The 55,383-nt window shown below is 63.3% G+C and carries 55 protein-coding genes and 1 tRNA gene (2 of these 56 cut by a window edge); 32 read left to right on the forward strand and 24 right to left on the reverse strand.

Annotated features, from left to right (window positions below):
* The 3 genes from JQ558_RS07740 to JQ558_RS07750 form a co-directional block, all read right to left on the reverse strand.
* Positions 1–1,465, reverse strand: the 5' portion of a protein-coding gene (locus JQ558_RS07740) for a D-alanyl-D-alanine carboxypeptidase family protein (protein WP_212293278.1). The gene continues 47 nt to the left of window position 1, outside the view; the window shows 1,465 of its 1,512 coding nt (coding positions 1–1,465); the start codon lies at positions 1,463–1,465; its stop codon lies off the left edge, out of view.
* A 209-nt stretch (positions 1,466–1,674) separates the two neighbouring features.
* Entirely contained in the window at positions 1,675–3,453 is a 1,779-nt protein-coding gene (locus tag JQ558_RS07745) for a glucan ABC transporter ATP-binding protein/ permease (RefSeq protein WP_212293279.1), read from the reverse strand.
* 105 nt (positions 3,454–3,558) lie between these two features.
* Positions 3,559–4,623 (reverse strand): ABC transporter substrate-binding protein, encoded by a 1,065-nt coding sequence (locus tag JQ558_RS07750; protein WP_212209846.1) that lies wholly within the window; start codon positions 4,621–4,623, stop codon positions 3,559–3,561.
* Between the two features lie 257 nt (positions 4,624–4,880).
* Here JQ558_RS07750 and JQ558_RS07755 point away from each other — a divergent pair, with 257 nt between their 5' ends.
* The 5 genes from JQ558_RS07755 (at position 4,881) to JQ558_RS07775 (ending at position 8,339) form a co-directional block, all read left to right on the forward strand.
* A complete protein-coding gene (locus JQ558_RS07755; protein WP_212209845.1) occupies positions 4,881–5,309 on the forward strand; it encodes a hypothetical protein in 429 nt (142 codons plus the stop codon).
* A gap of 124 nt (positions 5,310–5,433) precedes the next feature.
* The gene (gene hisE / locus JQ558_RS07760) at positions 5,434–5,877 is read left to right on the forward strand and encodes a phosphoribosyl-ATP diphosphatase (RefSeq protein ID WP_212209844.1); all 444 of its coding nucleotides are present in this window, start codon (positions 5,434–5,436) and stop codon (positions 5,875–5,877) included.
* Positions 5,878–5,922: 45 nt separating this feature from the next.
* A complete protein-coding gene (locus JQ558_RS07765; RefSeq protein WP_212209843.1) occupies positions 5,923–6,522 on the forward strand; it encodes a YqaA family protein in 600 nt (199 codons plus the stop codon).
* Between the two features lie 68 nt (positions 6,523–6,590).
* Positions 6,591–7,190: a hypothetical protein gene (locus JQ558_RS07770; protein ID WP_409410495.1), complete on the forward strand. Its 600-nt coding sequence runs from the start codon at positions 6,591–6,593 to the stop codon at positions 7,188–7,190.
* A gap of 180 nt (positions 7,191–7,370) precedes the next feature.
* Positions 7,371–8,339: a nitronate monooxygenase family protein gene (locus tag JQ558_RS07775; protein ID WP_212293280.1), complete on the forward strand. Its 969-nt coding sequence runs from the start codon at positions 7,371–7,373 to the stop codon at positions 8,337–8,339.
* 185 nt (positions 8,340–8,524) lie between these two features.
* On the opposite strand, the gene JQ558_RS07780 is transcribed toward JQ558_RS07775, so the two are convergent.
* The gene (locus JQ558_RS07780) at positions 8,525–10,009 is read right to left on the reverse strand and encodes an aldehyde dehydrogenase family protein (RefSeq protein ID WP_212293281.1); all 1,485 of its coding nucleotides are present in this window, start codon (positions 10,007–10,009) and stop codon (positions 8,525–8,527) included.
* 114 nt (positions 10,010–10,123) lie between these two features.
* Between JQ558_RS07780 and JQ558_RS07785 the strand changes: the two genes are divergently transcribed.
* The 7 genes from JQ558_RS07785 (at position 10,124) to minE (ending at position 15,524) form a co-directional block, all read left to right on the forward strand.
* Positions 10,124–11,212: a substrate-binding domain-containing protein gene (locus tag JQ558_RS07785; protein ID WP_212293282.1), complete on the forward strand. Its 1,089-nt coding sequence runs from the start codon at positions 10,124–10,126 to the stop codon at positions 11,210–11,212.
* A gap of 156 nt (positions 11,213–11,368) precedes the next feature.
* Positions 11,369–12,106: an SDR family NAD(P)-dependent oxidoreductase gene (locus JQ558_RS07790; protein ID WP_212209840.1), complete on the forward strand. Its 738-nt coding sequence runs from the start codon at positions 11,369–11,371 to the stop codon at positions 12,104–12,106.
* A 48-nt stretch (positions 12,107–12,154) separates the two neighbouring features.
* On the forward strand, positions 12,155–12,619 hold the full coding sequence (locus JQ558_RS07795) for a peroxiredoxin (protein WP_212293343.1): 465 nt from the start codon (positions 12,155–12,157) through the stop codon (positions 12,617–12,619).
* Positions 12,620–12,690: 71 nt separating this feature from the next.
* Positions 12,691–13,464, forward strand: a complete 774-nt coding sequence (locus tag JQ558_RS07800) for a thioesterase family protein (protein ID WP_212293283.1) — start codon at positions 12,691–12,693, stop codon at positions 13,462–13,464.
* A 221-nt stretch (positions 13,465–13,685) separates the two neighbouring features.
* The gene (minC, locus tag JQ558_RS07805) at positions 13,686–14,393 is read left to right on the forward strand and encodes a septum site-determining protein MinC (RefSeq protein WP_212209838.1); all 708 of its coding nucleotides are present in this window, start codon (positions 13,686–13,688) and stop codon (positions 14,391–14,393) included.
* Between the two features lie 19 nt (positions 14,394–14,412).
* Positions 14,413–15,228 carry a septum site-determining protein MinD gene (gene minD / locus JQ558_RS07810; protein WP_212209837.1) on the forward strand — a complete coding sequence of 272 codons (816 nt, stop codon included), beginning with the start codon at positions 14,413–14,415 and terminating at the stop codon, positions 15,226–15,228.
* Positions 15,225–15,524 carry a cell division topological specificity factor MinE gene (gene minE, locus JQ558_RS07815; protein ID WP_212209836.1) on the forward strand — a complete coding sequence of 100 codons (300 nt, stop codon included), beginning with the start codon at positions 15,225–15,227 and terminating at the stop codon, positions 15,522–15,524. Before minD ends, minE begins: the two co-directional genes overlap by 4 nt.
* 395 nt (positions 15,525–15,919) lie before the next feature.
* Here the strand turns inward: minE and JQ558_RS07820 are convergent, their stop codons facing one another.
* Complete coding sequence (locus JQ558_RS07820; protein WP_212209835.1) at positions 15,920–16,255, reverse strand: DUF1236 domain-containing protein; 336 nt, start codon at positions 16,253–16,255, stop codon at positions 15,920–15,922.
* Between the two features lie 1,485 nt (positions 16,256–17,740).
* Between JQ558_RS07820 and JQ558_RS07825 the strand changes: the two genes are divergently transcribed.
* On the forward strand, positions 17,741–19,234 hold the full coding sequence (locus JQ558_RS07825; protein WP_212209834.1) for an ATPase domain-containing protein: 1,494 nt from the start codon (positions 17,741–17,743) through the stop codon (positions 19,232–19,234).
* A complete protein-coding gene (locus tag JQ558_RS07830; RefSeq protein WP_212209833.1) occupies positions 19,231–21,285 on the forward strand; it encodes a hybrid sensor histidine kinase/response regulator in 2,055 nt (684 codons plus the stop codon). The genes JQ558_RS07825 and JQ558_RS07830 overlap by 4 nt, the downstream gene beginning before the upstream one ends.
* A 9-nt stretch (positions 21,286–21,294) precedes the next feature.
* Here the strand turns inward: JQ558_RS07830 and JQ558_RS07835 are convergent, their stop codons facing one another.
* Complete coding sequence (locus tag JQ558_RS07835) at positions 21,295–22,857, reverse strand: AMP-binding protein (RefSeq protein WP_212293284.1); 1,563 nt, start codon at positions 22,855–22,857, stop codon at positions 21,295–21,297.
* 89 nt (positions 22,858–22,946) lie between these two features.
* Entirely contained in the window at positions 22,947–23,591 is a 645-nt protein-coding gene (locus JQ558_RS07840) for a TetR/AcrR family transcriptional regulator (RefSeq protein ID WP_212209831.1), read from the reverse strand.
* A gap of 126 nt (positions 23,592–23,717) precedes the next feature.
* On the opposite strand from JQ558_RS07840, the gene JQ558_RS07845 reads away from it, so the two are divergent.
* A complete protein-coding gene (locus JQ558_RS07845; protein ID WP_212293285.1) occupies positions 23,718–24,710 on the forward strand; it encodes a nitronate monooxygenase family protein in 993 nt (330 codons plus the stop codon).
* A 139-nt stretch (positions 24,711–24,849) separates the two neighbouring features.
* On the opposite strand, the gene JQ558_RS07850 is transcribed toward JQ558_RS07845, so the two are convergent.
* Positions 24,850–25,503, reverse strand: a complete 654-nt coding sequence (locus tag JQ558_RS07850; protein WP_212293286.1) for a hypothetical protein — start codon at positions 25,501–25,503, stop codon at positions 24,850–24,852.
* Between the two features lie 120 nt (positions 25,504–25,623).
* Here JQ558_RS07850 and JQ558_RS07855 point away from each other — a divergent pair, with 120 nt between their 5' ends.
* From JQ558_RS07855 to JQ558_RS07865, 3 genes are all read left to right on the forward strand, one after another.
* Positions 25,624–25,869: a hypothetical protein gene (locus JQ558_RS07855; RefSeq protein WP_192735271.1), complete on the forward strand. Its 246-nt coding sequence runs from the start codon at positions 25,624–25,626 to the stop codon at positions 25,867–25,869.
* A gap of 208 nt (positions 25,870–26,077) precedes the next feature.
* A complete protein-coding gene (locus JQ558_RS07860; RefSeq protein WP_212209899.1) occupies positions 26,078–26,749 on the forward strand; it encodes a hypothetical protein in 672 nt (223 codons plus the stop codon).
* 113 nt (positions 26,750–26,862) lie between these two features.
* Positions 26,863–27,528, forward strand: a complete 666-nt coding sequence (locus JQ558_RS07865) for a hypothetical protein (protein WP_212293287.1) — start codon at positions 26,863–26,865, stop codon at positions 27,526–27,528.
* A gap of 34 nt (positions 27,529–27,562) precedes the next feature.
* Here JQ558_RS07865 and JQ558_RS07870 read toward each other — a convergent pair whose 3' ends face one another.
* Positions 27,563–27,817 carry a cysteine rich repeat-containing protein gene (locus JQ558_RS07870; protein ID WP_212293288.1) on the reverse strand — a complete coding sequence of 85 codons (255 nt, stop codon included), beginning with the start codon at positions 27,815–27,817 and terminating at the stop codon, positions 27,563–27,565.
* Between the two features lie 244 nt (positions 27,818–28,061).
* Between JQ558_RS07870 and JQ558_RS07875 the strand changes: the two genes are divergently transcribed.
* Positions 28,062–28,343 carry a hypothetical protein gene (locus tag JQ558_RS07875; RefSeq protein ID WP_212293289.1) on the forward strand — a complete coding sequence of 94 codons (282 nt, stop codon included), beginning with the start codon at positions 28,062–28,064 and terminating at the stop codon, positions 28,341–28,343.
* Positions 28,344–28,345: 2 nt separating this feature from the next.
* Here the strand turns inward: JQ558_RS07875 and JQ558_RS07880 are convergent, their stop codons facing one another.
* Positions 28,346–30,274 carry a sensor histidine kinase gene (locus JQ558_RS07880; protein ID WP_212293290.1) on the reverse strand — a complete coding sequence of 643 codons (1,929 nt, stop codon included), beginning with the start codon at positions 30,272–30,274 and terminating at the stop codon, positions 28,346–28,348.
* Positions 30,271–30,948: a response regulator transcription factor gene (locus JQ558_RS07885; protein ID WP_212293291.1), complete on the reverse strand. Its 678-nt coding sequence runs from the start codon at positions 30,946–30,948 to the stop codon at positions 30,271–30,273. The genes JQ558_RS07880 and JQ558_RS07885 overlap by 4 nt, the downstream gene beginning before the upstream one ends.
* Positions 30,949–31,183: 235 nt before the next feature.
* Here JQ558_RS07885 and JQ558_RS07890 point away from each other — a divergent pair, with 235 nt between their 5' ends.
* From JQ558_RS07890 to JQ558_RS07900, 3 genes are all read left to right on the forward strand, one after another.
* Positions 31,184–32,335, forward strand: a complete 1,152-nt coding sequence (locus JQ558_RS07890; protein ID WP_212293292.1) for a hypothetical protein — start codon at positions 31,184–31,186, stop codon at positions 32,333–32,335.
* 1,174 nt (positions 32,336–33,509) lie between these two features.
* A complete protein-coding gene (aspA, locus tag JQ558_RS07895) occupies positions 33,510–34,967 on the forward strand; it encodes an aspartate ammonia-lyase (protein WP_212293293.1) in 1,458 nt (485 codons plus the stop codon).
* A 277-nt stretch (positions 34,968–35,244) separates the two neighbouring features.
* Positions 35,245–36,879, forward strand: coding sequence for a sensor domain-containing diguanylate cyclase (locus JQ558_RS07900; RefSeq protein WP_212293294.1), 1,635 nt, complete (start codon positions 35,245–35,247; stop codon positions 36,877–36,879).
* 12 nt (positions 36,880–36,891) lie between these two features.
* On the opposite strand, the gene JQ558_RS07905 is transcribed toward JQ558_RS07900, so the two are convergent.
* Both JQ558_RS07905 and JQ558_RS07910 read right to left on the reverse strand, forming a co-directional pair.
* A complete protein-coding gene (locus tag JQ558_RS07905; RefSeq protein ID WP_212293295.1) occupies positions 36,892–37,356 on the reverse strand; it encodes a GNAT family N-acetyltransferase in 465 nt (154 codons plus the stop codon).
* A gap of 159 nt (positions 37,357–37,515) precedes the next feature.
* Positions 37,516–37,600: transfer RNA gene (locus JQ558_RS07910), tRNA-Leu, on the reverse strand.
* 150 nt (positions 37,601–37,750) lie between these two features.
* Here JQ558_RS07910 and JQ558_RS07915 point away from each other — a divergent pair.
* Positions 37,751–38,290, forward strand: a complete 540-nt coding sequence (locus JQ558_RS07915) for a disulfide bond formation protein B (protein WP_212209819.1) — start codon at positions 37,751–37,753, stop codon at positions 38,288–38,290.
* On the opposite strand, the gene JQ558_RS07920 is transcribed toward JQ558_RS07915, so the two are convergent.
* Both JQ558_RS07920 and JQ558_RS07925 read right to left on the reverse strand, forming a co-directional pair.
* Positions 38,287–39,372, reverse strand: a complete 1,086-nt coding sequence (locus tag JQ558_RS07920; protein WP_409410496.1) for an AbrB family transcriptional regulator — start codon at positions 39,370–39,372, stop codon at positions 38,287–38,289. The two genes, JQ558_RS07915 and JQ558_RS07920, sit on opposite strands and share 4 nt — an antisense overlap.
* A gap of 203 nt (positions 39,373–39,575) precedes the next feature.
* Positions 39,576–39,860: a PsiF family protein gene (locus tag JQ558_RS07925; RefSeq protein WP_212293297.1), complete on the reverse strand. Its 285-nt coding sequence runs from the start codon at positions 39,858–39,860 to the stop codon at positions 39,576–39,578.
* A gap of 284 nt (positions 39,861–40,144) precedes the next feature.
* Here JQ558_RS07925 and JQ558_RS07930 point away from each other — a divergent pair, with 284 nt between their 5' ends.
* The gene (locus JQ558_RS07930; protein WP_212209816.1) at positions 40,145–40,642 is read left to right on the forward strand and encodes a hypothetical protein; all 498 of its coding nucleotides are present in this window, start codon (positions 40,145–40,147) and stop codon (positions 40,640–40,642) included.
* A gap of 44 nt (positions 40,643–40,686) precedes the next feature.
* On the opposite strand, the gene JQ558_RS07935 is transcribed toward JQ558_RS07930, so the two are convergent.
* Complete coding sequence (locus JQ558_RS07935) at positions 40,687–41,274, reverse strand: TetR/AcrR family transcriptional regulator (RefSeq protein WP_212276919.1); 588 nt, start codon at positions 41,272–41,274, stop codon at positions 40,687–40,689.
* Positions 41,275–41,391: 117 nt separating this feature from the next.
* On the opposite strand from JQ558_RS07935, the gene JQ558_RS07940 reads away from it, so the two are divergent.
* The 4 genes from JQ558_RS07940 (at position 41,392) to JQ558_RS07955 (ending at position 43,932) form a co-directional block, all read left to right on the forward strand.
* The gene (locus JQ558_RS07940) at positions 41,392–41,826 is read left to right on the forward strand and encodes a thioesterase family protein (RefSeq protein ID WP_212209814.1); all 435 of its coding nucleotides are present in this window, start codon (positions 41,392–41,394) and stop codon (positions 41,824–41,826) included.
* Positions 41,823–42,311, forward strand: a complete 489-nt coding sequence (locus tag JQ558_RS07945; RefSeq protein ID WP_212293298.1) for a PaaI family thioesterase — start codon at positions 41,823–41,825, stop codon at positions 42,309–42,311. Before JQ558_RS07940 ends, JQ558_RS07945 begins: the two co-directional genes overlap by 4 nt.
* 128 nt (positions 42,312–42,439) lie before the next feature.
* Positions 42,440–43,225: a sulfite exporter TauE/SafE family protein gene (locus JQ558_RS07950; RefSeq protein WP_212293344.1), complete on the forward strand. Its 786-nt coding sequence runs from the start codon at positions 42,440–42,442 to the stop codon at positions 43,223–43,225.
* Positions 43,226–43,254: 29 nt separating this feature from the next.
* A complete protein-coding gene (locus JQ558_RS07955) occupies positions 43,255–43,932 on the forward strand; it encodes a DsbA family protein (RefSeq protein WP_212209813.1) in 678 nt (225 codons plus the stop codon).
* 70 nt (positions 43,933–44,002) lie between these two features.
* Here the strand turns inward: JQ558_RS07955 and JQ558_RS07960 are convergent, their stop codons facing one another.
* Together JQ558_RS07960 and JQ558_RS07965 are read right to left on the reverse strand one after the other, a co-directional pair.
* On the reverse strand, positions 44,003–44,209 hold the full coding sequence (locus tag JQ558_RS07960) for a hypothetical protein (RefSeq protein ID WP_212209812.1): 207 nt from the start codon (positions 44,207–44,209) through the stop codon (positions 44,003–44,005).
* 58 nt (positions 44,210–44,267) lie between these two features.
* A complete protein-coding gene (locus tag JQ558_RS07965; RefSeq protein ID WP_212209811.1) occupies positions 44,268–45,161 on the reverse strand; it encodes a LysR family transcriptional regulator in 894 nt (297 codons plus the stop codon).
* Between the two features lie 117 nt (positions 45,162–45,278).
* Here JQ558_RS07965 and JQ558_RS07970 point away from each other — a divergent pair, with 117 nt between their 5' ends.
* Entirely contained in the window at positions 45,279–46,028 is a 750-nt protein-coding gene (locus JQ558_RS07970; protein WP_212209810.1) for an SDR family NAD(P)-dependent oxidoreductase, read from the forward strand.
* A gap of 57 nt (positions 46,029–46,085) precedes the next feature.
* Here the strand turns inward: JQ558_RS07970 and JQ558_RS07975 are convergent, their stop codons facing one another.
* The 5 genes from JQ558_RS07975 to JQ558_RS07995 all read right to left on the reverse strand — a co-directional run bounded on the left by JQ558_RS07975 (position 46,086) and on the right by JQ558_RS07995 (position 51,825).
* Complete coding sequence (locus JQ558_RS07975) at positions 46,086–46,934, reverse strand: hypothetical protein (protein WP_212293299.1); 849 nt, start codon at positions 46,932–46,934, stop codon at positions 46,086–46,088.
* 7 nt (positions 46,935–46,941) lie between these two features.
* Positions 46,942–48,267 carry a hypothetical protein gene (locus JQ558_RS07980; protein WP_212209808.1) on the reverse strand — a complete coding sequence of 442 codons (1,326 nt, stop codon included), beginning with the start codon at positions 48,265–48,267 and terminating at the stop codon, positions 46,942–46,944.
* A gap of 128 nt (positions 48,268–48,395) precedes the next feature.
* Complete coding sequence (locus JQ558_RS07985; protein WP_212293300.1) at positions 48,396–49,484, reverse strand: phospholipase; 1,089 nt, start codon at positions 49,482–49,484, stop codon at positions 48,396–48,398.
* Between the two features lie 118 nt (positions 49,485–49,602).
* Complete coding sequence (locus JQ558_RS07990) at positions 49,603–50,574, reverse strand: S1C family serine protease (RefSeq protein ID WP_212293301.1); 972 nt, start codon at positions 50,572–50,574, stop codon at positions 49,603–49,605.
* Between the two features lie 165 nt (positions 50,575–50,739).
* Positions 50,740–51,825, reverse strand: a complete 1,086-nt coding sequence (locus tag JQ558_RS07995) for a DUF2252 family protein (RefSeq protein WP_212293302.1) — start codon at positions 51,823–51,825, stop codon at positions 50,740–50,742.
* A 421-nt stretch (positions 51,826–52,246) separates the two neighbouring features.
* On the opposite strand from JQ558_RS07995, the gene JQ558_RS08000 reads away from it, so the two are divergent.
* Together JQ558_RS08000 and JQ558_RS08005 are read left to right on the forward strand one after the other, a co-directional pair.
* Positions 52,247–52,717 carry a hypothetical protein gene (locus JQ558_RS08000; protein WP_212293303.1) on the forward strand — a complete coding sequence of 157 codons (471 nt, stop codon included), beginning with the start codon at positions 52,247–52,249 and terminating at the stop codon, positions 52,715–52,717.
* 15 nt (positions 52,718–52,732) lie between these two features.
* Positions 52,733–53,122 carry a hypothetical protein gene (locus JQ558_RS08005; protein WP_212293304.1) on the forward strand — a complete coding sequence of 130 codons (390 nt, stop codon included), beginning with the start codon at positions 52,733–52,735 and terminating at the stop codon, positions 53,120–53,122.
* An 18-nt stretch (positions 53,123–53,140) separates the two neighbouring features.
* Here JQ558_RS08005 and JQ558_RS08010 read toward each other — a convergent pair whose 3' ends face one another.
* Positions 53,141–54,658 (reverse strand): AMP-binding protein, encoded by a 1,518-nt coding sequence (locus JQ558_RS08010; RefSeq protein WP_212293305.1) that lies wholly within the window; start codon positions 54,656–54,658, stop codon positions 53,141–53,143.
* A gap of 583 nt (positions 54,659–55,241) precedes the next feature.
* Here JQ558_RS08010 and JQ558_RS08015 point away from each other — a divergent pair.
* Positions 55,242–55,383 carry the start of a Crp/Fnr family transcriptional regulator gene (locus JQ558_RS08015; protein WP_212209802.1) on the forward strand. 662 nt of this gene lie beyond the right edge of the window, so the window shows 142 of its 804 coding nt (coding positions 1–142); the start codon lies at positions 55,242–55,244; the stop codon falls past the right edge of the window.

A 55,383-nucleotide genomic window follows, 5' to 3' on the forward strand; every position in this document is an offset into this window, starting at 1 on the left:
GCTTGGCGGGCTTCGCGGCCGGCTTGTCGCCCGAAGCGGCAGGTTTCTCGGCCGGCCTGGCGGCGGGCTTGGCAGCTGCGGCAGGCTTTGCAGCTGCCACAGGCTTTACAGCTGCCGCAGGCTTGGCGGCGGCAGCAGGCTTTGCGGCCGCGGCGTCTGGTTTGATATTCGCGTGCCGGACCGCGGCCGGCTTGGCCGCGGGTTTTGTGGCCTCGGTCCTGGCGGCGGTCTTCGCTTCAGACTTGGCTTCAGACTTGGCCTTATCCGCGTCCGGCTTCTTCGCCGCGACTGCGACCTGCGATTTCTTGCCGCGCCGCGTAACCTGCTTTTGGTCATCCGCGGCCACGGCGGCGATCAGCTCCGGACCGGTCTTCTTCGGGCCGGTATAGACCACCATGGGCTCGCCAGCGGTGTACGCCGCGGCGAGCAGCTCCGAGGGTTTTGCCGTCGGCGCCTGCAGTCCTGCGGAGAAGAAAGCCAGTGCCGGGCTTTGGCCCTCGCTGGCGGCGGCCATTGTCGTGTCCGCATCCTCGTCGGTGGCGGGCCGCTTGCGTTTGCCGTTGCACATCTCCTCGCGCAGGTTCGGCGGCGTGGCGTCGATCGGCACCAGATTATCGACGGCGCCGAGCGAGGGCCGCAGCCATCCCAGCCCGTTGCTGGCAAAGCCGCGCTCCAAGAGCTGGGCGGCGCGCACCGCCCGCGCCTGGCCCGAGGTCGAGCCGAGCACGACCGCGATCAGCCGCTTGCCGTCGCGCGTCGCCGAGGCCACCAGATTATATCCGGACGCGCAGATGAAGCCGGTCTTGAAGCCGTCGGCGCCGGCATAGCGGCCGATCAGCTTGTTGAAATTGTTGGTGGTGCGGCGGCCGAAACGGATCGCCGGGATGTGCATGAAATATTCGTATTCCGGCAGATCGCGAATCACGGCACGCGCCAAAATCGCAAGATCGCGCGCCGAGGTGATCTGGCCATCGGCGGGCAGGCCGTTGGGATTGACGTAGCTCGTCTGCGTCATGCCGAGCCGCTGTGCGGTCGCGTTCATCATGCCCGAGAAGCCGTCGACGGAGCCACCGACGCCTTCGGCGAGCACCACGGCCATGTCGTTGGCCGACTTCACCATCACCATCGCCAGCGCGTTCTCGACGGTGACTTGCGTGCCCGGTTTGAAGCCCATCTTCGACGGCGACTGCGAGGCGGCCACCGGCGAAACCGTCAGCACGCTGTCTAGGCGGAGGCGTCCTTCCTTGACGGCCTTCAGCGTGACGTAAGCCGTCATGATCTTGGTCACCGAGGCCGGATACCAGGGCATCGTCGCATTTTCGGCCTGCAACACCTTGCCGGTGTCGGCTTCGACCACCAGCAGCGCCTCGGCATGCGCGGTGCGCGGCGTGACCAACGCAAGCGCGGCGACGAGCAGGATCAGGTTCAACGACGAATGGCGAAGCCGCGGGCGAAGAAAATGCACTTTTGCGTTCCGGTCCTTTGAGACCCGCCTTGACAAAAGGAGGTCCTGATATCCGACGTTCGGGTTTCAAGCGTGTCCGGTGCCGTCGCTCACGGCGGCTGCAAACCTATACCGGCTTGCCGGTCCAGAACAGAGGTTCGCTAATTAAATCGTGGACGAAATAGACGCAATTTCGCCGATAATTCAATCCGGTGGGGGCGCAGGGCGGGCTATTTTGCCTCAATGCTGGCCCGCGCGTCGGCCTGCACCATGAACTGGGCCCGCGCGAGTTCCGCAAAGCGGCCGCCTTTGGCCACCAGTTCATCGAAAGTTCCGCTTTCGATCACACGTCCGTTGTCGAACACCAGGATGCGCGTCGCGTTGCGGATGGTCGAAAGCCGGTGGGCGATCACGAAGGTCGTGCGGCCCTTCATCACTTCGTCGAGAGCGGCGTTGACTTTTGCCTCGGTGACCGCGTCGAGCGCGCTGGTGGCCTCATCGAGGATCAGGATCGGCGGGTCCTTCAACAGCGCGCGCGCGATCGACAGCCGTTGCCGTTCGCCGCCGGACAGCATGCGGCCGCGCTCGCCGGCATGGGTCTCGAATTTCCTGTCGCTGCGTTCGATGAATTCGAGCGCCTGCGCCCGCGTCGCCGCGATGCGCATTTCTTCTTCAGTGGCGTCCGGTTTGCCGACGAGCAGATTGTCGGCGAGCGAGCGGTTGAACAGCAGTGCCTCCTGGAAGACCACGCCGATATTCCGCCGCAGCGCGGTCAGCTTCAGGGCGCGGACATCCATGCCGTCAATTTTGATGATGCCGGACTGCGGATCGAACGCGCGATGCAGCAGCGCGATCGCCGTCGATTTGCCGGCGCCGGTCGGGCCGACCAGCGCGATGGTCTGGCCGGGCAAAGCGGTGAAGGACAGATCCTCGATCGCGGGCCGCTTGCCGTCATAGGAGAAGGAGACGTCGTTGAATTCGACCAGGCCGGAGAGCCGGCCGGTGTCGACAGCGCCGGGCCGATCGCGCACCGCGGGCACGGCGTCCAGCACGTCGAAGAATTCCTGCAGGCGCGGCGCTTCCATGAACACGCTGTTGATGAAGCTCACCACCTGTTCGAGCTTCTGGATCAGCATGGTCGCGAAAGAAACGAACATCACGATCTCGCCGACCGTGGTCAGCCCCTGCTGGTGCAGATAGATGCCGACGGTGAAGATCGCGAGCACCGTGATGGTGGTGGAGGCGCGGGTGATCACGGTGACCAGCGCCCACCAGCCGAGCACCGGCATCTGCACCGCGAGCAGCTTGTCGGCGACGTAGCGCAGGCCCTGCACCTCGGCATCGATGCGCACGAAGCTCTGCACCAGCGCGACATTGCCGAGCGCGTCGGAAGCGCGCGCGGAGAGGTTTGAGTAATGCTCCTCTACCTCGCTCTGCATGCCGTAGGTCTTGCGCACCACCAGCGTGGTCAGCACCGTGAATATCACGCACAGCAGGAACAGCAGGATCGCCAGCCGCCAGTTGATGTAGAGCGACAGCGGCAGCAGCACCACCAGGGACATGAGCGCGGCAAAATGCTCGCGGAAGAATCCGAGCCAGAGCCGCCACAGCGAATCCGTGCCGTTCAGCATCACCTTCATCAGCCGCCCGGAATGGGTGCCGGTGTGGAAGGTCAGCGGCAGCTGCATGATGTGCTCGAAATAATCGGTCAGCACCGCCTGGCGCTGGCGGTGCGCCAGCTTGTCGGCATGGAGCGCGACGAGGGCGCTGCAGGCGATAGTGAACAGACCGAACCCCACCCAGGCCGCCAGCAGCGGCCAGGCGCCTGACGACGACAGCGGACCCGGCGCCGCCTTGCCGGAGAGCACGTCGATGATCTTGCCGAACAGCACGGGCTCGGCGAATTGCGCGCCGGCCAGCAGCAGATTGGCGCCGGCCAGAATCCAGCCCAGCCGCGCCTCTTTGCCGAGCAGCTCGAGGACGCGGGTGTAAAGGCGAATCATGGACATGCCGCAAGCACTGGAGGGGCGGGGCGATCAGTCGAGCCGCATTCTAATCAGGGATCGCCGCCGAGAACCAGCGTCTGCGCGACTTTTACTCAATTGATCAGCTACTCAATTGATCAGCCGGCCGTTGACCGGGGGCAGGAACTGGTCGTCGAAAATATCAGCTGCTACTGGCCGCTTCTGGAATTTGAAGCCTTCCGCGAGCTGATCGATCGACCGCTCGAACCTCGCAATATCGATGCCGCCGATGCCGTTGCGCCTGACCTCGCCGGTCAGGATATTGTCGCGCAGGATGGCGCTCAGCCGTTCGAGCTCCAGGTCGCGCGAGCCGCCGTCCATGCGGTTGACGACCTCGGTCACTGCGGCCGCGGGGTCCTTGATGGCCAGATGCGTGCCGCCGATCACCGCTCGCACAAATCCTCTCACCGCTTCCGGTTTGGTGGCCGCCAGCGCCGGGTTGACGACAATGGCGAAACCGTAGGCGTCGCAGCCATAGTCGGCGAACTTCAATACCGCCAGATCGTCGGCCGGCACGCCACGGTCTTTCAGGTTGATCGCCGACAGATAGGAAAATCCGGTGACGGCATCGATCTGGCCCGCCGACAGCATCGGCTCGCGCACCGCGGCGCTGATATTGCTTTGCTTGACGCTCGCGATCTTGATGCCGTTCTGCTTCGCCACCGCCGGCCATAGCCGGATCGAAAGATCCCCCTCGGCGACGCCGAGATTCTTGCCTTCGATGTCCGACAGCGCCCGGACGCCGCGGCTCTTGCGGGCGATGATGGCGTAGGGGGCCTTGTTGAACAGCATGAACACCGCCTTGACCGGCGGGACGCCCTGCTTGTCCTTGTCGCGAAAACGCACCAGCGCGTTGATGTCGACCAGCGCGAAATCGCTGGTGCCGGCGGCGACGCGCGCGATCGCATCCGGCGATCCGCTGGCGATGTTGATGGTGACGGCGAGCCCCTCGGCGGTGAACAGGCCGCCGGTGGCCGCCATCACGAAAGGCGCGTCCGTCGCATCGATGGGGCGGTCGAGCGAGAACTGGATCGCGAGCGGCGGTCGTGGTTCGTCCGCGGCAAGGCTCACCCCCGCACCGAAGCACACCACTCCGCAAAGGCCTGCAAGCGAGGCCAGCATCGAGCGAAGGGCGTTGGTTCGGCGTGCACGCATTGAGCTTACGTCACTGGGAGATGGGACAAGTTGCCGCGCGGCCAAGTCTGTTGGATCGCAGGTCTGTTTCAGGACAAGAACACCGGCATTACAAGCCTTAAACGCAGGCATTCTGTCGCATCCAACGTGAACGGGCGATGACTGCCACGATTTGGCCAGAGATCGTTCAGCTTGCGTTTGGTTTGGGGAACCTAATATCCGCCCAGTGGTTAGCAATTCGAGGCCTGTCAGGCCAAGCTCCCACGGAGGACATTGAGATGTTTGCACGAACAGGAGTGTTTTCATCGATCGGCCGCGCCGGCGCGGTGGCGACGGTTGTCGCGCTAGCCCTGACGGCCTACCAGCCGTCGGCAGCTTTCGCCGGCTCGGCCGCGCCCGCCAAGGATGTAACGGCCACGACGGGGACCAGCGGCGCGACTGATTTCAGTTCGCGCGCCAGGAGATATTATGGCGGCGGTGGCGCCGCGGCGGCTGCGGCCTTCGCCGGCATCGTCGGCACCGGCATCGCGATTGCGGCCGCCCAGAACCGCCGCGATTACTACTATGGCAACAGCTACGGTTACTACGGGGGCGGCCCGGCCTATTACGCTCCCCCGGCCTATTACGGCGGCGGCCCCTACTACTACGGCGGTGGCTACGGCCGTGACCGGTACTATGGCGGCTACAAGAATCCCAACTACTGGTAATTGCGAGCGTTGTTAAGGCCGATGTTAAACACGAATCCACCGGCCGCCCCCGGCCGGTGGATTTTTTTTGGTTGTCAAGCCGGCCGTTAACACGCTGCCCACGGCTTTCGATTAGGTTTGAGGGATGAGTGATTCGCTCGAACGGCTTTATCAGGCGGTGCTCGCGGCCAGGGATCTTGATCCGGCAATTTCGCGAACGGCGCGGCTGTTTCAGCGCGGCCCGGCCAAGATGGCCAAGAAGCTGGCCGAGGAAGCCATCGAAGTCGTGATCGACGCCGTCAACGGCGATACCGATGCGGTGGTCCGCGAGAGCGCTGATCTTCTCTACAACCTGACCGTTCTGTGGGCAGCCGCCGGGGTCAAGCCCGAGGATGTCTGGCGCGAGATGGCGCGGCGCGAGCTGATGCTCGGCATCGCCGAGAAGCTGCCGAAATCGACGGTCAAGCCGCCCAAGGCGATTCCTGACAAGGCGGCCTCGGCCAAGGCGTTACCCAAAGCGGTGACACCACCTGCGGTTCGGCGGCGAATTGTCGCGCTGGAAGGCCGCAGCCTGCGAAAGCGGCACTAAATCTCCCAAAATTCCGTCGTCTGCCGGCATGGACAAATCCGCTCCATGATGGTTCATGCGGCCATGCTTAAACGATCCTACGACTGGTTCCTCGCCGCCGCCGACAAGCCGTACGCACTCTGGATTATGGCGGCGGTATCGTTCGCGGAAAGCTCGTTCTTCCCGATCCCTCCCGACGTCATGCTGCTGCCGATGTCGCTGGCGCGGCCGAAGCGGGCGTGGTGGTTCGCGACCGTGTGCACGATCGCCTCGGTTGCCGGCGGTGTGGTCGGATACGCCATCGGCGCGCTGCTGTACGACTCGGTCGGGCAGTGGCTGATCAACGTCTATGGTCTCAGCGGCAAGGTCGAAGCGTTCCGTCAGTCCTATGCCGAATGGGGCGCGCTGATCATCATCGGCAAGGGGTTGACGCCGATCCCCTACAAGCTTGTCACCATCACGTCAGGATTCGCCGGCTACAATATCTGGCTGTTCATCCTGTGCTCGATCATCGCGCGGGGCGGACGCTTCTTCGTGGTCGCGATCCTGCTCAACCGTTACGGCGACCTCATTCGCAGCGAGCTGGAAAAGCGCCTCGGTTTCTGGGTCGCGATCGGCGCCGCGGTGCTGGTGCTCGGATTCGTCATCGCGGTTAAATTGGTCTGACCTGCGCGCGGGGCGCTTTGCCGGACCAAACGCTTCAGAACACGCCCGCTTCAGGCTACGCTCGCTCCATGCCTGATCGAATCGGCCATCTTTTCAATTCAATCGGGACGGCGTTCGCGACCGCTTGCCTCGCGCTGTCGATGCTGGCGCTCGCCTCGGACGCCGGCTGGTCGCAAAGCGCGCCTCAGCCCTCGCTCGGCGTGCAGTCGCCGGCCCAGCAGCCGGTGCCGCAGGGACCGGCCCCGCAGCAGATCGAACCGCCGCAGCAGCCGGAAAATCCCGGTCTGATCAACGAAATCGGCAAGCTGCTCGAGAAATCCAAATCGATCCTGCCGAGCCTGAAGAGCCCAGGCGAGACCGACCCCAACACCCGCGCCCAGGATACTGCAAAGGATGCCGCAAAGGATCCCGGCGACAGCCGGCCGAACATGATGCTTCCGTCGATCATGGTCACAGGACGCGCGGCCTGCCTGGTGTCGGCCAATGGCGCGCCGGACTGCAAGGCCGGGGCCGACAGACTGTGCCAGACCAAGGGTTACAAGGAAGGCAAGAGCCTCGACACCGACGCGGCCGAGAAATGCTCGCCGAAAGTGTTCATCCCGGGCCGCAAGCGCGAACCGGGCGACTGCAAGACCGAAAATTACGTGACTCGCGCGATATGCCAGTAGCGCATGACCCGGAAAAGTGGGCACCGGTTTTCCGGCAGGGTCATGCGCAAGAAATAGCGCCAAAACGCAATACTTGACACTGGAAAGATTGCCTTGTTGGTATGACGTCCGGCATCTCTTGAGATATCTCTTGGCAGATGCCCCGTACCAGTTCCGGAACACGCGAAAGGATTGTTTCGAATGTCCATGCCTGCCTTGTTCAAGGGCCGTCTGTCGATCCCCGTCATCGGTGCGCCGCTGTTCATCATTTCCGTGCCTGATCTGGTGATCGCGCAGTGCAAGGCGGGTGTGGTCGGATCGTTTCCGGCGCTCAACGCACGGCCGCCGGCGCTGCTCGACGAATGGCTGGCGCGGATCAGGGAAGAACTCGCGGCTCACGACAAGGCGCATCCCGACAGGCTCTCGGCACCGTTCGCGGTCAACCAGATCGTGCACAAGTCGAACAACCGGCTCGATCAGGATCTGGCGCTTTGCGAGAAGCACAAGGTGCCGATGATGATCACCTCGCTCGGCGCGCGCGAAGAGCTCAACCAGGCGGCGCATGGCTGGGGCTGTGTCGTGTTCCACGACGTCATCAACCAGAAGTTCGCGCACAAGGCGGTTGAGAAGGGTGCCGACGGCCTGGTCCTGGTGTCGGCCGGCGCCGGCGGCCATGCCGGCGAGATCTCGCCACTGGCCTTCGTGGCCGAGACGAGGCAATGGTTCGACGGTCCGATCGCGTTGTCGGGCGCGATTGCCAACGGCCGGGCCATTCGTGCGGCACGCATACTGGGTGCCGACTTCGCCTATATCGGCTCGGCCTTCATCGCCACCGCAGAGGCCAATGCGGTGGAAGGCTACAAGCAGATGATCACGACCTCAGGCGCCGAAGACATCGTCTATTCCAACCTGTTCACCGGAGTGCACGGCAATTATCTGAAGCCGTCGATCGTCGCGGCGGGCATGGATCCCGAAAACCTGCCGACGTCAGATCCGTCCAAGATGAGTTTTGGCACGGATGCTTCGGGTGAGCGCGCAAAGCCTAAGGCCTGGAAGGAAATCTGGGGCAGCGGCCAGGGCGTCGGTAGCGTCGCAAAAGTCTTGCCTGCAGCCGAACTGATCGCGCGGTTCAAGAAGGAATACGACGAGGCAATCGATCCGCCGCTGTGATTTTCTTCCTTCTCCCCTTGTGGGAGAAGGTGGCCTAGGCGGCCTTCGGCCGCTTAGAACGCCGATGCCCTGCATCGGCTATGGCGCCGGATGAGGGGTCTCTATCCTCATCTCAGATAGAACCCCTCACCCGTCTTCGCTGCGCGAAGCCACCCTCTCCCACAAGGGGAGAGGGGAAGTGAGCATCACACGCTCAAATTCATCCACACCGCCTTCGGCTCGGTGAAATTCTCGATCGCGGCGGAGCCGTGTTCGCGGCCGAAGCCGGAATCGCGCACGCCGCCCCATGGCAAGCGCACGTCGGTATAGCCATAGGTGTTGATCCAGACCGTGCCGGCCTTTGCATGCTTTGCGAAACGCTGCACCCGCCCGATGTCGCGGCTCCACACCCCGGCCGCAAGACTGTAGGCGGTGCCGTTGGCGATCCGCAGCGCATCGGCTTCATCCTTGAACTTAATGACGCTCACCACCGGACCGAAAATTTCCTCCTGCGAAATCCGCATCTCGTGTTCGACATTGGCGAACACCGCGGGGCTGATGAAATAGCCGCGGGTGCCGATGCGTGTCCCGCCGGTGGTCAGCAGTGCGCCTTCCCTTTGGCCGATATCGACATAGTCGAGGATGCTGTTCATCTGTTTTTCGGAGATCACGGGCCCGAGCGCCGTGGCGCGATCGCCGGGATCGCCGATGCGGATCGACTGGGCGCGTTGCGTCAGCCGTTCGACCACTTCGTCGTAGACCTTCTCATGGACCAGTACGCGTGAGCCGGCCGAGCACACCTGTCCGGCATTGAAAAAGATTCCTGACGCCGCCGCCTTGCTGGCGGCCTCGATATCGGCGTCGTCGAAGATCACGTTGGCGGACTTGCCGCCGAGTTCGAGCGAGACCCGTTTGAAGTTGCCGGCGGCGCCGCGCAGGATGCCGCGGCCGACGCCGGGCGAGCCCGTGAACGTGACCTTGTCGACATCAGGATGATTGACCAGCGCGTCGCCGACGACCCGGCCGGGGCCGGTCACGATGTTGAGCACGCCCGGCGGCAGGCCGGCTTCCAGCGCCAGTTCGCCGATGCGCAGCGCCGACAGCGAGGTCAGTTCGGCAGGCTTCATCACGATGGTGCAGCCGCAGGCGAGCGCCGGCGCCAGCTTCCACATCCCGATCATCAGCGGGAAATTCCAGGGAACGATCGCCGCGACCACGCCGACCGGCTCACGCACGGTGTAGGTCAGCGCGTCGTCCCGCGTCGAAACCACCTCGCCGTGGATCTTGTCGGCCCAGCCCGCGTAGTAGGTCAGCGTGTCGATCGCGGCTGGCAAATCCTGCCGGAGCACGCCTGAGATCGGCTTGCCGGCATCAAGGCTTTCGAGTGCTGCGATTTCGTCCGCATGCTTCTTCATCAGCTCCGCAAGCCGGAGCAGGATCCGCCCGCGCTCGGAGGCGCGCATGCTGCGCCAGGGACCCTCGAAGGCGCGGCGGGCCGCGGCTACGGCGCGATCGACGTCGGCCTCGTTGCCTTCGGCCACGGTGGCGATGACCTGTTCGGTGGCTGGATTGAGCGTCTTGAAGGTGCGCCCGGAGATCGAAGGCACGTGCTGGCCGTCGATCAGCAGCAACCGGGGCCTGGCGGGCGCGATCGCGGGCGCCGTCGCGGCGTAATCATATGCAATAGACATCATATTTCCTCCGTTTCTGTATCTCAAACTAGGAGGGTTATCGCAGCAGTAAATATGATATGATCTGCCTATGGATCGCGAATATATGCAATCGACTTCATAGGCTGAGAGCCAATGCACCACATCGAAATCGAAACCGTCTGGCGATTTCACAAGGAGGGCAGCCCGCAGACCGCCGTGGTGATGCTCGGAATTCTCAACGAGATCCGCAAAACCGGAAAGCTCACCAGCGCGGCGACGCACGCCCAGCTGTCCTATCGCCACGTCTGGAATCTGGTCGAGCAATGGTCGGATTTCTTTGGCGTGCCGCTGGTCGAGACCCATCGCGGCAAGGGCACGACGCTGACGGCGTTCGGCGAAAAACTGGTCTGGGCCGGTGAGCGGATGCAGGCCCGTCTCGGCCCGCAGCTTGAAAATCTGGCGCAGGAGCTCGCGACCGAGATCAAGCCGTTCCTGCACCAGCGTCCGTCCGTGATCCGCGTCCACGCCAGCCATGGTTTTGCAGTCTCAAAGCTGCGCGAACTGCTCGACCGCGAACCCGGGATCGGCGTCGATTTGCGCTATGTCAGCAACCAGAATTCGCTGCTGTCGCTGGCGCAGGGCGCCTGCGATCTCTCCGGCGTGCATCTGCCGCGCGGCGAATTGCGCATCCAGGGCATCCGCGCATGCAAGGAATGGCTCGATCCGCGCGAGGACCGCGTCATCAGTTTCGTGACGCGCGAAATGGGATTGATGGTCAAGCCGGGCAACCCGCTCGAGATTGCATCGATCAAGGATATCGTCGATCGCAAGGCGCGCTTTGTGAACCGCGATCATGATTCCGGAACGCGGCTGCTGTTCGATCAGTTGCTGGCGTTGCACAGGATCGACGAAGCGAAAATCAACGGCGCCCAGCAGATGGAATTCACCCACGCGGCGGTCGCCGCCTACGTCGCCAGCGGCATGGCCGATGTCAGTTTTGGCGTCGAGGCGGCCGCACGGCAATTCGGGCTCGATTTCATCCGCTTGCTGACCGAGGATTATTTGTTTGTCTGCAAGCGCGCGTTTCTGGAGACCGAACCGATGCGCCGCGTCATCGACATCATGAAGGGTCGCGAGTTCCAGCGCGAAGTGGCGAGCCTGCCCGGCTATGTCGCGACTGACACGGGGGTGGTCTCAACGGTGAAGGCGTTCCTGGAGAGCGTGGGTGGCGGCGTGGCGTGACTCACTTTCCGTCATGGCCGGGCTTGTCCTGGCCATCCACGTCTTACTTGGCTCAAGTGAAGCAAGACGTGGATGCCCGGGACAAGCCCGGGCATGACGAGCAACAAAATGATATCGTCACACGTGTCCACGCTTGCGTTGATGGGATCATGACCGATGACAACGAAACAGGATCTAAGCGCGCGTGTCGCGTTGGTGACGGGTGGCTCGCGCGGCATCGGCGCTGCGATTGCTTTGATGCTCGCCGAGCAAGGTGCCGCGGTCGCGGTCAATTACCGTGAGCGCGCGGATGACGCGGAAGCGGTCGTCGCCAAAATCAAGGCCGGTGGTGGCCGTGCCATCGCCGTTGCCGCCGACGTGTCGCAGGCTGCTGCCGTCACAAAGATGGTCGAACAGGTCGCGCGCGACCTCGGTCCGATCGACATTCTCGTCAACAACGCCGGCATCGCAATCGTGCGCAGCGTCGACGAACTTTCCGAAGCCGATTTCGACCGCACCATCACAGTCAATCTGAAGTCGGTCTTCCTGTGCACGCAGGCCGTGCTGCCGGCAATGCGGGCGCGCCAATGGGGCCGCATCGTCAATATTTCGTCGGGTGCCGCACGCGGCGCCGGCGCCATCGGCCCGCATTACAACGCCTCCAAGGCCGGCATCGAGGGACTGACGCGAGGGTACGCGGCGCGGCTCGTGAAGGAGGGGATCACGGTCAACAATGTGGCGCCGTCGCTGATTGAAACCGACATGATGCGCGGGCGCACCGATCTTGCGCGCAATATTCCGCTCGGACGAATGGGACAGCCTGAGGAAGTCGCGCAGGCCGTCGCGATGGTGCTCGGCAACGATTACATGACCGGGCAAACCATCATTCTCAATGGCGGCATGGCGTTCATTTGACGGATCAGTTCAACCGCGGTCTTGATGGGCCGGATGCAAACAGGAGAGATGTTGGTGTCGCTCGCCCCCGAAATCGCTGTGTCGCGCTGGTTCAATACCAATGAAGCGCTGACGCTCTCCGCGTTGCGCGGCCGGCCGGTCCTGCTCCATGCATTTCAGATGCTTTGTCCCGGATGCGTCGCCCATGGCACGCCGCAAACCCAGCGCGCCCATGAGCTCTTCAAGAACACGGATCTTCAGGTCATCGGCTTGCATACCGTGTTCGAACATCACGCAGCCATGACGCCGGTGTCGCTGCAGGCCTTCATCCACGAATATCGCCTGACATTTCCGATCGGGGTCGATGAGGCCGGTGAGGAGACGCCGATACCGCTCACCATGGGGAGATATAGAATGCAGGGTACGCCAACCAGCATTCTGATCGGTCGAAACGGCAGCATCGTGCACCACGGGTTCGGGCAGCAAAGCGACATGGCACTCGGCGCGATCATCGCGGCGGAGCTTGCTGCCTGACAGGGCACTCGACTCCGCGAGGCAGAGCAGGCAGAAAGCTGTCTTCTCTCTCCAACCGAGATCCCTGATTGATGGACGCTATCTTTCGCGTGGACGGCAATAGCGTCCTCACCAGCCCTCACGCGGCGGGGCCGTGGGATCCGAGCATGCAGCACGGCTCGCCGCCGGCGGCATTGGTGGTCTGGGCGGCAGAAGCGTTGCCGACGCCGGTACCAATGCGGATCGCGCGGGTGACGGTCGATCTGATGCGCCCGGTGCCGGTCGCGCCGCTGACGATCGAGACCGAGGTTCTGCGCGAAGGCCGCAAGATCCAGCTCTGCGCGGTAAAACTTCGCGCCAACGGCGTCGTGGTGGTCGCCGCCACTATTTTGAAAATCAAGGTGCAGGCCAACGAGTTGCCGCCCGAGGCCGAGATCGAACAGGTCACGCTGCCCGGACCGGAACAGTCGCGGGTCGAGCCGGCGGATTTTTCTTCCAGCCCGTTCGTAACCGGCATGTCGCTGCGCGCCGCGCGCGGCCGGTTCGGCGTCCCCGGTCCAGGCGCGATCTGGTATCGCGTCGATCGCCCGATCGTCGAGGGGGCGGCGGTCTCTCAGGCAATGCGCGCGATGGTGGCTGCGGATTTTTGTAACGGCACTTCGGCGGTGCTGGATTTCCGGCAATGGACGTTTCTCAATGCCGACCTCACCGTGAATTTCGCGCGCCAGCCGGTCGGCGACTGGATGCTGCTCGACGCCGAATCCTGGATCGGCCCCGACGGAGCGGGCCTCGCGATGGCACGGCTGGCCGATGAACGCGGCTATTTCGGCCGCGCCGTCCAGAGCCTGGTGATCGAGCGGCGTTGACGCGAGGGCGATCGGGTGGTCCAGCCGTTCCGGCTCGGCACAAACCGATCAAATTGCCACCACTTTTGCTGACGGCCACTACTCACCTGTAACTTCGGGTAGCTCTCGTGTCGTTCTCCTGGCGCCACGCGGTCGCTGAATGAGTTGTCACAATTAATCACTCATTAACCAAATCAGTCCCATCTTTAATTATTCAGTAACCGGGAATGGGTGGATCCACCATGCAGGCAACAGCGGGGGCAACGCGACAATTGGTTCGCATGCGGGGCCGCTCGTATGTCGCCTTCGTATTCACACCGGAGATTCCGATTCTCGGCTGGCTCGAGGAGATCGATGCGACACTGGCGCGTTCGCCGGGGTTCTTCGTCGGTAAGCCTGTCGTGCTTGACCTGGCGGCGCTGGACCTCAGCCGCGCGGCCATCACCCACCTCGTCAATAATCTGGAAGAACGCAACATCCGCGTGCTGGGGATCGAGGGCGTGGATGCCGAAAAGCTTACCACCAGCATGCCGCCGCTTTTGACCGGCGGTCGTTCCTGCGTCATCACGCGAACCGAGCCTGCGGAAAAGCCCGAGGAAAAGGTCGAGGCCAAGCCGAAGCCGAACTCGCTGCTGCTCGACAGCCCGGTCCGCTCGGGCCAGTCGATCGTCTTCACCGATGGCGATGTCACCGTGCTGGGTTCGGTCGGCTCGGGGGCGGAAATCGTCGCCGGCGGATCGATCCATGTGTACGGCACGCTGCGCGGCCGGGCGATGGCCGGCGTCAACGGCAATTCGTCGGCCCGGATTTACTGCCAGAAGATCGAGGCGGAACTGCTCGCCATCGACGGTTACTACCAGACTGCTGAAGAAATCGACGCCTCGCTGCGCAACCGCCCGGCCCAGGCCTGGCTGCAAGGCGACACCATGAAAATTACACCGCTGAACTAATCGGCTACGGAGATCAATTATGGCAAATGTCCTGGTCGTTACATCAGGCAAGGGCGGCGTTGGAAAGACGACGTCCACGGCCGCGCTCGGTGCAGCACTTGCCCAGGCCGGCGAGAAGGTCGTCGTCATCGACTTCGACGTCGGCCTGCGCAACCTCGATCTGGTGATGGGCGCGGAACGGCGAGTGGTGTTCGACCTCATCAATGTGGTGCAGGGCGTCGCCAAGCTCCAGCAGGCGCTGATCCGCGACAAGCGCCTGGAGAATCTGTGGTTGCTGCCCGCCTCCCAGACCAGGGACAAGGACGCGCTGACCGACGAAGGCGTCGGCCGGGTCATTGAGGAGCTGCGGACCAAGTTCGACTGGATCCTGTGCGACAGTCCGGCAGGCATCGAACGCGGCGCGATGCTGGCGATGCGTTATGCGGACCAGGCCGTGATCGTCACCAACCCGGAAGTCTCCTCGGTGCGCGATTCCGACCGCATCATCGGGATGCTCGATTCGAAGACCGTCAAGGCGGAGCAGGGCGAGCGGGTGATCAAGCACATCCTGATCACAAGGTTCGATCCGGCGCGCGCGGCACGCGGCGAGATGCTGAGCATCGACGACATCCTCGAGATTCTTGCTACCCCGCTGCTCGGCATCATCCCCGAGAGCCAGGACGTGCTGCGCGCCTCGAATGTCGGCTCTCCCGTCACCCTGAACAATGTGGCCAGTGCGCCGGCCCGCGCCTATACCGACGCGGTCCGCCGCCTGATGGGCGAAACCGTCGACATGGTCGTACCGACCGAACGCAGGGGGCTGATGAACCGATTGCTCGGACGGAGGGCGGCATGAGCATGAATTTGCTTCGACTGTTCAGCGGCCGCAAGGCAACCGCCCCGGTGGCGCGGGAGCGGCTGCAGATCCTGCTGGCGCACGAGCGCGGCCTGCGCGGCCAACCTGACCTGCTGGCGACGCTGCGCGAAGAGATTCTCGCGGTGGTCTCAAAGCACATCCAGCTCGATCCCGACAAGGTCACGGTCAAGCTGGACCGGGGACCTGCGGTGTCGACGCTCGAGGTCGATATCGAAGTGCCGAATAATTTCGAGAAGACCAAGGCTCACGCTGAAAGGCGAGCAGGGGCGGCTTGATGCCGCCCTGGCAGCCGCGCCGTGGCGCGGCGGCGGGGTCGTCTGGTCGCCGCTCCGTGGTACCGCCGCGTGGTTCGTCCGCCTACGCCTACCGCAGCGGGCCTCGGTACCATCGCTGGCATCGCGGCCACCGTCACCACTGGTGAGAGGAACCGGTGGGGACAAGTGGCAACCCGGCCGTTAGTTCGCCGTGGAAAGTTGAGGAGGCAGTTATGCCAGTGCTTTTGTCATGGGCTGTTCCCGCTGTGATTGTCGTAGGTGGAGTTGGATATTATTTGGTTCGCGCAGTTCATTAGCGCTACCTGGATAAGAGAAAAGCCCGCGGCCGAACCGGCTGCGGGCTTTTTGCATGTAGTAATGATGCGGCTTGAATAGCCGCATCATTGAGCAAGTCGTCAATCGATCTCGTGGACGATCGTGCGGGTGCCCGGATCGACCAGCATCACGCGATCGTTAGAGTAAACGTACCGGTATTTGCTGACAGACGGTCCCCAATCCGCGGGCACGGCCTCCAGCTCCACGCTGGTCGGGATCTTGGCGCCGACGACGAGGCGTTCCTGCGTCGTGATGGGCCGAACCTTCTTCTCGGTTACGTAAGTCTTAATCTTGGTTCGATATTCCGGCTCGATCTGAACGGTAGCGTGGCCGGTGCCGGTTGTGACGGTCGTCTGAGCAATGGCAGCGGTGGCGAAAAGCGACGCGGCAGCGGCAATCGTCAAGAGCTTTTTCATCGGTGATCTCCAATCCGCTTGAGCGCGGACCTGCCTAACGTTGAGGCGAAAAGAACGTTCCACTTTTTCCCGACCTCGGTCGGTCACCCGAGATTTGCAGTTGGGACAGACGGAACGTGGAATCCTGGCTCCGGGGACATCCTGCACCGCGCTGTGACCCTCTAAGTTTCGGCGGCCGCAGTTGAGGCCCCTATTTCTGCGCACGATTTGTCGGGAACAAGTGGCAATCGCTCCGAGTTGGAGTCCTGTCTAATGGGATTTAGACATCGTGCCTTCACGGCCTCAGCGCACGCTTCCCCCTTAGTCGCTGGGGCCGTTTTTCCCGCTGCAGGGAGTTGGCATCATCTCGACAGCTAGCTATGACCCCTTTCAGATACAGAACTTGGACTATTGAAGATGGCGAGCGATTGAAGTCGCTGGTTGCTGGTGATGTTTCCGCCGCGCGCGCGGCTTCAATCTTTCGTTGTTCGCTCGACTCCATTCGCACGCGAGCCCGAAAGCTGGGCGCGCCGTTCCCTTCTGTAAGGGACGTCCGTAAACGTAACGCGAGCAGATTCACCGAAGCGGAAGCGGCCTTGTCAGCTCACAAGGCACAAGAAACGATTTTATCCAAGACGCCCCGTGGAGGCGGCCAGTAGCTCCAAAAGCACCGGCCCCAGCGCCTTTCGTCTCGTCCACGGCTTTTCACGGGCTAGTGCCGATAATACCTATACGGCCGCTCCCATACGAATGTCGAGCCGAAGCGGTATGGCAGCGGATCATAACCGATCAAGTATGCAGTTCTGATGCGATAGTGCCGATAGCGAACGCCCCGGGTAGAGAGGCGCGAGGTGCTGCACACGCACCGCTGACGCGAGCTGAAGTCGGACGCCGCACTTTCGTGCGGCTTCAGCGCACCGGCGGATGCTTGATCCGAAAGGATGCAGAGCACACTCAAGAGGACAATCGACAGCAGACGAATCATGGCAAAATACTTTCCAAAACACCGAGCCTAACGGCGCAAAGGAAAGCAAGTTCCCGGACCCGGTCAGGCTGTCACGTGAGGATGCCGCAGCCCGGCGGGCCGGCATTATTTGCCAGCCCTGCATTTGCCAGCCCTGCGGCACGTCCCACGGCGGGAACGAATCACCGCAGCCTCGCTTGAATCCCGGTTCTGTTGCGTGGAGTTGCTTTGATGCGGGCGTCCAATTGATGCGGCGGCCGCATTTCCGGGGACCGCGCCGGGCGCGAGCAAATCGTCAACATCCGGGCCGGAACGCTTGACGACACGACCTGGCTGACGCCGGTCGCGCAGATGTTCATGAAGAGCGCGCAGCCGTGGATCGCCCCCGCAGCAAACGCCGAATGCCACGAGATCGGCCCGGGTGATTTCGCCCCGCTGGGCGAGAAATGGCGCGCGATTGGCCGGGGTTCTTCCCGCAATAGTTCCATTGCGAGGGAACCGCATGATGCCCCAACGGTTTACATCCGGTTAGGGGGTGTTTTATGAACTCGTTGGGTTTGGCTGCGAAAGCGAGAACCGGCATTTGGGGGCTGGACGATATTCTCGCCGGCGGGTTTTCCCGCGGTCACCTTTTTCTCGTTGAAGGAGCGCCGGGTACCGGCAAGACGACGATCGCACTTCAGTTCCTGCGGGAGGGTGCAAAAAGCGGCGAGAAGACACTTTACATCACACTGTCCGAAACCGAACGCGAACTGCGCGATGGCGCCGCGTCGCATGGCTGGACGCTCGATCAGGGGATCGCGATCTACGAATTGCTGCCCCCCGAGAGTCTGCTCGATTCGGAGCAGCAACAAAGCCTGCTCTATTCGTCTGATCTTGAACTCGGCGAGACCACCAAGCAGATTTTTGAGGCGGTCGAGCGTCATAAGCCGAGCCGGGTCGTGCTCGACAGTCTTTCGGAAATCAGGCTGCTCGCGCAGAACTCGTTGCGCTACCGGCGGCAGATTCTCGCGATGAAGCACTACTTCGCCAAGTTCGGTGCCACCGTGATCATGCTCGACGATCTCACGGCCGAAGTGATGGACAAGACGGTGCACAGCGTCGCGCATGGTGTGCTGCGTCTGGAGGAACTGGCTCCCGCCTACGGCGCCGAACGGCGGCGCACCCGCGTGGTGAAATATCGCGGCACAAAATTCCGCGGCGGCTACCACGACATGACGATCACCACCGGCGGCGTGAACGTATTTCCACGCCTGGTCGCGTCGGAACATCGCACCAGCTTCACGCGCGGCAGGCTCACGAGCGGCATCACCGAACTGGATCAACTACTCGGCGGCGGCGTCGACCGGGGTTCGAGCACGCTGGTGCTCGGTCCCGCGGGGACCGGAAAGTCCCTGATCTCGATCGTGTTTATCGTTGCTGCCGTCGCGCGCGGGGAAAAGGCAGCCCTATTCGTTTTCGACGAAGAGATGGGGTTGCTGTACGAGCGCATGAAGGGGCTCGGCATCGACCTCGATGCCATGCAGCGGTCCGGCGGCCTGTTCATCGAGCAAGTCGACGCGGCTGAACTCTCGCCCGGCGAATTTGCGCATCGCGTTCGCAAAAGGGTCGACGAGGACCGGATCAAAACGGTCGTGATCGACAGCCTCAATGGCTATCAGGCCGCGATGCCGGAGGAGAACTCGCTGATCCTGCACATGCACGAGCTCTTGCAGTACCTCAACCGGCAGGGCGCCTCGACGTTCATGACGGTGGCGCAGCATGGTCTGGTCGGCGACATGAAGGCGCCGATTGATGTCACCTATCTTGCCGACACCGTGATCCTGCTGCGTTACTTCGAGGCACTCGGGCACGTGCGACGGGCGATCTCGATCATCAAGAAACGCACTGGTTCGCACGAAACGACCATTCGCGAGTATCGAATCGACAATCGCGGCCTCTCTCTCGGAGAGCCCCTTATCGACTTCCACGGAGTGTTGCGCGGAGTTCCGATTAATACGAATGCGGATAAGCCGTTGCGGGAAGAAGAGCCGTGAAGCCCGGCGCGTCGTCCGAGCGGGCTGTGATCCTGGCGCCCAAGGGGCGTGATGCCGCCGTCGCCTCGGTGCTGATTCGCGAAGCGGGTTTCTACGCCAATATCTGCGGCGATCTTGCAGCCCTCGTGCAGGAGATCGAAGGTGGCGCGGGCCTTGCCGTGATTGCCGATGAGGCGATCAAGACCGCGGATCTGCGCGGACTCGTGAGCTGGCTCAACGGCCAGCCGTCATGGTCGGACTTTCCAATCGTGCTGTTGACCCATCAGGGCGGCGGTCCGGAGCGGAATCCCGACGCGGCGCGGTTGGGTCAGGCACTCGGCAACGTCACCTTCATTGAGCGTCCTTTCCATCCGACGACGTTGGTCAGTATCGTCGGCTCGGCGGTCCGCGCCCGGCGCCGTCAATACCAGACCCGTGCGATTCTGGCCGATCTTACCGAGAGCGAAAACCTGCTGCAGACGGCGCTGAATGCCGGGCATCTCGGGGCGCTCGAACTGCATTTGCCGGAATACAAACTCGAAGCCTCGGAAACCTGCGCGCGCTTTTTCGGCCGCAAGCCGGGCGAGTCTTTCACCTTTCAGGATTTGTCGGCTGCGGTTCATCCCGACGACCGGGAGCGCCGTCTTGAAGCCATCGATCACGCGATCAAAACCGGTGGGGACTACCGCATCGAATATCGGATTATCTGGCGCGATGGTTCGCTGCACTGGGTGGACACCCGCGCCCGCGCGGTCCGTCGGCCGGACGGCAGCATCAAGTCGCTAGTCGGCGTCTGCTCGGACATCACTGCTCGAAAGACCGCCGAGATCGAACGCGAGAAGCTGATGGAGCAACTGGCGACGGAACGCACGGCGTTGGCCGAATTGACCGCAAACCTCGAACAGCGCGTCGAACAGCGCACCGCCGATCTGATGAAGGAAGTCGCCGCGCGTGAAAGGGCGCAGGAACAATTGCGCCAAGCGCAGAAGATGGAGACGATCGGACAGCTTACCGGCGGCGTGGCGCATGATTTCAACAATCTGCTGATGGCCGTGATGGGCAACCTCGATCTGTTGCGCAAGCGCATGCCCGACGATCCCCGGCTTCGCCGCCTGGTTGACGGCGCCATGCAAGGCGCGGAGCGGGGTGCCTCGTTGACGCAGCGCCTGTTGGCCTTCGCGCGTCAGCAGGATTTGCGCGCAGTCTCGGTCGATCTCCGTTCGCTGATTCAGGATATGACCAACCTGCTGGAGCGGTCGCTTGGCCCGCGCGTCGCGGTGCGATTGGACATCGAGGACGGCCTGCCTCCGGCGCGTATTGATCCCAACCAGCTTGAGCTTGCGATCCTCAATCTGGCAATCAACGCGCGTGACGCTATGCCCGACGGCGGTCCGATCGACATCAAGGTGGACGAGCAGAGCATCACCAGGGATGCCGTGTTGGCGCCGGGCCATTACCTCAGGCTGTCCGTCATCGATACCGGTACCGGCATGACATCAGAGACATTGGAGCGGGCGATCGAGCCATTCTTCTCGTCCAAGCCGCTCGGCAAGGGCACCGGCCTTGGCCTGTCGATGGTCCACGGCCTGGCGGTGCAGCTCGGTGGCACCTTGCGGCTTGCGAGCGCGGTCGGAAAAGGCACCACAGCGACGCTGCTGCTGCCGGTGGCTACCGCCGCACCGGAGGTCGAGGCTCCGGCGCCGGCGGCGCAAGGCACAAGACGTTCGGCCGTCATTCTGTTCGTCGACGACGATCCGCTGATTGCGATGTCGACCATGGAGATGCTGGAAGACCTCGGTCACCACGTGATTGGCGCCAATTCAGGCCTCCATGCGCTCGACATTCTCAGGAGCGAGCAGCCGATCGACCTGATGATGACCGATCACGTGATGCCCGGGATGACTGGTGTTGAACTTGCGGCTGCGACGCGCCAGGTGCGGCCCTCGCTGCCGATCCTGCTGGCAACGGGTTATGCCGAATTGCCTGAGGGCGCGCAGCTTGATCTGCCGCGGCTTGCAAAACCTTATCACCAGGATCAGCTGCGCGAACGGCTCGACCAACTGCTGGCGTGAGCCGGAAATTTACCCCACCATCCGGTCGCGGCCGGTCCAGAAGCCTGCCTTCAGCACCTTCTTGTCGACCTTGCCGACGCCGGTCATCGGTAACGCCGTGACGAATTTGATGTGCTTCGGCGCATGCGCCGAGCCTTTTTTCGTTTTGACGAGGTTGATCAGCTCATCCGCGTTCGGCTTCGCACCTTCGCGCGCCACCACGACCGCGGTGACGGCTTCGCCCCATTTGTCGTCGGGAACGCCGACCACGGCGACCATCGCGACATCGGCATGCTGCGACAAGACATCCTCGACCTCGCGCGGAAAAATGTTGAAGCCGCCGGAGACGATCATGTCCTTCTTGCGGTCGAGGATGAACATATAGCCGCGCTCGTCCTTGCGCGCGATATCGCCGGTATGCAGCCAGCCGTTCTTCAGGGTTTCGGCGGTCTGTTCCGGCTGCTTCCAGTATTCGGTCATCGCATGCGGCCCTCGCACGCAGATCTCGCCGGCTTCGCCGGTCGCGACTTCCTGGTCGTTGTCGTCGAGCACCTTGACCTCGCAGGCCGAGACCGGAAAACCGCAGGACAGGAACATTTCCGGCGTCTTCGGATCATGATCGGCCTTGCGCAGCACCGAGACCGGGTAGCACTCGGTCTGGCCGTAGAGCTGCGAGAACACCGGCCCGATCCGCTCGAGGCCTTCGACGAGGCGGCTCGGCGACATCGCGGAGGCACCGTAGAGCAAGAGCTCGAGCGAGGAGAGGTCGTGCTTGTCGAGCGCGGGGTGGTCCAGCAGCACGTAGATCATCGTCGGCACGAGCAGGGTAAAATTGATACGCTCGCGCGCGATGGTCCTGAAGACAGCTTCGGGATCGAAACCCTTCAGCATATGCACGGTGCCACCGCGCATCAGCGTCGGCAGCACTTTTGTCCCGGCGACGTGGCTGATCGGCGCCACCGCGAGATAGCTCGCGATATCCGGGATTTCGAAATCGGCCAGCGTAGCGTTGGCCCAGCCGCCATATTCGCGATGGGTGCGCAGCACGCCCTTGGATTTTCCGGTGGTGCCGCCGGTGTAGTTCAGAATCGCGATATCGTCCGGCGCAGCAAAATTGCGCGGGCTCGCGGTGCCGGCGGCATCGACCGCGGCCAGCAGATCAACCCCGCAAGCCGCCGGACCGAGCGTGAATACGGTTTTCACGCCTGTGGCCTTGGCCGCCAGCTCGCCGCCGCGATCGCGAAACGTATCGGCGTCGATCACCAGCATCTCGGCTTCGCAATCCTCGATCTGAAACAATTGGTCGTCGAGCGAGCCCAGCGGATGCAGCCAGGTGATCGCGAGCTGCGACAATTGCGCCGCGACGCCGGCGCACCAGCTGTCTGCGCGATTGGCGGTGAGGAACGCGACGCGCGCGCCGGGCTGAAGCCCGGTCTGCATGAATACTTTCTGGATGCGGCCGATCAGGTCGGTGGCGCCCTGGTAGGTGATCGATCCGCCCGGCCAGGAGAACGCGACCCGCGAGGGATAGCGCGCCAGCGCCCGCAGCGTCTGCGTGCATGCTGGTGGAAACGCATGAAGCGGATTGGCCATCTTAGAATTCCTCCCTGTTGATGACATGTTGGTCACTCCGCCGTTGACCGGCTCTCGGACGTGAACGGATCCGCGCTATGGCAATGCCATCACGCTTTCTTCTTTCGGCTGGCACGCGGGGCGAGGCCGTTGACCAGGGTGGCGACGCAGGCATCGGCGACCTCTTCGGGCGTACCTGACCCATCGGGGTCGTACCAACGTGCAATCCAGTTCAGCGCGCCCGTGAGCGTGAAGGTCATCATCCTGGCGTTGCCGTGTCCTATCGAACCGTCGGCCATACCGACTTCGACCACGCGGCGCACGATCAGGTCGATCTCGCGCTTCAGCGCCCGGAATTTTGCGCGGCCCTCGATAGAAAGTTCGTGGTCGGCTGTGCGCGTCACGCACATCCCGAAGTCCTTCGTCATGATGACCGCATAGTCACGCATCAGCGCCGTGAGGCGTTCGAGACCGCTGCCGCCGCGGGACTCCACGGTCTCGGCGGCCTGACGGATGCTCTCGAGGCCGAGCCGCACGCACTCGAACAGGATTTCGTCCTTGTTGGCGAAGTAATGGTAGATGGTGGGCTTGGTGACGTTGAGCGAGGTGGCGACGTCGTCCAGCGAGGTCGCGTGGAAGCCGCGCTCGTTGAAGAATTGCACGGCGGCGTGCAGCACCGCTTCCCGCTTCGCGCCGCGCTCCCTTTCCCGTTCCTCCGCCTTTCGCCAAGGCGACTGCCGCGCCGTCGAACCCATGAACGATCCGTTCTTCGGAGGAAACGACCTTGAACTTTCCGATGAGTAAGTCCTATACTTGTCAGTATACAGATGTCAAACGCTACGGCGAATCCGCGGCGTGGACCCGCAAACCAGACCGCCGAGATGGAAACGCATTTGAATTCTCCCGATCTTCTCGCGCGCTTTCAGGATCGCCTCAGCCTGCCGCTGATCGCGGCGCCGATGTTTCTGGTCTCCGGCGTCGAGCTTGTGGTCGCCGCCTGTCGCAACGGCGTGATCGGCTCGTTCCCGACGGTGAATTGCCGCAGCCACGAACAACTCGAAGAATGGCTCAGCGAGATCGAAGGCCGCTTGCAGCGTCATTCGGACGAGAGCGGCAAGCCCGCCGCGCCGATCTGCGCGAACCTGATCGTGCATCGCTCCAATGCGCGGCTGGCGCAGGACCTCGCGGTGCTGCTGCGGCACAAGCCCGAGATCGTCATCACGTCGGTCGGATCGCCGGCACAGGTCGCGGCGCCGTTGCATGATGTCGGCGCGCTGGTGTTTGCCGACGTCGCCAGCATCCGCCACGCCGAACGCGCGGTAGAAGCCGGCGCCGACGGGCTGGTGCTGCTCACGGCGGGTGCAGGCGGTCAGACCGGCTGGCTCAATCCGTTCGTGTTCGTGCGCGCGGTGCGGACCTTCTTCGATGGCCCGCTGGTGCTCGCGGGCGGCATCAGCGACGGACATGCCTTGCGTGCGGCGCAGGCGCTCGGCTGCGACCTCGCCTACATGGGCACCAGGTTCATCGCCACGCGCGAAAGCATGGCCGATATCAGGTACAAGGAGATGCTGGTCGCCAGCAGCGCCGACGACATTCTGCTGACCACAGCTTTCACGGGCTTGCAGACCAACATGCTGCGGCCGTCCATCGAAGCTGCCGGCCTCGATCCCGACGATCTGCCGGCGCGCGGCGCCATCGATATCGGCAAGGACATCGACATCGGCGCCCGTGAAAGTCGCCCCAAGCGCTGGAAAGACATCTGGAGCGCCGGCCATTCCACCTCGGGCGTGACGGAAGTGCTTGGCGTCGATGAGCTCGTTGCGCGGACGCTAGTCGAGTATCGCGCGGCGGCGGCGAAAATCCAGATCACCTAAGCCGTTCTAGTTCACGCTACCTCGTCATGGCCGGGCTTGTCCCGGCCATCCACGTCTTTGCTGCGAAAAGTAAGACGTGGATGCCCGGCACAAGGCCGGGCATGACGAGCAAGATGCCAAAGTCCGGATTGCTGCGCACCTAATTCGCTACAAAATACCAATTCTTGTCGTAGTGAACGAGCTGGCTCGGCGGCTTGTCGTCGAACTCGAAGAAGTCCTTGGGATCGCTGCCCGGCGGCACGTGCAGGAAGCCGGTGAAATAGTGTTTGAGGCCCCGCGAGGTCAGGAACAGCACGTAGGTGCCGTCCTTGGCCGTGTCGATGACGATGTCGTTTCCGCCGGCGGAAACCTTGGGCTCGGTTGTGCCCAGCGCGATCATGGATTTGTTGTAGGGGACGTTCGGCTTGAGCTCGCCGGCCTCGACGCGGGCCACGATCCGTTCGCGATCGACGCGGTGCCAGTAGAAATTCCGTTGCAGCGCGACTTTCTGTAACGGTGCGTAGACCAGCAGCGCCAGCGTCGCGGCGCACATCAGGAACGGGATCGCGAACTTCGTCCCGCCCCGTGGGATGCGAAGCAGCAGCGTTGCCGTCCATAGGCAGCAGCCGAAGAACAGCAGCGCCATCAGCGGCAGAATGCCGAGCAGCACAAAACCGGACGGCCAATCGGCCATCGACAATTCGAAGGTCGCCAGCAGCAGCGTGCCGATCGAAATGCCCGCGGCCGCCAGCAGCGCTGATCGGACCGACGGCCCGTCCGGGGCGGTCGTCGCTTCCTGAGTTGTTTCCGCCATGCTGGGTAGTTTCTCGTGCCGTTTCCGGATTAACGGGCCATTAACCAAATCCGCCCCAACAATAGAACCACAGGATAGCCGGCCGCACCGCCGGGCGATCCGCAAATAAGGGGGCGCAAGATGGATTTCGATCAGTTTTATGCCAAAACCCCGGCCACCATCGACGAGATCAGGTGGCGGGTGACCCGCGCGCTGGACCGGCATCCGCTCTGCCGCAACGTCGAATTCGACATCGTCAGCATGCCCCGCACCGGCAAAAGCAACTGGACCATCAGCCTGCGCTCGGTCGCCCCCGATGCACTCTGGGAGGCCTCCGATATCGTGGCCGACATCCAGGAAGCCTACGATCTGGCCGCGGCGGCCTGATTTTTTGCCGATTTAACGCGATTCTCGCACGTTTCAGCGGGCACTAACTCCTTGAGCGGCATGGTAAAGCCTTAATTACCGTCCAGTTTTCAGCCACCCTCGGTAGCGTTTCCGAGCGAAGTGGATACCGGTTCGCGTCAAGAAAACGCGTCAAAAATTATAAAGACTAGAGCCGACAGGCTCCAGGATCGGCGGAATGGAGACGTTTTTGACCAAAGCCATTACGATCGTTGCGTTGACCTGTTTCCTCGTAGTGGCCGCCGCCGCCACCGCAATTCTCGGCCGCGACACCCTGTTCGCCGCGCATTACGAACTGGCCGCCGCACCTGCCGCATTCCAAAGCCCGGTCTCGAACAAGGAAAGCAAGAAGGACAAGCTCGCCATCGCGACGATGGCGCTGGCCGCCTATGAGCCGCCGCAGGCTGCTCCCGTGCTGAGCGAGCCGCTGCGCCAGGCCTATGCCTCGACCGCGCCGGCCGATCTCGGAATTCCCAAAGTCGCCGCGCCCGCGATGGCGCCTGCTGCCGCACCGCCCAAGCCCAAGGCCGCCGCCAAGCCCGCTCCGCAAAAGAATTACGCGCTGCTCAGCGACGTCCAGATCGCCGGGATCAAGGAGCGCCTCAAGCTTTCTGCCTCGCAGGAATCCTATTGGCCGCCAGTGGAGACCGCGTTGAAGGCTGTCGCCCGCAAGATTCACGCAAAGCGTCAGGCCGATCCCAATGCGGCGGGCGGCATTCCGATCGATCCCGACGCTGAAGAAGTCCAGCAGTTGAAATCGGCTGCGATGCCGTTGCTGTTCCAGTTGCGCGAAGACCAGAAGAGCGAAGTGCGCTCGCTCGCCCGCATCATCGGGCTCGAAAAAGTAGCCTCCATGATCTGAGCGATTGCGGCGGCCGCAGCGCACGCCGCCGGTTCCATCGTTTCCACATTTTCCCATATCGGAACATCGGCCTTGGCCGCGCGTTTTCCCGCGTGGATCAAGGAGCCGAGCCAATGCGCACTTCGACGGCATATTTTGCAGGCGTGGGAACCGTGGTCGCGGCCGTTGTCGTGGGCCTCGGCGGCGGCGTGTTGATCTCGAACATCGTCAGCCCGCATGCGCCCAAGATCGAAACGAGCAAGCTTGAGCTGCGGATGTCGGAGAAGCCGATCCCGGCGAAGGCTTCGTCGGAACCGGCACCGAACGTGGCGGCGGTCGCAGCGAATGTACCGCAGAACCAACCGCAGAACGAATCCGTTACGACGACCTCGACGCAGGCCCAGCCCGCTGGAGCCGCAGCGAGCACGCCGCCCGCAGCGTCACCACAGCCGACGACCGCCGCACCCGTGACGCAGGCTGCTGCGCCCGAAAAGACAAATCCTGAACCGATAAAAACTCCCGAAGCCGCTTTTGCCAAAACGCGCGACAGCGATATCAGGGCGCGCGATGCCGCCGACGTGAAGTCACGCGACGTCGATATCAGGCGAGAGGCGAGACGCGCCACTGAGGAGAAGCGCAAGGCCGAGCGTCGTCAGCACTGGGTTGAACGACGCCGGCCGAGGCAGGATCAGGAGCTTCGCGAGGTCGAGGAGAGGGTTCGCGAAGAGACCGAGCCGCGCCACGTCTTTGCGGCCGAGCCGGTCGGGACGCCCCGGATCAGATTGTTCGATCTGGATTGATCTATCCTCAATCCGGATGATGCAATCGCATCAGCTATCCGCCGCGCGATTCCACCACCTTGCGGCAGGGGTCGGAGAGTTTCGTCTTGTGGTCGCGCAGGCAGGCGTTCATCTGCGGCGGCTTGCCGATATGCTCGGCGCAGAATTTCCCGGCATCGGAACGGCAGGCCATCTGCTCTTCGCGGGTCGGCCCGGATTGGGCTGAGGCCAGCGTACTGCCGGCGAGCAGGAAAATTAGCGAGGCTAGGGCGGTTGCGGCGGGCGTGGATTTTCGAACTGGCTTTTTCATGGATCACCTTGTCGGAGGGCGTTGACGGGTTGACGAGAGCCCGCGGAAACTCGTCGATGCCGGCCGCGCGGTCCATGCCATGTTCATGGCAGCGAAAACTCACCTGAAAACGCCCCCGCGACATCGCCACACCATCTTCATGGGATGTTGCCGCACGCCGGTCTGGCCCAAGTACCTCCCCACGTCGGCTGCGGTGACCGGTCGGTCCATCGCAAGGCTGCACGGCAAAATCAGGAGAGGATACATGCTGAGGAATTCTGGATGGCTGAGCGCCGGTCTGACGGTGGCGGCACTTTCGACCGTGGCCGCGCTTTCGTTTGGCGCCGGTCCGGCCCAGGCCGCGGTGGTCTATTGCAAGACGGCCGGCGTGCCGCAGGGCTGCGTGGTGCGGCCGACGCCGGTGGCCGCGGCAGCGGTAGCCACGCCCCGTGTCGGCGTTGTTGGTGTCGGCGCGCGCGGCGTCGGTGTCCGCCCCGGCACAGCGTGGAATCGTGGCGGCCCGGTCAACCGCGTCGGGCGGCGGTAACCTCAACCATTCGCGTCGCTGTCGGGAAATCGGTGCGGCAAGGTCAGCCGCACCCGCGTTCCGCCGGCGCCAGATGTCAAATCGAGGCCGGCGCCGCAGCGCGCGGCGCGGCTTCGCATGTTGCGCAGGCCCCGCCCGGCGCTGCCTTCGGCGGAGGCTTCGCCATCAGGCGCCAGCGCAAAGCCTTTGCCGTCGTCCGCAATCGTAATACAGCCCTGATCGAGATCCGCTGCGCCGCGCCGCGTCTCGATGCTGACCGTGATGCGGCGCGCACTGGCGTGCTTGACCGCATTGGTCAGCGCCTCGTCCAGCAGCCGCATGATCTGGATCACATGCCAGGGCCGCAATTCCGGATGCACCGGCAGGCCAGGCGGCGTGATCTGCCAATCGAGCTCGATGTCGTGCGGGCGCAACTGCGCCATCGCGCGCTCGCGCCACGATCCCAGCGCCAGCATCAAATCGCCGCCGATGTCGTCCATGGAGTCAATGACAAGGCGCAGATCCTTCAGCGCCGCCCGGGCGGCGTCGCCAATACCAGCGCTCGCATCATTGCCGCGTTCGCTGAGCGCCACGATGCTGACGAGTTGGCCGCCGAGGCCGTCATGCAGGTCGCGCATCAGCCGGGTGCGCTCGCGGGCCAACGCCGCGGCACGCGCGCGTTCTTCCTCGCGGGCGAAACTGGCCTTCAATTTGTCTTCGGCCTCGCGCACCTGGGTGACGAGGCGGCCGGCAAAACTGTCGACCTGGTTGAGCGCGCGCGCGAACCGCCAGGTCAGCGCCGCGCCGATCGCGACCAGCATCGCCGAATAGGACAATCGCGAGAAGAAGATGCGCCGATCGGGTACGATCTGCAGCACGGAGAGCATGTCGTGGATCCAGCTGGTCAGCACGATGGTGACCGCGCAGCCCAGCAGGATGCTGGCGGCGTCCTGTCGCCGCAGCACCGCATTCCCAGATATCAGCGCCATCATCATGAGACAAAGCCCGACCGTCGGCGTGCCGATGAACAGATACAGCGACCGGACCGAAGCCTGGCCGCCGACCAGGCCGGCAACGGCGAGGATCACGCTGGGTGCGAAGATGATGAGGCCCCAGCGCGGCCATTTGCGGCCAAAGAAGAGAATGCCAAAGGTCAGAACAAGCCCGCTCTCGAGCGGCGCGGATGCGATCGCGATGGAATTGAGTGTGGCGTAGCGGGACTCGTCGAGCGGGGTCGACAGGAATGCCTGCAGGACGCCGACCGCCATCGCCGCCGCCAGCATGCCGTAAGCCGGTTCATGCCGTCGCATCACCCACATGATCGTCAGAATGACCGCGAGGATCGCCTGCCAGGCCGAAAACACGATCGGCAACGTGACGAACAGCAGCGCCCGCCGGTCGTAGTAGGGACGAACGACATTGTCAGGTCCAACGTAGGGCGTGTCGAGAAACGCCGAGATCGGGCCCCACACCAGCACGCGAATGGTGAGTTCGTTCGAACCGGCGTGGAGCAGCGCTGACGGAATCACGGCGATCTGCGGCGTGGAGCGGTCGGGCCGGTTGGCGACCGGATCGCGCCTGGTGTCCAGCACCACGACGCCGTTGACGGCGACTTCGGCGGCATTGGTGAAGCGCGGCAGATAGATCGACCAGGCGCGCGGCGATTGCTCTGCCGGAAATGTGAACCGGCCGGTATAGGTTGGCTGATCGTCGGCAGGCGACCGCGCGCTGGCGAAATGCGGCAACGTCACGGACCGCTCGGTGTCACCTTGCCTCAGCCTGAACTCGGTCACGGCATAATTTTCAGGCGGCGCGGGCAGCGGCTGCCGCAGGATGAAGCCGCACACGACCGCGATCAGCAGCTGCAGCAACACATATTGCAGCAGGCGGGAGCCCTGCAGCCGCCGTCGCACCTCGCCGGGAGGCGCCGGTATTGCGGCGTCCTCGCTCACAGCCGGATCAGGCCTTGCTGTACCGCCTCGAACACCGCTTCGCCCCGGGTGTGCACTTCGAGCTTGCGATAGATGCTCTTGATGTGTCCGGGCACGGTCTGCCGCGACAGGCCGAGATGGCCCGCGATCTCGGCGTAGCTGAAACCCTTGGCGATGCCCCAGAGGATATCGATCTCGCGTGGGGTCAATTTGGCGGTGTTGAGCGGCGGGCCGGGCGGCGGCTCCGGATTGTTCTGGGTCCGGCGCACGATGAAACGCGCGATCGAGGCCGAGATCGGCGAATGCCCCGCCACGAGGTCGCGGACGGTGGCCGCGATGTCGGTCGGAAACGCGTCCTTGAGCAGGTAGCCGGTGGCGCCGACGGTGATCGCCGAGATCACACTCTCCTCGTCGCCGAGGATCGAGATCACCATGATCTCGGTGTCGGGAAAGCGCTGGCGCGTCTCGCGGATCAGATCGATGCCGTGCCCGTCGGGCAATTGCAGATCGGTCAGCAGCACCTTCGGCGCGGCCTGCGCCAGGCCGGCCTTGGCCTCGGCGAGCGTCGCGGCGGCGCGCACCTGATAGCCGGCCTTGGTCAGCGCGTCCTGCAGCCGCCAGGAGGTCGGCGCGTCGTCTTCGACCAGCAAAACGGAAATGGCCTGCGAAAGCGGTTCATCGCTCAACGGCGTCATGGAATTGGCTCCGGCCGCCTGTCCCCCCGCGGCCCCGCGCGAGTTTAACCGTTCGACGGCGTTTTGGGACAGCCATATTCATGGGGGAGGGTCACATAGCGGGAGGAACCGTACCCTCACGGTGGACCTGCGGGCCAAACCTTTAAGTTGCGGGATAAAAAAGTAATCCGGTCGCAACGAACGCACCCCACACTTCGGGGCAGCTCATCAGGGCCGGATCAGGGATCCTTTCCAAGTGACGCCCAAAAATGAAATCCAGGCCGATCGGATCCGAAAATATCTCGGTCATTTGACGTCGCATGCGCGCAGCAGCCTGCTCGTCGAAATCGAGCGGATGCAGATGTATGACGAGGACATTTCGGGCTTCGAAATCATCCTCACCGAACTACGCGCCGAGTTCCGCAAGAGCGGCGAGACCCACCATCGGATCGGCAATCCGTCGCGCTACTTCTTCAAGCCGATCGAAGCATTGTTCGTCGACCGCTCGCCCGAGCGCGCCAATTCCGGTCAGATATCGCGCGGGTCGCTGTCGGCGATCTGGGAATGGATCAACCAGGATCAGCTGCCATCGATGGCGCGCGATTATTGCGAGCAGATGAAGCAGCTGATCGTGAAGGACATTCCGGACGAAGCCAGGCTGATCGTCGCCGGATTCCAATCCAAGGTCGTCAAGACGATCGAGGGGCTTCTCGGCTCCGAACAGGGCGTTGCCGACGTACGAAGAGCTCTTGGCCAGTATACCGGCTCCCGCGCCAGCTTTGACGATCTCAAGAAGATCCTGCTGGCCTTGCGGCTCCGCGACGCCATCGTCGCCTTCGATGAAGCGCTGCCATCCAAGGTGGATGATTTCGACGGCGAGGCGCTTTCCAGGATACGCGGTCATCTCGACAATTTCGCGGCCAAACATCCCGAAGCGATGCCGTTTGCCCTGACCATGGTGACGAAGCACCTCAAGGAGCCATGGCAACTGGCCCGTCTCGCGACGAGGTCGGCGCGCAGCAAGAATGCCGCCGAGATCGCGGCGACCCGCTATGCGATCAGCATCGCCATGGTGCTCGACCAGCTCGACGACCAACGAATAGCGTTGAGCCACGCCTTGAAGCGCAACCGCATTTCGATCGCCCGGGATATTCTCACCGACATCTACGATATCGAATACGCGCTGCGGAGCTCGATCGATCGCATCGACCAGACCGATTGGGGACGAAAGCTCGACGCCGTGATGGCTGCGGTTGCGTCCGATCTGAAGGCTGAGCTGCAAACTCTGCCGGGAAATCTCCACCACGTCCTTGCATCGCATACGCTGCACCGTCATCACGCCGAACCAGTCGGACTGGCGTTGCTGGTACAGAAGGGCCGCAATTTGATCGGGCTTGGGCAGAGCTAGGATGGGCTGAGCCCCGCCCGCGAAGCCCATCAGATCGTAGGATGGGTTGAGCTCTTCGCGAAACCCATCACGCGCGAGCGTGCCGTATGACCGGCTATCGTGAGGATTGGGCAGGCGTCGTTATGAACGCGGATGCAGGCTTGGGCGAACGGAGATAGCTTTGCCGAACAAGACGACGGGTTTCGCGAAGAACTCAACCCATCCTACTCTCTCGGCTGAGTCGCCTCGCGCACAACGGCGATCTCGATCTGGCAGGCGCGACAAAACAACCCGACGGCCGCGCCCGGCGTAGCCTTGGCGAAGCCGGGGCAACTCAGTTCCGATTTGCGGAAATCGTGTCAAGCAGAAAATTTCTGTAAATCAAAATATTTCTGTTGTCGGCCGACCCAAATCAGTGCGCATCTATCGCCATCCCGTCCTACTCAGAAGGGCGTCGGCCGTCGTCACGGACGTTGGACGGGTTGCGGTGGACGCTGGTTTACGCTTCGACGACGGCGTGGACTAAGCGTACGGCAAAACCGTGTGGTCCTGGCACCCGTTGCAGGTGTCAAGCTGTCGGCTAAGCGTGAGCTGAACCGGCGGTGACGGAGTCAACCCAGAACTCGTCTCCGGAGAGAGCACGGCATAAGCCGTAAAGCCATTGCGCAGGGAAGGCCGGGTGTTCTCCGCTGCCCTGTATGCTCGTGTGCAGCCTTTTTAGTGCTAACCGCACACGGGACCGCGGGTGCAGCGCGCACCCGGTCTTCCCTGCGCCCTCACTATGAGAGGGCGGGAAGTTTCCAGCATAACTCGGGCGCAATGCGTCGCGAGAACGCGAAGTGTGTGTCACACCCACAATTGTCGTCCCCGCGAAGGCGGGGACCCAGTATTCCAGAGACCGCAATGATTGAACCGAGAAGCCGCGGCGTACTGGATCCCCGCCTGCGCGGGGATGACAGCGTTGTTGGGGGCCGCACTGTTCCCGTCATTGCGAGCGCAGCGAAGCAATCCATGCACCCGTTATGCCGCGACGTGGATTGCTTCGCTTCGCTCGCAATGACGAGGTAGGCCACGGGGTACTGGATACCCCGCACGCGCGGGGTATGACGGCCGTGTGTGGAAGCCCGACACTAGGAAACACCCCCATCTCCTGCTCTTATCAGTATCCCAGACACTCCGGCAAAAGGTCCCCCCGATGACGACGCGACGCGAACACGATCTCCTGGGCGACCGCGATGTTCCGGCAGAGGCCTATTACGGCGTCCACACCTTGCGGGCGGTGGAGAATTTCCCGATCAGCGGCACCCCGATCTCGATCTATCCGGATCTCATCGCGGCCCTGGCCTCGATCAAGATCGCCGCGGCGAAGAGCAACCGCGAACTGGGATTGCTCGATGCCAAACTCGCCGACGCCATCGTCGCTGCCGCGGAGGAGGTGCGATCGGGTGAACTGCACGACCAGTTCGTGGTCGACGTCATTCAGGGCGGCGCCGGCACCTCCACCAACATGAACGCCAACGAGGTGATCGCGAACCGCGCCCTGGAGCTGCTCGGCCGGCAGAAGGGCGACTACAAATTCCTGCACCCCAACGAGCACGTCAACATGAGCCAGAGCACCAACGACGTCTATCCGACGGCGCTCAAGCTCGCGGCTTACGGCGGCATCATGCGGCTGGTCGAAGCGATGGCGGTGCTGCGCGAGGCGTTCGAGCACAAGTCCGACGAGTTCAGGGACATCATCAAGATGGGCCGCACCCAGTTGCAGGACGCCGTGCCGATGACGCTGGGGCAGGAGTTCTCCACCTATGCCGTCATGCTGGGGGAAGACGAGCAGCGGCTCAGGGAAGCGGTGCTGCTGGTGTGCGAAATCAACATGGGCGCGACCGCGATCGGCACCGGCATCAACTCGCATCCGGACTATGCCGGCCTGGTGTGCCGGCAGCTGCGCTCGATCACCGGCATTCCGGTGGTGACCGCGTCGAACCTGGTCGAGGCGACGCAGGATTGCGGCAGCTTCGTTCAACTCTCCGGCATGCTCAAGCGCGTCGCCGTCAAGCTGTCGAAGACCTGCAACGATCTGCGGCTGCTGTCATCAGGACCGCGTGTCGGGTTGAACGAGATCAACCTGCCGCAGATGCAGGCCGGCTCGAGCATCATGCCGGGAAAGGTCAATCCTGTGATTCCCGAGGTCGTCAACCAGATCGCCTTCGAGGTGATCGGCAACGACATTACGGTGAGTTTTGCGGCCGAGGGCGGCCAGTTGCAGCTCAATGCGTTCGAGCCGATCATCGCGCACAGCCTGTTCAAGAGCGTCAATCATCTGCGCGCCGGCTGCCTGACACTGGCCGAGAAATGCGTCAACGGCATCACCGCCAACCGTGAGCACCTGCGCCGCGGCGTCGAAAACTCGATCGGCATCGTCACCGCGCTCAATCCCTATATCGGCTACGCCAACGCCACCGAGATCGCGCAGCAGGCGCTGGTCACGGGCGAAAGCGTCTACGATCTGGTGCTGGCCAGGAAACTGCTCACGCCGGAGCAGCTTGACCAGATCCTGCAGCCGGAAGTGCTGACCCGGCCACGCGCGATTACGGTGACGTTGGTACAGGGCAAGGCGGAGGTCGGGACCGCAGGGCCGAGTCAGATCGACTGATCGGGCATGCCCATGTGGATTCGATCAGGATTGCTTGAGGCCTTGCGACCGTTCGCAGGCGTGCTTCGCGCTGGCGGCGCGTTGTGCTGTTCATCATTGCTTGTGTGCGGCGCGAAAAGTGCCCGTACTTCCACGGAAAAATCGCCCGATCAGGCCATTTCAACCTGTTCCGCGAATAATTTGTGAACCACTTGGGGCGAATTCACTTGGCCTTTAACGCCTAACTCGTTCCATCGGCGCACAAAAGGCGATGGCAACGTCTTGCAAGGTGAATTCCGTGGCAATAGCGGAAGCGGGCAAACCGGTGTGGAAGTCGCTCTGGTCGCGCGAACCCGACGAGGCAGGTGACGCTTCCGGCTGGGCATGGACGCAGTCGCATCACCGGATGACGATTTCGGTCATTCTGCTGGCGCTGAGCTTCTCCGCGGTATGCGGCTGGGTGCTGCTGGAGGCGCGGCGGGCGACCGAAGCGCGTGCCACCGAGGTCGCCACCAGCCTCGCCAATTCGCTCAAGGCCGATATCGCCCGCAACGTGGATCTGCTCAATCTCTCGCTCGAGGGGCTGATGAGCAATTTGAAGTTGCCCGGTCTCGATCGTCTCAGTCCGGAAATGCGCCAGCTGGTGCTGTTCGATTATTCCGCAACCGCGCGTCACCCGACATCGATGTTCGTCGTCGATAACACCGGACGGATTACCCACGATTCCAAGAATCTGATCCCGCCGGGACACAACATGTCCGACCGGGATTATTTCCAGTTTCACAGAGACAATGATTTTCCCGGCCTGTACGTCAGCCGTCCGATCGCGTCCCGTGTCACCGGCCTCTCGCTGGTGGCGTTCAGCCGGCGGCTGTCGCATCCGGACGGCTCGTTTGCCGGCGTCGTGCTCACAGCCATGCTGCAGGACCATTTCCAGGCGATGTTCAAGGATGCGTCGCTCGGTCCCAATGGCACGGTGACATTGGCGCGCACCGACGGCATCGTGCTGATGCGCTGGCCGTTTCGCCAGGATTTCATCGGCAGCAACATCAAGCGCGCCGAACTGTTCAACCACTTCCCGAAGGCTTCCAGCGGCCACTATGAATCCAGGGCCGTGTCGGACGGGATCAAACGACTGTTCGTCTATACCCAGGTCGGCAATCTGCCGCTGATCGTCGTGGTCGGCCAATCGCTCGACGATGTTCTTGCGGCGTGGTGGCGGCAGGCGATCGCGATCGGCGTCCTGATGGCCGTGCTGTGCGCCGTGACAGTGATGCTGGCCGCCTTCCTGCATCGCGAATTCGCGCGCCGCAGCGCCGCGGAAAAGAAGCTCACTATCCTGGCCACGATCGACGGGCTCACCGGTCTTGCCAACCGCCGCCATTTCAACCGCGCGCTGGCCTATGAATGGCGCCGCGCGATGCGCGGCAGCGCGCCGGTCGCGCTCTTGATGATCGATGCCGACCATTTCAAGGTCTACAACGACGCGCATGGCCATCAGGCCGGCGACAGATTGCTGCAGGACATTGCCGCGTCGATCGCGGCGAATGTGAAGCGCCCTTCGGACATCGGTGCGCGCTATGGCGGCGACGAATTCGCCGTTCTGCTGCCGGACACGCCGCTCGGCGATGCGGCAGCGCTGGCGGCGCGGATTCGCGAGGATCTGATCGTCCGCTGCGGCGCGGACGAGATTCAGCGCGGCCATGCGAAATTGAGCATCGGCGTCGCGTCGCTGGTGCCCGGCGCGGAAACCAGGCATCGCGATCTCATCGCCGCCGCAGACAAGGCGCTCTATGAGGCCAAACGCCTCGGCCGCAATCGCACCGAACTGGCGGAAACCGACGCGGGCTCGATTGCGCCCGATGCCGGCGCACATTTGAATGAAGCGAGCGGGTCGGGTCGAGAGCGATCTTCCGCCGTCGCCCGGACCTAGCGATCACCTGGCCTATAGCAGCCCGCGATAAATCCCCGGCTCCGAACCTTCGATGGCCACCGCGCCGACCGCCTTCGAATAAAACTCCGCCGGCCCCACGCCGCCGATGATGGCGTAGCCAAAGCCTTGTTGCCGCATGTCCTCGAGGCAGGCGAACAGCAGGGCTTTCCCGACCCCGCCCTGCCGGGCCTTCGGATCGACGCCGGTCGGACCGAAAAAGTTGGGACAGGTCGCATCATGGCAGGCGAAGCCGATAATGTTTTTGTCCCGGACCGCGATGAAGCAGGAGACCGGCTGGCGGCCGAACGCGACATCGGCTTCGCTGGCCCATGCGTCGCTGAAATTCTGCCGCACCCAGCCTGTGACCTTGTGCTTTTCGGGGGCCAACGCACGGCGCATGACGATTCCGGCGTTGCGCAATCGATCATACGCAGGCCGGGAATCCGGCAGCGCATAGAGCTTGACGAGCATGTCCATCGGGTGGCCCTGGGTGATTCCTGACCGAGGTGGCAGTCCTGACAGACGGTACGAGGCGATCGCTTCGCTGCGCAAGAGGCTACGCTGGGCAGTCTTCGCCGCTGCGCAGGATGGATTTGCGTCTGGCCGCGCCAGGCGAAGCCGCGTAGCGGCGAAGACTGGTGCCCCTGGCCGGAATCGAACCAGCACTCCTTGCGGAACTCGATTTTGAGTCGAGCGCGTCTACCAGTTCCGCCACAGGGGCCCTCGGGGCGTCGGCCAGAAGGCCGGTGCCGCGAAGCCGGCGGAATATAGCGGGCGGTTTCGGCGGGTCAACCCGCGCGGATGTGATTGTCCCGCGCCTCGACAGCGCCACTTCAGAGGGATAGGACGTTGTTATTGTTGGAGAACGCCCGTGACGCTTCATGCCACCGCAAATCCGTCACATGCCGGGCTTGGCGCCAATACGGCTACGATAGCCGCGCTGGCGATCGCGGCCATCGCAGCGGCGACCTTGGCGGGCGCCTGGTTCTTCGAACTGGTGCTCGATATCCGCCCCTGTCCGCTCTGCCTCGAACAGCGCTATGCCTATTATCTGGCGGTCCCGCTCGCCCTTCTGGTCGCTTTCGTGGCCTCGCGGGACGCGCCGCGGCCGGTGCTGCTGGCCGGCCTCGCGCTGCTGGCGCTGGCGGCGCTGGCGAACGCCTGGTTCGGCGGCTACCACGCCGGCGTCGAATGGAAGTTCTGGCAGGGCCCGACCGATTGCTCGGGCCCGCTCGTCGATCTCGGCAGCGCCGGCACGCTGCTCGAGCGCCTCGACACCGTGAAGGTGATCCGTTGCGACGAGGTGCAGTGGCGCTTCCTCGGCCTCTCGCTCGCCGGCTACAATGTGCTGATCTCGCTGGCGATGGCCGCGATCGCGGCGTGGGGCCTGAAGTCCGTCAAGCGAGCCTAATCGTCCACATCATCCTGCGGCCGTCCGAACAGATGGACGATGCCCGGCGTCGTGATGGAGACGAACACGAAGCGCGACAGATGATGCGCACCGACGAAAATCGGGTCGATGTGCAGCGTCAGGGCCAGCGCCAGCATGGCGTCCATCGCGCCCGGCGCAAAGGCCACCAGCACGTCGGCCAGCCGCACATGGGTGGTCAGCGCGATGATGGCGACGAAGATCGCCGAGATCACGATCGCGACCGCAAACGAACCCAGCCCCGCATTGACATGGCTGAGCAGCGTCGACCGTTTCACCCGCGCAAAGCGCGTGCCGATCACCGCTCCGATGCCGACCAGCGCCACGCCGCGCATCCAGGGCGGCAGCCCGCCCTCGATCATGTCGGTGCCGTGCAGCACGCTCGAGGCGATCATCGCGCCGAACATCCAGCTCGCCGGAAATTTCATCAGCAGCAACAGCAGCGCGACCGCGACCGCAGCCGCGATCAATACGGCCAGTTCGAGCGGCGAGGCGATGATGGCGGCGATGTTCGGCGGCGCCGATGGCGCGATCCCGGTCAATGCCAGCAGCAGCGGCAGGGCGGCGGTGAGGATGATCACGCGCATGGTCTGAACCACGGCGATGCCAGCGACGTCGGCGCCCTTCTCGGCGGCGAGGATGGTGATTTGCGATAGCGCGCCGGGGCTTCCGGCCAGCAAGGCCGAGGTCTGGTCCCAGCCGTGGAAGCGCTGCAGATAGAAGCTGCTGCCGAACGTCGAGCAGAAGGTGGCGAGCGCGAGCAGGCCGATGGTCAGCGGATAGGAGCTCATGTGCTGGATCAGCTGCCGCGACACCAGCGAGCCCAGCGTGATCCCGAGCAGCAGCAGCACGCTTTGCGTCAGGATCGGCGGCATCGCGAGCGGCCGTCCGCAGATCGCGGCGATGCCGACCGCGAACATCGCGCCGGAGATCAGTCCGCCGGGCAGGTTTGCCCAAAGAAACAGCAAGCCGCCAGCGGCGCCGAGGACGATTGTCTCGATCGTGGAGAGAATCCTGGCGCGGTCAGGAATCGCAGACGTCATCGATGCGGGGATCAGGCTCACGCCGCGTTATGGCAAATCCCGCATTGGGGGACAAATGCGCCACGCGATTGCTGCAATGCGTGCGTCAGCCATCTTCGGCCCCGGCGCGGGCGGTCCCTGCGCGGGCAAGCAACGGGCGCCCGCGCGGGTCCGCGGGCGCCCGGCAACACCATCAAACATGCAGATGCGAAGTAGTCCTTGCCTTGAAGCGGCAGGGCAGGTGATCACTTCGCTCCCGCCGCCTTCTCCTTGTCGGCGAATTCCTTCTTGCAAGCGGAACGGAATTTCTTGCGTTCCTTGCCCTTGAGCCCCTTCTCGTCGGCCTGCTTGGAGCATTCGAGGGAGCCTGGGGTACGCGGCTTCGCGGCAGTCTTCTTTTCGGCCGGTGCCTTGGTCTCGGTCTTCGGCGCCTCGGTCTTTGCAGCCGGCGCGGCGGTTTGCGCCGATGCCGCGCCCATCAGCAGGAGCGAAGCAATCGCGGTCGCGGTGACAAGGGAAGAGATCTTCATGGGGCACCTCGGATTGGAAACAAGGGCGCGACCGTCGCGCCGTGATGCTGAACGCCAAGTGAATGGACCGGACAATCCGCGTCTTTGACAGCCACATTATTTTGAACGGAAAATCGCGGCTTTCGTTGCCGCAAGCTTTGGTTGCGTTAGGATGGCGGTGCAGGTCAAAACCCCTGAATGATTGCACGATAACTGCACAAGGACGACCTGCCCAAGTTGGATGGCCCAAGCTAAATTGCCCTAGTTAAACTGCCCTAGTTAAACTGCCCCAAGGGAGCCTTAGGATGACCAATCAAGCAAAAATACTCTGCGCAATGGCGGTGTCGGGTTTTGCGGCGTTCATGGTGACGTCGCCGGCCCAGGCCCTCACCGCGCAGGAATGCAGCGCGAAATACCAGGCCGCCAAGACCGCCGGCACGCTCGGCGGCCAGAAATGGAATGACTTCCGCAAGGCGCAATGCGGTGCCGATGCCACCGCCGCGGCGCCAGCGGCCGCGCCGGCCGCAGCACCCGCTGCCGCGCCCAAGGAAGCCAAGGCCAAGAAGGAAGCCGCGCCCGCCAAGGAAGCTGCGGCGCCGGCGGTGCCATCGGGACCTGCGGTGTATCCGAACGCTGTCGATCCGAAATACGCCAAGGAAACCGCCGGCAAGCAGCGCATGCACACCTGCCTTGATCAGTACAACGCCAACAAGACCACCAACGGCAATGGTGGCCTGAAGTGGATCCAGAAGGGCGGCGGCTATTACAGCGAATGCAGCAAAAAGCTGAAACCCACGGCCTGAGAAAAGGCTGAGCGTTTTAAGGCGCGGCCGGTCCTCGGCCGCGCCTAACCTTCATCCTCGAGCAACTTCTCGGCTGACTTTGCGATCAGCTGCGCGCGCTTGCGCGGGCCGCGTTCGAGGAACAGCAGGCTCTGGCCGAAGATGAAGCAGTAGAACAGGAACGCCTGCGCGTCGGCTTCTTCCGCCGCCAGCCCCGCCGCGCGATAGAGCTGCCCGACATTTTGCAGCCGCGCGGCATCGACGCTGGCGACCGCTGCGGCTGCGGCCTCGTCAGATCGCGCCCATTGCCGGATCGCAAGCTCCACCGCCATGCCCTCGGTATTCATCCGTTCTGAATAAAGCGCAACCAGCGCCCGCAAGCGTTCGCGCGCGGTGGCGCCATCGAGGCTGGTCTGCCTTTCGATCGCGGCGATGCGCCCGGTGCTCCAGTTCTGCAGCATGCCGTCCAGCAGCGCCGCGCGATCCTTGAAGCGGCGATAGAAACCGCCCTTGGTGACGCCAAGATTCTTCGCCAGCACCTCGACCCGCACGCCCTCGACGCCGGTGCGCGCGATTTCCGCCATGCCGGCCTCGATCCAGGTCCTGTCCTTACAGGTCGCGTCCTTGCGGTTCTCGTTCTTGCCGTCGGTCATCGATTCCAGCCTCACCGATTCTTGATACGGTACCGTATTGCTAACCTGTTCACGCCCTGATACGCTACCGTATCAACAATCGACAACCGGCCAGAAACGATGAGCGGGAGCGAGACGATGGAGACGGACGCGACCTATCGCGGCACGGTCTATCCGTGGCAATGCGATCATGTCGGGCACATGAACATCATGTGGTATGTCGGCAAGTTCGACGAGGCGAACTGGAATATGTTCGCAAGGCTCGGGCTGACGCCGTCCTATTTGCGCGAATCCGGCCGCGGCATGGCCGGCGTGCAGCAGAACATCAGCTACAAGCGCGAACTATTCGCCGGCGACATCGTCGAAGTCAAAAGCCGGCTCTTGGAAATCCGCGACAAGTCGATCCGCTTCCTGCACGAGATGCGCAACGCCGAAACCGGTGAGATATCAGCGACCTGTGAAATCACCGCCGTGCACCTCGACCGGCAGGCCCACAAATCGATGCCGTTCGCGCCTGAGATCCGCAATACCGCGCTGAAGCATCTCGACCCGACCGAAGCGGTGCCGGCATGAGCGGGGTAGCGCGCTTCGAACCGAAAAATCCGGATTATCGCAAGATCGCAACCGATACGTTCGAGCGCCAGCACGCGATGCTTACGCTGGGCATTTCAATTGCGCGGCTGGAGCCGGGTGAGGTCGAACTCGCGATGGCCTATTCCGCTGAACTCACGCAGCAGAACGGCTTCGTGCATGCGGGTATCATCACGGCCGGGCTCGACAGTGCCTGCGGCATCGCCGCCTTCACGCTGATGCCCATTGGCTCCGACATCCTGACCGTGGAATTCAAGACCAACCTGCTGGCGCCGGCGCGCGGCCAGCGCTTTGCGTTCCGCGCCACGGTCGTCAAGCCGGGCCGTACGCTCACAGTATGCGAGGGGCGTGCCTATGCGGAGCACGACGGCATCGAGACTCTGATCGCAACCATGACGGGTACGCTGATGGCGCTGCCGCGCCGCGCCAGCGCACCGTTGCAGGACAAGGCGCTCGCGCCCGCCTGACGTCGGACATTGCTCGGAGCATGGTACGTGCGCTGAACGCCTGTTGCAGGGCAGATTTGTGCTGCAGCCATGGCGGATCATAGAAATTCCTTCTATGGTCCGACCGTGCACATGAGTCTTCCATCTTGATCATCTCCACGGCGCAAAGCGTGTTGGGACTGGCGTCGGGGATGCTGGTCGGGTTTTCGCTCGGCCTGGTCGGCGGCGGCGGTTCGATCCTGGCGGTGCCGCTGATGGTCTATGTGGTCGGCGTGCCCGAACCGCACGTCGCGATCGGCACCAGCGCCATCGCGGTCGCCGCCAACGCCGCGGTCAACCTGTCCAACCATGCGCGCGGCGGCACGGTGGTGTGGTCCTGCGCGCTGACATTTGCCATCGCGGGGATGATCGGCGCCTTCGGCGGCTCGATCCTCGGCAAGATGGTCGACGGCCAGAAACTTCTGGCGCTGTTCGCGCTGGTCATGATCGTGATCGCGCTGCTGATGCTGAAGACGCGGTCGCGGATCGGGTTGCCGGACGTCAAGATGTCGATGTCCAACATGCCGGCTATTGTCGGCCTTGGTCTCGCCACCGGGATGCTATCGGGTTTCTTCGGCATTGGCGGCGGATTCCTGATCGTGCCGGCGTTGATGCTGGCGACGGGGATGCCGATCATGAACGCGGTCAGTTCCTCCCTGGTCGCCGTCACCGCGTTCGGCTTGACCACCGCTGCGAGCTATGCCTGGTCCGGCCTCATCTCCTGGGCGCTGGCGGGGTTGTTCGTCGCAGGCGGTATTACCGGCGGCTTGGCCGGCACCCGCTCCGCCCGTCACCTCGCCGAGCGACGCGGCGCCCTCAACATTGTGTTCGCCGTGGTCATTATTGCGGTGGCGCTCTATATGCTGGCGCGTAACATATCCTCATCCTGGGCGTAGACAGGGGTGAGGCCGTCGCGAGAGCAGCAATGAACCAGCACAACAAACCAGCCGCAACCAATCCGGGACCCAGCCGGCGCGAAGCGATCGGCCTGATGGGCGCCGGCGCAACCCTGCTCGGCACCGCGACGATGCCGCGCACGGCGTTGGCGCATGATGACGACGCGGTGCTGACCGAAGCGCTGGTGCTGCGCGATCCGGATATTCCCGCGGCCGGCAACCCCGATGGCGACATCAGCATCGTCGAATGGTTCGACTATAATTGTCCCTATTGCCGCAAGATCGCGCCGGAGATCGCGCAGGTGGTGCAGGACGACGGCAAGGTCCGCCTGGTGCTGAAGGACTGGCCGATCCTCGGCGAAGTTTCCAAGATCACCGCGCGGATGGCGCTGGCGGCCAAATATCAGGACAAGTTCATGCAGGCGCACGAGGCGATGATCGGCGTCAGTTCGCGGTTGACCGAGGCGCGCGCCCGCGAGCTGGTCGCCGAAAAGGGCATCGACATGGATCGCCTCAACCGCGACCTCACCACCAACGCCAAGGCGATCGACGCCATCCTCGCGCGCAACCACGCCCAGGCGGAAGCCTTCGGCTTCCGTGGCACGCCGTCCTTTATCGTCGGCAAGTTCCGCGTGCCCGGCATCCTGACCATGGCGGAGTTCGAAATGGTCATCAAGGATGCGCGGAAAGCCAAAGGCGCCAACTAATCGCGTCAAAGGAAAGGGCGCCCTCGTCGGTGACGAGGACGCCCAATTTCGTTCGAATAAGCTCGCGTGATTACTTCGACGCGATCCTGGTCCACTCCTCGTGGGCGCGCGTCTTCAGCGCCTTCCAGTCGGTCGCGGCCACGTCCCAGTTGACGATGGTGCGGTTGTTCTGTGCGACCTGACCGTTCGCCACACTCGATGTGTTCATCGAATCATAGACGTAGACGCCGCAAACCAGCAGCAGCGCGCCCAGGATCATTCCAAGAAACGTTCGCATGACATCCTCCGGTGATGCGCAAACAACGCTGCGTGTGGCGGAAAGTTCCGTAGCGAACTTATTTGCCGATCCGGCTCACGCGTTCCACAAGGAAATCGACGAATAGTCGCGCCCGGACCGGCAATTGCCGGCCAAAGGCGTGCACAACGTGCATCGGAACCGACGGCATCGCGACGTCTGGCAGTATTTCGATCAACCGACCGACAGCAAAATCGTCCTCGACGGCGAAGCGGAGCACCTGCGCGATGCCGGCGCCGTGAAGGGCTGCGTGATACAGCGTAATGCCGTCGTCTGAATCAAGCGCGCCTTCCGGCGTGATGGTGGTGCCATCGGCGAAAGCAAACGGATAGGGCTTTCCGGCGAGCAGATAGCGCAGACAAGCATGCTGGCGCAGATCTGCGACGCTGCGGGGCACGCCGCGCGCGGCCACGTAACCGGGCGAGGCGATCATCACCAAGGCAAGATCGGCCAGCTTGCGCGCCGTCAAATCGGCATCGGCGAGATCGCCGACGCGCAACGCGACATCAAAACCTTCCCGGATCAGATCGGCGTGGCGATCGCTGACGCTGAGTTCGAGTTTGACGTTGGGATGCCGCGCCAGGAAGGCTTGCGACCATTCACCGACCAGCGTTCGCCCGACAAACACCGGCGCGGTCACGCGCAACAGGCCGCGCGCGCTGTCGGCCATCTGCACGACATCCTCGGCGTCCTCGATCGCGCGGAGCAGCGGCGCGACGCGTTCGTAATAGGCCGCGCCCTCGGTGGTGAGGCTCAGCGTCCGCGTCGATCGCTGCAGCAGCCGGACGCCGAGCCGCCGTTCCAGCCGCGCCACGCTCTTCGAAACGGCCGATGCGCTGGAGCCGATCGCGCGGCTGGCGTTCGAGAAGGAGCCGGAATCCACGGTTCGCACGAACGCGACCAGACCGGCGGTTTTCTCCAGAATTGTCGTCATTTCCGAACTCCAGGCACAAATCCTAGGAATGATGCCATCCTAATAAGCCGTTCAGTCCGAAGTAGATAGCCGGTCACAAGACGCCGGCAACTGGGCCGGCCCATCAGGAGAATTCAAATGAGTGACCTCAAGGGCAAAGTGGCAATCGTCACGGGAGCTTCGAAAGGCATCGGTGCCGGCATCGCCAAGGGTTTGGCCGCGGCGGGCGCCGCCGTCGTGGTGAACTACGCGTCGAGCCGCGAAGGCGCCGATCGCGTCGTAGCAAGCATCACGGCCAAGGGAGGCAAGGCGATTGCGGTGCAGGGCGACGTCGCTGATGCCGCCGACGTGAAGCGTTTGTTCGAACAGTCCAAGGCTTCGTTCGGCAGGCTTGATGTGTTGGTGAACAACGCCGGCGTCTACCAGTTCGAGCCGCTCGAGAACGTGACCGAGAAGGAGTTTCACCGCGAGTTCGACACCAACGTGCTGGGAACGCTGCTGACCATCCAGCATGCGCTGAAATATTTCGGCCCGCAGGGCGGCAGCATCATCAACATCTCGTCGATCGCGAGCCTCAATCCGACGCCGGATTCGGTGGTCTATTCCGCCACCAAGAGCGCGGTCGATTCGATCACGCGCAGCCTGGCGAAAGAGTTCGGCGCGCGACAAATTCGCGTTAATGCCATCGCGCCGGGAGCCACGGCATCCGAAGGGCTCGAAAGCGCCGGACTGCTCGGAGGCGAGGTGGAAAAGCAGGTCATCGGCATGACGCCGCTCGGCCGCTTCGGCCAGCCCGAAGACATCGCGAAGGTTGCAGTGTTCCTCGCGTCGGATGATTCGGCGTGGCTGACAGGTGAGCGCATCTCGGCGTCCGGCGGCTGGCGCTAAGCCGCGACGCGCGGGGTTTCGCCGCGTCACGCGATGCGGCGAAACCCTGAGCTGATGCTACGATCTCACCTTCGCAGGGACGGACGGCGCTGGTGCTGCAGCCGGTGCTGTCGTCACGAGATTAAGGGACTTCAACTCATCCGGCTTGAACACGAACAGCTTGTCGTGCGGCGTTTCCATCGCATGGACCCAGGCCTGCAGGTTGATGCCCATCTCGGCGAGATAGCGCTGGCAGAGCGCCGAGATTTTCTGTGCCATGCTCATCTCGTCGCGTGGCGGGCTATTGGCCGCGGCCGCGATCGCCGCCACCTGATGCACGCCGATCACGGCCTTGTCGCCGGCGCGCCGCTCGGCGCCGCCGGCGAACATCAGCGGGCACGACGAGGCGCAGTATTTCCCGGCCTCGATTTCGGTTGCCAGGTTCTTTTCGCGGATCAGGCGTCCCATCGCCAGTGCATCGACGACCGAACCTCCCGGTGAATTCAGGACCACAGTCTTGATATAGTCGCCGCGCTTGCCGATTTCGGCGGCAAAAGCTTGTGAAGTTCCAGGCGTGATCGTGCCGTTTGCGATCAACCTGCCGCCGCCGACCAGCTCAAAAGTCATCGGCTTTGCCAGCGCGCCTTCCGGCTGTGGCAACGGCGTCAGGCGATTGTCGCCGCCGGGCAAAAGCGGAGCCAGGATGGACGGGAGGACGCTGGGAAGATCCAGCGTGGGAGCGTCCCGCTTGATCTCGGCCGGCAATGCCGCGGGATCGGGCGGAGCGATCCAGCCATTGGCACCGGCGAGATCGGCAGCGAGCGCAGCCACGATGACCGTAACCAGGCCGCGAAAAATCCAGCGCAGCATGGTCTCGTCCGCGCGGTCCGAGAGCCAATGGTGAAAGCGTTCCGAAATGGTCGACATGACAGCGCTACTTGGGATGCCGCGCCGACGACAGCGACGTCACGTTCTCTTCTGCCGGCGCAGGCTCCGATGGCGGCTCAGGGATGTCCTTTGTTTCGTTCGGCACGGTTCGGCGGGCCTCTTCGACCTCCCGCGCCATTTGCAGGGCCGCGACCAGTTCGCCCGCGGTCATGTCGGACCCACTCATCGCCGGCAGGCCTTCACGCCGGATCGCGGCATGAACCACGCAGAGGATCAGCACCAGCACCGCCGGCATCAGGTCAATCGAGATCGCTCCGGCCCAGCTCGGGATGAAATCGCTGGCATAGCGCAGCACGGCTTCCGCCGGGGTGAGCGACTGAAAGCGGGCCGGCTCGACCCGCGGCATCGCCAAAATCTTGTCGGCGGCGTCGGAGAGCGAGGTGGCTTGTGCCGCGATCGAACTTTCCACCTTTCCGACAACGGCGGTTTGCCGTTCCGCGAGATCGCCGCTGCGGCCACCGGCTGCCGGTGCAATGAACCCTGACGACAGCGACGTCGCGGCCCGTTTCACCGCCGGCGCCACCGACGTTTGCTGCAGGTTGGCGATCACGCCCATCAGGGCGAGCGATTCCGATGCAAAGGCGTCGCTGCGTGCCGAGATCGGACCGCGGTCGGAAATCAGCTCGCGCATTTTGGCGAGATTCTTGCCGCCTTGCTCGTACAGCGCCGAGACACGCTTGCCGGAAGCCTGAACTTCCTGCCCCAGACCGTCGAGCTGCCCCGACATCTGGGTCAGCAGCTGCACCACGGTGCCTGAACCTGCGGTGCCGGTCAGCGAGCCGGCGCGCTCGGCATCGGCCAGTTTGGCGAAGCGGGAAGAGGCGAGCTGGATATCGGGCAAAAGCCCCTGCGCCGCGATCGCGTTGGTGTTGGCGGTATCGAGATCGCGGGTGTAGTTCTGCACGGTAATGGCGAGGTGCTGCTGGACCGCGGCGGCGCCGGCGAGTGCCGACGCATTCAGCCAGGACGACATCGCCACGATCATCAAGGATCCCAGCAGCATGCAGCCGAACATCAGCCCGCGGCCGCCGCGGCCGGTGACATGCGGCATGAACTGCATCAGGAAAATCCAGAAGGCGTAGATGCCGACCGACACCGCGACGGAATAAATGACCGCCGCGAAGAACACGGTCGTCGGACTGCCGTTGAGCAGTTCGCGAACGCCGAGATAGGTGTAGACGCCGGCCGCGAGCGCGAGGATCGCGGTCGTCAACTTCAGCGTTGCCTCAAGGCGGCTGACCCCCTTGGAGAGCACGACGGATGTAGAGAGGGGTGAACGCGAGATTGATGCGGGGGAAATCGTGGAGGGCATGAAGATCCTGTCGCGGTTCCAATACCGCGCTGACGAGGCCCCCCTCGTTGGCTAAGTCCTTCACTTTTGACGATAAATTCAGACGAGATTATGTCTCTTTGTCACGGGAACCGGCCCGGCCCGTGCGGTCAACTCCCGCGCAGCCACGCCAGCATTGGCGCGTTGATCTCGCGCGGATAGGTGTGGCTGAGATCGTCGATCTCGCGGTAGGTCACGTTGGCGCCTGCCGCCGACAGCAATTGCCGGGTGTGCCGCGCCACCTGCACCGGAAACATCCAGTCGAGCTTGCCATGCACGAGGTGGATCGGCAGGCCACGCAGTCTCTCCGCATCCGCCATTTCAGCCATCAGCGGATGGAACGTCGCCGAGACCGGCGCGAGATGCGTGAACGGCGAGGCGCTTTCGAGCCCGCTGACATAGCAGAAGGTGCCGCCGTCGCTCATGCCGGTCAGCAGCATTTTTGTCGCGTCGATATTCCAGCGCGAACGCACCTGTTCGAGAATGCGCAGCAGGTTCGGCGTGTCGGTGTCTTCGCCCATCAGCGCCCAGGTGGTTTTGCTATCTGAAGCATTTCCTGTCGCCGTCGGCGCGATCAGGATGGCGCCGTGGCTGCGCGCGTCGCGCAGCCAGCTCCACAGAAAACCGCGGCCATTGCCGCTGCCGCCATGCAGCGCCATCACCAGCGGCCAGGCACGATCAGGCGTATAATATTCCGGCACATAGAGCGAGAAGCCACCGCGGCTGCCGGGTTCGTTATGGTCGTGGAAGATGCCGGTGTTTTCATTGGCGGGTTGCGCCAGCCGTGCGGCGAGATCGGCATCCTCGCGCAACGAAGGTTCGACAAAGAACTCGCTGACCGGCGGCAATTTCGCGACCAGCGCATAGAGCGCCTCCTGCGCGCGCGGCGAATGGCGCAGCGAGCGAAACACGCTGACCAGATCGCCATTGCCGTTCTGCACCTCGCGCAGGCCGTCGAAGGCGGCGAGCGCCGCGTCGCTGGCGGCCTCGAGCGCGGTCTTGATATCGCTGAATTCCGCGGGCCACTGCGAAAGCCGCGGGCGCACCGCGCGCAGCGCCTCGTCCGGCGTGCCGGCAGCTTCCATCACGCGACCGAAATCCGGGGGGTTCAGATGGCGCGCGACAAAGCCGAGCGCTTCGAGCGATTGCAAGAGCGGCGGCAGCACGGCCACGATGTCGTCCACCACGGCCTCGCTCATCGCGCATTCCCTGCTTATTGGAGCTTTTGTTCTAGCGCAGCGTTCTCAGTGCAGTCTTCTTAGTGAAGCCTTCTCAGTGAAGCCTTGCTCAGTGCAGTCTTGCTCAGTGCAGTCTTGCTCAGTGCAGTCTCGGCGCCTTCAGCAGCTTGGCGCGTTCGACCGAGGTCAGCACCACGTCGAAAGTGACGCCCTCATGATAGACCGTGAGCGGCACGTCGACGCCGGCAGGCCCCAGCGACCAGAGTTTTCGGTAGAAGCCGGTCTGGCTGGTGATCTTGTCGCCATTGATCGCGAGGATGACATCGCCGGTCTTGATTTCGGCGCGCGCCGCGGGACCCTTGCCGGCGACGCCGACCACCACGATGCGGTTGTCGATCTCGGTCGAAAACATCCCGAGCCATGGCCGCGCCGGCTTGTTGACGCGGCCGAATTTGCGCAAGTCGTCGAGCACCGGCTTCAACAGGTCGATCGGGACGATCATGTTGACGTGTTCGGCCTTGCCCTCGCGCTCGCGTTCGAGCTGCAGCGAGCCGATGCCGACCAATTCGCCCCGGCCGGAGATCAGCCCGGTGCCGCCCCAGTTCGGATGCGCGGGGTGGGTGAAGATCGCTTCATCCAAGAGATATTCCCAATAGCCGGCGAATTCCTGCTTGGCCGCGATCTGGCTCGCGACCGATCGCGTGCGGCCGCCGGCGCCGCCGAGCACGACGCGGTCGCCGACCCTTGTGATGGCGGAAGAGCCGAGCGGAAGCGGCTCGATGTCGAGACGCCCGAGCGCCTGCACCAGGCCGAAGCCGGATTCGAAGTCGAAGCCGAGCGGATGGCCCTGCATCACGCGGCCGTCGCCCAGATGCAGCCACACGGTCTCGGCCTCGGTGATGAGATAGCCGATGGTCAGCACCAGGCCGTCGTCGATCAGCACGCCATTGCCGGCGCGCTCGGTGCCGAGCGTCTCCGCGCTGAAGGCGTCGGCGGGGATAATCGAATGTAGCCCGACCACCGAGGCCAGTGCGCGGTCGAGATCAAAACTGTAATCGCCCGGGCGCGGCTGGTTGGCCGGCGGCACTTTCCATTCGGTCAAAGAGGGCATGAAGGGTCTCCCATACGGTTGCGCGCAGCTAACCAACGCCGCGCAACCCGAATAGATCATGGTCCTGTCAGCGGCAGCCTTTGCCGGATTATATCAGCGAAACGGCCGCGGATCGAGATCGCGGATCGAACGCGGTTTGCGATCCGTGCATCGATGGAACGCGCGTCAGCTGCGCCATTCCCGATAATCGCGCTTGACTTTGTCGGCCGCAACCGCTGCGGCGGCGTTCAGCCAGCCGTGCGGGCGTTTCACAAGGTCGGCCTGCAGCGCCTCGACCGGCACCGCACCTGCTGCGTGGACCGACGCCACTTCCAGCCCCATGGCCTCCAGCAACTTGAGGTGCAATTTCTTGCCGGCGGCGTCTCCCAGCTCGATCTTGCGGGAATCGGCGGCGATGCGCCGAAAGATGAATTGATGGCGCACGTCGAGAAACGGATCCGGCGCGCGATAGCGGCTGTGGGCCAGCGCCAGGAAATTCGACTTGCTGGGTTTCTTGCCGGATTTCTTGCCGGATGTTTGGCCGTTGGCATATGTCCACGCCGAGGGCACCAGCGCCTTGGCCTCGCGCAATACCTGCCCGCCGCGCCAGTCGCCGACCGCGACGTAACGCGGCCGCCCCAGGCTGCCGCCACCCTTGCGGAGCAGGCGGCACAATCGGATGCTCTTCCTGTCCACGCCGTCAGGCAGGCTTTCGATCAGCGCCTTGGCGATTGCGGGCGGCGGCTTGTAATCCGGGTAGTCGGCAACTTCCTTCCAAAACTCCTTCAGTCTGTCTTCCTCCGGCTCGGCATAGGGCCGCAACCAGCTTTGTCCTTCGAACAGCAGCGCCGGCCGCGGGTTCTCGAGGCCGTCGCGATAGCCCCGGAGCACGGCGCTAGCGGCGTGCTTGGGGTCGACCGCCGGGTTCGGCGCCAGCTGGATGCTGGCCGCAAGCCGGACCAGATCGAGCACGTAGGGCATGACGGCCGCTTCGTCGAAATCGTTGACGCCCCACACCAGGCGGCCGTCCACATCGCGCCAGGTTCCGAAATTCTCCAGATGCAGATCGCCGACCGAAAGCAATTGCGGCGCATCCATCAGTTCCGGACACCAGTCGCCGATTTTTCTGGCCCAGCGGAAATAGGTCGCCCGCAGAAAGATGAAGGGGTTCTTCTTCATCCGCTTGTGCTTGTAGGCGATATCCTTTTTGACGACGTCGCACTGCGTGGCGAGCCAGGCCTCATAGGCTTCGTTATCCGTGCGGAAAGACATGTCATATTCCCATGCGGTGCGGCCGATCGAAAGCCGTCACGTCAGCCGGAATATCTTACCTCAGGATGTGTCGGTTGAAATGTCGCTGAAAGCGAGAGTTGGCTTTTTAGGAGCTTCGGCCGGTTGTCTCCAATCCGTTTTGGACCGCGCGCGGGACGGCATGATAGATCCGGAACAAACGGACGTCCCTGAGCCGGCCCGGGAGTCCTCCCGGATCGTAACTACGAACCGGTTTGCTGGCAGCTTTCGTGCTAAAAGCGTATCGTTTACTGGCTGCGGAAGAACGAACCATGAGCGGCGATAAGAATTTCGATCGGTCAACTCTGGAGCATGCCCTTGCCGAACTTGGCCGGAGAGCATTTGCGGCCGGTCGCACCGTCGAGATCGCGATATATGGCGCGGATCGGCCCTCCTGCTCACCTTGAACAGACAGATCAACACCGGCGACGTCGATGCGGTATTCGAGGGAAACAAAGACTTCATCAAAAAGCTCGCGGCGGAGATTGCCGAGGAATTTGGGTGGGATGAAAACTGGTTGAACGACGGTGTGAAGGGATGGCTTAGCAGCAGAGACGCCGACCCTGATGTCAAGGCCTTGTTCAACACCTATCCAGCGGAGGATCAGCCAGGTCTACGCGTATACCCGGCGAAACCGGAATACCTGTTTGCCATGAAGTGCCGAGCGATGCGCGTCGGGGGTGTCGAGACGAACTCGGACATCGACGACATCAAGCTTCTCGCTCGCGCAATAGGTATCAAAAGCAGCCAGGATGCCCTGACGTTGGTCGAAAAATTTTACCCGCAGAACATGCTTCAACCCAAAACGCGGTTGGGACTCGAGGAGATTTTTTCAAACCTGGACATTGACCACGGCACTGGTCAGACGCACTGATGCGTCGCGCCTGCCATGAATCTGTTCCGCAAAAAACCAGGTTCGTTGGGCGAGGTGGTCCGTCGGGTGAAAGCCGGCGAACAGAAGTTTGACCCGTCGCTTCGGGAGTTTCTCGATTCGTTTTATACGAACACTGAGTCGCGCCAGCGAGCGATCGAAGATCGGCCGGCTTCCATTGACGCCGTGCACGACGCCTACGTGGCTGCAGTCGCCGAGCATCTTGCACGCGTTTACGGGCTGCCGATACCAGAGTGGAGCGAGACCCATGGTAACGGGCTTCGTGAACCATTCTTCGCTGGTGGTTTACAATCTCTCAAGGGGGTGCTGCTTGCCGAAAGTCCGACAGCCTTTCGGCGGCGCCTCCTGTTTGTAAGCAAGGACGCGCTGTCGAGGCCAAGAATGTAGTTTATCCCGGCCCTTTCCTCACTCCGCCCTGGCCCGCGCCCGCGCGGGCAATATCCGGAAGGCGCGATTCTCCTTCAGCCAGGCGGCGCGCTCGTCGCGCAGCAGGGTGCGGCGGACCTTGCCGGAATCATCGCGCAGGCCGACATCGACCACTTCAAAACTTTCCGGGTGCTTGTAGCGGCTGAGCAGGTCGGAGAGGAAATCGCCCATGCCGTCGGCGACCGATTGCGCGTCGGTGTCGGGCCCAAGTTCCAGAATTGCGTGCACGCGCTGGCCGAATTCCGGATCGGGCAGCCCGACCGCGACGCAGGAGCGAACTAACGGATGGGCCGATACCGCAGCCTCGATTTCGGCCGGGTAGATGTTGGCGCCGCCGCGCAGGATCATGTCGGCGAGCCGGTCGCCGAGATAGAGATAGCCGTCGGCGTCCAGTCTGCCGATGTCGCCGAGCGATTCCCAGCCGTCGGCGCGGCGTTTTGGTTCGGCGCCGAGATAATGATAGCTGCTGCCGGCGCCGTCATTGGGCAGGAAATAGATTTCACCGGTCTCGCCGGTCGGGACCTCGTTGCCGTCCTCGCCGATGATGCGCAGGCGGGAGGTCTCGGCGATCTTGCCGACCGATCCCCTGTGTTCGAGCCATTCGACGCCCGAAATGATGCATGCGCCCTGCGCTTCGGTGCCGCCATAGAGCTCATAGATGCGCTCGGGCCCGAGCCATTCGATCCATTTTTCCTTCAGCCATGGCGGCATCGGCGCCGCCATGTGAAACACGATTTGCAGGCTCGACAGATCGTAGCGGCTCCGCACCTCATCGGGCAGCGCCCAGATCCGGTGCATCATGGTCGGCACGAAATTGACCCACTGCACCCGGCTCGCTTCGATCAGGCGCAGGCATTCCTCGGCGTCGAACTTGACGAGGCCGGTGACGCGCCCGCCATGGAACAGCGCGGTGTGCGAAACAATGAAGGGCGCGTTGTGGTAGAGCGGCCCGGGGTTGAGCAGGGAAGCGCCGATCGGCATGCCGAGCGCGGCGGGGCCTGCGGTATCGATCACGGCGGGCCGGTGGTCGAGGATCACCTTCGGCCGGCCGGTCGAGCCGCCAGAGGTCATCGCCTTCCAGTAGCGCGCCACCGGCTTGTCGATCGGATCTCCGGAAAAGCCGTCCGGCATGAAATCAATTGGTAGCGCGTTGGGCGCATTCCAGTCCGGCTGACCGCCGACGACAAGCGAAGGCTTGAGAATGTCCAGCACCGCAGCCGCCTCGCCGCGCGGCAACCGCCAGGTCAGCGAAGTGGGCGTCGCGCCGCATTTCCACACCGCAAACGTGGTCTCGAAAAATGCGTTGCTGTTGGGCAGGCCGATGGCGACGAAATCGCCCGGCTTGACGCCCTTGGCCGCAAAGGCGCGGGCACGGGCGTTGGCATTGCGCTCCAGCTGCTCCCAGCTCAGTGTCTCGGCGCCATGGCTGATCGCGATCGTGTCTTTAGGTTTGCGCTCGGCATACCAGCGCGGCACCTCGGCAAGGGGGATCAGCATTGGGCGTTTCCATGGCGGGGCGTCTTGATGCCGCTCTTGTGTTTCGTATCAGGCGGCATATGGCCACCGCTGGCACTTCGCCAACAGGAGACATTGTCACTCAAGACGGGCGCGGCGTCCATATTGCCACAGATAATAGACCCCCCGATCGCGAGCGTTCACCTCATTGCGCGGCTCGGGCGCCTGACCGCCGACGACTTCCGTTCACGGACATTGTCGGGGTCCACCGTCATGTCTCAAAAGTGCTACCTGCCGATATCGCAATGGGCTCGGGCACCGATAAGTTTCCGTCATGTGCCGCGTACCGGAAGGCGTGTGCCGTGCGCCGGAATTGGAACCACCCGTTCCGCATTACTACGGTGGTACGCATGCGCATTTTGTTGTTGCGTCCGTCGCATTTGCATCTAACTCTTTGCGATGCGGCGAGCAGAAATCCATATCGCGGCCGATGGTTAGAAGTTTTGTTGTTGGGAGCAAATTTGTTGTCGAGCGTAAAGGCGTACCAGGGTGAGTTTGATCTCGGAGCAAGATCGCCGTTTCGCGACACTCCAAATGAAGACACTCCAAATGAAGAAGGCCGCGAATGTCTGATCGCGGGCTCCCTTCAGTGAAGCCTCTGGGCGGAACTGGTAACCACCTTCTTGCAGCGCTGCCGCCGTCGGACCTCGATCTGCTGGGGCCTGTGCTGGAGACGGTCGCGCTCGATCCGGACGCGGTCATTTCGC

It is taken from the genome of Bradyrhizobium sp. AUGA SZCCT0160 (assembly GCF_018130105.1).
Classification (GTDB): domain Bacteria; phylum Pseudomonadota; class Alphaproteobacteria; order Rhizobiales; family Xanthobacteraceae; genus Bradyrhizobium.

Excerpts from the sequence above, each read along its gene's own strand:
- minC (WP_212209838.1), top strand. The coding sequence starts at position 13,686 with ATGCAGGCAACAGCGGGGGCAACGCGACAATTGGTTCGCATGCGGGGC.
- minE (WP_212209836.1), top strand. The coding sequence starts at position 15,225 with ATGAGCATGAATTTGCTTCGACTGTTCAGCGGCCGCAAGGCAACCGCC.
- JQ558_RS07790 (WP_212209840.1), top strand. The coding sequence starts at position 11,369 with ATGACAACGAAACAGGATCTAAGCGCGCGTGTCGCGTTGGTGACGGGT.
- JQ558_RS07905 (WP_212293295.1), bottom strand. The coding sequence starts at position 37,356 with ATGGACATGCTCGTCAAGCTCTATGCGCTGCCGGATTCCCGGCCTGCG.
- hisE (WP_212209844.1), top strand. The coding sequence starts at position 5,434 with ATGAGTGATTCGCTCGAACGGCTTTATCAGGCGGTGCTCGCGGCCAGG.
- JQ558_RS07855 (WP_192735271.1), top strand. The coding sequence starts at position 25,624 with ATGGATTTCGATCAGTTTTATGCCAAAACCCCGGCCACCATCGACGAG.
- JQ558_RS07885 (WP_212293291.1), bottom strand. The coding sequence starts at position 30,948 with ATGACGCCGTTGAGCGATGAACCGCTTTCGCAGGCCATTTCCGTTTTG.
- JQ558_RS07795 (WP_212293343.1), top strand. The coding sequence starts at position 12,155 with ATGTTGGTGTCGCTCGCCCCCGAAATCGCTGTGTCGCGCTGGTTCAAT.
- JQ558_RS07850 (WP_212293286.1), bottom strand. The coding sequence starts at position 25,503 with ATGGCGGAAACAACTCAGGAAGCGACGACCGCCCCGGACGGGCCGTCG.
- JQ558_RS07785 (WP_212293282.1), top strand. The coding sequence starts at position 10,124 with ATGCACCACATCGAAATCGAAACCGTCTGGCGATTTCACAAGGAGGGC.
- JQ558_RS07990 (WP_212293301.1), bottom strand. The coding sequence starts at position 50,574 with ATGCCCTCTTTGACCGAATGGAAAGTGCCGCCGGCCAACCAGCCGCGC.
- JQ558_RS07845 (WP_212293285.1), top strand. The coding sequence starts at position 23,718 with ATGGAAACGCATTTGAATTCTCCCGATCTTCTCGCGCGCTTTCAGGAT.
- JQ558_RS07875 (WP_212293289.1), top strand. The coding sequence starts at position 28,062 with ATGCTGAGGAATTCTGGATGGCTGAGCGCCGGTCTGACGGTGGCGGCA.
- JQ558_RS07745 (WP_212293279.1), bottom strand. The coding sequence starts at position 3,453 with ATGTCCATGATTCGCCTTTACACCCGCGTCCTCGAGCTGCTCGGCAAA.
- JQ558_RS07755 (WP_212209845.1), top strand. The coding sequence starts at position 4,881 with ATGTTTGCACGAACAGGAGTGTTTTCATCGATCGGCCGCGCCGGCGCG.
- JQ558_RS07970 (WP_212209810.1), top strand. The coding sequence starts at position 45,279 with ATGAGTGACCTCAAGGGCAAAGTGGCAATCGTCACGGGAGCTTCGAAA.
- JQ558_RS07800 (WP_212293283.1), top strand. The coding sequence starts at position 12,691 with ATGGACGCTATCTTTCGCGTGGACGGCAATAGCGTCCTCACCAGCCCT.
- JQ558_RS07770 (WP_409410495.1), top strand. The coding sequence starts at position 6,591 with ATGCCTGATCGAATCGGCCATCTTTTCAATTCAATCGGGACGGCGTTC.
- JQ558_RS07765 (WP_212209843.1), top strand. The coding sequence starts at position 5,923 with ATGATGGTTCATGCGGCCATGCTTAAACGATCCTACGACTGGTTCCTC.
- JQ558_RS07955 (WP_212209813.1), top strand. The coding sequence starts at position 43,255 with ATGAACCAGCACAACAAACCAGCCGCAACCAATCCGGGACCCAGCCGG.
- JQ558_RS07750 (WP_212209846.1), bottom strand. The coding sequence starts at position 4,623 with ATGCGTGCACGCCGAACCAACGCCCTTCGCTCGATGCTGGCCTCGCTT.
- JQ558_RS07930 (WP_212209816.1), top strand. The coding sequence starts at position 40,145 with ATGACCAATCAAGCAAAAATACTCTGCGCAATGGCGGTGTCGGGTTTT.
- JQ558_RS07865 (WP_212293287.1), top strand. The coding sequence starts at position 26,863 with ATGCGCACTTCGACGGCATATTTTGCAGGCGTGGGAACCGTGGTCGCG.
- JQ558_RS07965 (WP_212209811.1), bottom strand. The coding sequence starts at position 45,161 with ATGACGACAATTCTGGAGAAAACCGCCGGTCTGGTCGCGTTCGTGCGA.
- JQ558_RS07935 (WP_212276919.1), bottom strand. The coding sequence starts at position 41,274 with ATGACCGACGGCAAGAACGAGAACCGCAAGGACGCGACCTGTAAGGAC.
- JQ558_RS07840 (WP_212209831.1), bottom strand. The coding sequence starts at position 23,591 with ATGGGTTCGACGGCGCGGCAGTCGCCTTGGCGAAAGGCGGAGGAACGG.
- JQ558_RS08010 (WP_212293305.1), bottom strand. The coding sequence starts at position 54,658 with ATGCTGATCCCCCTTGCCGAGGTGCCGCGCTGGTATGCCGAGCGCAAA.
- JQ558_RS07775 (WP_212293280.1), top strand. The coding sequence starts at position 7,371 with ATGTCCATGCCTGCCTTGTTCAAGGGCCGTCTGTCGATCCCCGTCATC.
- JQ558_RS07825 (WP_212209834.1), top strand. The coding sequence starts at position 17,741 with ATGAACTCGTTGGGTTTGGCTGCGAAAGCGAGAACCGGCATTTGGGGG.
- minD (WP_212209837.1), top strand. The coding sequence starts at position 14,413 with ATGGCAAATGTCCTGGTCGTTACATCAGGCAAGGGCGGCGTTGGAAAG.
- JQ558_RS07835 (WP_212293284.1), bottom strand. The coding sequence starts at position 22,857 with ATGGCCAATCCGCTTCATGCGTTTCCACCAGCATGCACGCAGACGCTG.
- aspA (WP_212293293.1), top strand. The coding sequence starts at position 33,510 with ATGACGACGCGACGCGAACACGATCTCCTGGGCGACCGCGATGTTCCG.
- JQ558_RS07945 (WP_212293298.1), top strand. The coding sequence starts at position 41,823 with ATGAGCGGGGTAGCGCGCTTCGAACCGAAAAATCCGGATTATCGCAAG.
- JQ558_RS07985 (WP_212293300.1), bottom strand. The coding sequence starts at position 49,484 with ATGAGCGAGGCCGTGGTGGACGACATCGTGGCCGTGCTGCCGCCGCTC.
- JQ558_RS07975 (WP_212293299.1), bottom strand. The coding sequence starts at position 46,934 with ATGTCGACCATTTCGGAACGCTTTCACCATTGGCTCTCGGACCGCGCG.
- JQ558_RS07995 (WP_212293302.1), bottom strand. The coding sequence starts at position 51,825 with ATGTCTTTCCGCACGGATAACGAAGCCTATGAGGCCTGGCTCGCCACG.
- JQ558_RS07960 (WP_212209812.1), bottom strand. The coding sequence starts at position 44,209 with ATGCGAACGTTTCTTGGAATGATCCTGGGCGCGCTGCTGCTGGTTTGC.
- JQ558_RS07820 (WP_212209835.1), bottom strand. The coding sequence starts at position 16,255 with ATGAAAAAGCTCTTGACGATTGCCGCTGCCGCGTCGCTTTTCGCCACC.
- JQ558_RS07925 (WP_212293297.1), bottom strand. The coding sequence starts at position 39,860 with ATGAAGATCTCTTCCCTTGTCACCGCGACCGCGATTGCTTCGCTCCTG.
- JQ558_RS08005 (WP_212293304.1), top strand. The coding sequence starts at position 52,733 with ATGAATCTGTTCCGCAAAAAACCAGGTTCGTTGGGCGAGGTGGTCCGT.
- JQ558_RS07940 (WP_212209814.1), top strand. The coding sequence starts at position 41,392 with ATGGAGACGGACGCGACCTATCGCGGCACGGTCTATCCGTGGCAATGC.
- JQ558_RS07870 (WP_212293288.1), bottom strand. The coding sequence starts at position 27,817 with ATGAAAAAGCCAGTTCGAAAATCCACGCCCGCCGCAACCGCCCTAGCC.
- JQ558_RS07780 (WP_212293281.1), bottom strand. The coding sequence starts at position 10,009 with ATGTCTATTGCATATGATTACGCCGCGACGGCGCCCGCGATCGCGCCC.
- JQ558_RS07980 (WP_212209808.1), bottom strand. The coding sequence starts at position 48,267 with ATGCCCTCCACGATTTCCCCCGCATCAATCTCGCGTTCACCCCTCTCT.